We start from the raw sequence: 53,090 nt of genomic DNA on the forward strand, positions 1-53,090 counted from the left end.
CATCCCGCGCAAATCCGTGCACGAGCCGATGGCCACCGGCCTCAAGTCCGTCGACGCCATGATCCCGATCGGCCGCGGCCAGCGCGAGCTGATCATCGGCGACCGCCAGACCGGCAAGACCGCCATCGCGATGGACACGATCCTCAACCAGAAGAGCTACAACGACGCCGCCGGCGACGACGAGTCGAAGAAGCTCTACTGCATCTACGTCGCCATCGGTCAGAAGCGCTCGACCGTCGCCCAGCTCGTCCGCCGCCTCGAGGCGACCGGCGCCATCGACTACTCGATCGTCGTGGCCGCCACCGCCTCCGACCCGGCGCCGATGCAGTTCCTCGCGCCCTATGCCGCGACGGCCATGGCGGAATACTTCCGTGACAACGGCCGCCACGCGCTCATCATCTACGATGACCTCTCCAAGCAGGCCGTCGCCTACCGCCAGATGTCGCTGCTGCTGCGCCGTCCGCCGGGGCGCGAAGCCTATCCGGGCGACGTGTTCTACCTCCACTCCCGCCTGCTCGAGCGTTCCGCCAAGCTCAACGAGGGTCATGGCTCCGGCTCTCTGACCGCGCTGCCGATCATCGAGACCCAGGGCGGCGACGTCTCCGCGTTCATCCCGACCAACGTGATCTCGATCACCGACGGCCAGATCTTCCTCGAGACCGAGCTGTTCTTCCAGGGCATCCGCCCGGCCGTGAACACCGGCCTCTCGGTCAGCCGCGTCGGCTCCTCGGCCCAGACCGCGGCCATGAAGTCGGTCGCCGGCCCCGTGAAGCTCGAGCTCGCGCAGTACCGCGAGATGGCGGCCTTCGCGCAGTTCGGCTCCGACCTCGACGCGGCCACGCAGCGCCTGCTGAACCGCGGCGCCCGCCTGACCGAGCTGATGAAGCAGCCGCAATACTCGCCGCTGACCAATGCCGAGATCGTCTTCGTCATCTACGCCGGCGTGAACGGCTATCTCGACAAGGTCGCCGTCCGCGACGTCACCCGCTGGGAAGCCGGGCTCCTGAAGTTCCTGCGCTCGAAGAAGTCCGATGTGCTCGACTTCATCACCCGCGAGGACCCGAAGATCAAAGGCGATGCGGAAGAGAAGGTGAAGGCGGCGATCGACGAATACGCCAAGGACTTCGCCTGATCCGGAACAGTAAGGAGGACAGGGCATGCCCTCTCTGAAGGACCTCAAGAACCGGATCGAGTCGGTCAAGTCGACGCGCAAGATCACCAAGGCCATGCAGATGGTCGCGGCGGCCAAGCTCCGCCGCGCCCAGGAGGCGGCCGAGGCGGCGCGTCCCTATGCCGAGCGGTTCAACGCCGTGATGGCGGGGCTCGCCTCGGGCGTCAGTGGCAGCGACAGCGCGCCGAAGCTCCTGGCCGGCACCGGGCAGGACAAGACGCATCTGATCGTGGTGATGACCGCCGAGCGCGGCCTCTGCGGCGGCTTCAACGCCTCCATCACCCGCAAGGCGCGGCTGCGCGTCGAGGAGCTGCTTGCCGCCGGGAAAGAGGTGAAGATCCTCACCGTCGGCAAGAAGGGCCGCGACATGCTGCGCCGGGATCATGGCGACCGCTTCGTCGGGCATCACGACCTCTCGGACGTGAAGCGCATCGGCTACGAGCACGCGCAAGAGATCGCGACGGACATTCTCGACCGCTTCGCGGCCGGCGAATTCGACGTGGCGACGATCTTCTACTCGGTCTTCGAGAATGTCGTGACGCAGGTGCCGACCGCCCAGCAGATCATCCCGGCCTCCTACGAGGAGAGCGGGGAGGGCGACGAAGCCGGCGCTGCCACGCTCTATGATTACGAGCCGTCGGAAGAGGCGATCCTCGCCGATCTTCTGCCGCGCGGCGTGGCCACGCAGATCTTCACCGGCCTTCTGGAAAACAACGCCAGCTTCAACGGCGCCCAGATGTCGGCGATGGACAATGCCACGCGCAACGCCGGCGAGATGATCGACAAGCTGACGATCGAGTTCAACCGGACCCGCCAGGCCGTGATCACCAACGAGCTGATCGAGATCATTTCGGGCGCCGAGGCGCTCTGACGACGAACATCGGCGCGGCCGGGGCCGCGCCGCACAGGACATGACGGCCCCACGCCGGGCCAGGAAACCGGAGACGACATCAATGGCTGACGCTAAGGGCAAGATCACCCAGGTCATCGGCGCCGTGGTGGACGTGCAGTTCGACGCCGAGCTGCCGGCCATCCTCAACGCGCTGACCACCGAGAACAACGGCAAGAAGCTGGTGCTGGAAGTGGCCCAGCATCTCGGCGAGAACACCGTGCGCACCATCGCCATGGACGCGACCGAGGGCCTCGTCCGCGGCGCCCCCGTGGCCGATACCGGCGCACCGATCTCGGTGCCGGTCGGCACCGCCACGCTCGGCCGGATCCTCAACGTCATCGGCGAGCCGATCGACGAGAAGGGCCCGATCGAATCCGACGAGACCCGCGCCATCCACCAGCCGGCCCCGGATTTCGACGAGCAGTCGACCGAGGCCGAGATCCTCGTCACCGGCATCAAGGTCATCGACCTGCTGGCGCCCTACGCCAAGGGCGGCAAGATCGGCCTCTTCGGCGGCGCCGGCGTGGGCAAGACGGTTCTGATCCAGGAGCTGATCAACAACATCGCCAAGGTGCACTCCGGCCTCTCCGTCTTCGCCGGTGTCGGCGAGCGGACCCGTGAGGGCAACGACCTCTATCACGAGATGATCGAATCGGGCGTTCTCAACACCGAGAACCTCGCCGAGTCGAAGATCGCCCTCGTCTACGGCCAGATGAACGAACCGCCGGGCGCCCGTGCCCGCGTCGCGCTGACCGGCCTGACGCTGGCCGAGCAGTTCCGCGATGCCACCGGCACCGACGTTCTGTTCTTCGTCGACAACATCTTCCGCTTCACCCAGGCCGGCTCCGAGATGTCGGCGCTTCTGGGCCGCATCCCCTCCGCCGTGGGCTACCAGCCGACGCTGGCGACCGACATGGGCGCCATGCAGGAGCGGATCACCTCGACGAAGAACGGCTCGATCACCTCGATCCAGGCCGTCTACGTGCCCGCCGACGACCTTACCGACCCGGCGCCGGCCACCACCTTCGCCCACCTCGATGCGCGGACCGTTCTGTCGCGCGCCATCTCCGAGCTCGGCATCTACCCGGCCGTCGACCCGCTCGACTCGTCCTCGCGCCTCATGGATCCGCAGATCCTCGGCGAAGAGCACTACCAGGTCGCGCGCGACGTCCAGGGGATCCTCCAGCGCTACAAGTCGCTGCAGGACATCATCGCCATTCTCGGCATGGACGAGCTCTCGGAAGAGGACAAGCTGACCGTGGCCCGCGCCCGGAAGATCCAGCGCTTCCTCTCCCAGCCGTTCGACGTGGCGCAGGTCTTCACCGGCTCCCCGGGGATCCAGGTGCCGCTCGAGGATACGATCGCCTCGTTCAAGGCCGTCGTCGCCGGCGAATACGACCACCTGCCGGAGGCCGCCTTCTACATGGTCGGCGGCATCAAGGAAGCCGTGGCGAAGGCCGAGAAGCTGGCCGCCGCCGCCTGAGGAGGATGATCCATGGCCGATACTGTCCAGTTCGACCTCGTGAGCCCCGAGCGGCGGCTGGCCTCGCTTGAGGCCACGTCCGTCGAGATCCCGGGTGCTGACGGCGACATGACGGCCATGGCCGATCATGCGCCGACCATCACCACGCTGCGGCCGGGCCTTCTGAAGGTCCATCATGCCGGCGGCGTGGATGAATATCTCGTCTCCGGCGGCTTCGCCGAGATCACCGCCTCGTCGGTGTCGGTGCTTGCCGAGCTGGCGGCGCCGCGCGGCGAGGTGGATGCCGAGCTGATGACCCGCCTTCGCGAGGGGGCGACGACGACGCTCGAGCAGGCGAAGAGCCAGGGCGCCGGGATGGACGAGGCCACGAAGACCCTCGCCGATCTCGATGCCGTCGGGCGGGAGCTCGGCGTCAGCGCCTGACGCCGGCCGATTGACTTGACCAACGCCGAGGGCCCCTTGCCGGGGCCCTCTTGCGTTTCGGGGGTCGGGCCGCCGATATTGGCGCGGCGAAGGGGAGGCTCATGAAGGTATTCGACACCGGCGTCATCGCGGTGGATCAGGGCGATTGCACGCTCTTCTCCGATTTCAGCGAGGGCGGGCCGATGTGGGCCGGGCAGGGGCCCCGCGAGGTGCGCCACGCCGTCACCTTCTCCCGCCCCTTCCTCGCGCCGCCGGCGGTGACCTGCGCCATCTCGCTCTGGGATTTCGACGCCGGCCACAACCTGCGCGCCGACATCCGCCCCGCCAATGTGACGGAGGCCGGCTTCACCATCGTCTTCAAGACCTGGGGCGACACCCGCATCGCCCGCGTCCACGCCACCTGGCAAGCCATCGGCGCCGTCGGCGATAGTGAGATGTGGGAGCTGACGGACTAGGGTTCGGGGGTCGCCAAGGTGCCCCGCCTTCGGGGCCAGCCGTAGGGTGGGTTTTCAACCCACCACCCCGTCTTAATCCGCACTACACCCGCACGCCGGCCCGCGGGATGGCGCTCCGACGCCCGGGGCGGAGAACTTTATGGTGCAACCCACACCCCGCCTTGAGCGAAGTACCCAGCCCAACCAGAGCGCCAGCCCGCGGGAACGGGCCGGCGCTCGCGCGGCGGCCTGCGGCCTTGATTCCGCGCGGGGGCTGCTGCTCAGACCCGCTGCCAAAGCCCTCAAAAGGCGGCCGAAGGCAGCCCCCCCGCCGGCGCCGTCAGGCGGCGGAATACATGCCTTCGTAGATCGGCGTCAGCGTCTCGTGATCGAAGAGCGACGAGACCGACGTGCCGTTCCAGATGTTGAGGATCGCCTGGGCGAACATCGGCGCGGTCGGCACGATGCGGATGTTCGGGCAGGCCGTCACCGCGTCGGTCGGCGCGATGGAATCGGTGATCACCAGCGACTTGAGCTGCGAGGTCTCGATCCGCCCCACGGCCGGGCCGCTCAGCACGCCGTGCGAGATATAGGCATGGACCTCCTTGGCCCCGCCCTCCATCAGCACTTCGGCCGCCTTGCAGAGCGTGCCGGCCGTGTCGCAGATGTCGTCGACGATGATGCAGCTCTTGCCGCTCACATCGCCGATCACCGTCATCTCCGCCACCTCGCCGGCGCGCTCGCGGCGCTTGTCGACGATGGCGAGCTGCGCGCCGATGCGCTGCGCCAGCTCCCGCGCCCGCGCCACGCCGCCGACGTCGGGCGAGATCACCATCACGTCCTGCAGGCGGCCGCGGAAGTTGTGGGCGAGGTCCAGCGCGAAGATCGGCGCGGCGTAGAGGTTGTCGACGGGGATGTCGAAGAAACCCTGGATCTGCGCCGCGTGCAGATCCATCGTCAGCACCCGCTCGATCCCCGCTTCGTGGATGAGGTTGGCGACGAGCTTGGCCGAGATCGGCGTGCGCGCCTTGGTCCGCCTGTCCTGCCGGGCATAGCCGAAATAGGGGATCACCGCCGTGATCCGGCTGGCGGAGGAGCGGCGGAGCGCGTCGGCGATGATGAGCAGCTCCATCAGGTTGTCGTTGGCCGGGTTCGAGGTCGGCTGGATGATGAACATGTCCTCGCCGCGGACATTCTCGTAGACCTCGACGAAAATCTCCTGGTCGTTGAAGCGCTCGACCCGCGCCTCGACGAGCCCGACGCTCATGCCCCGGTGCATCGACATTCGTCGTGCGATCGAGCGGGCAAGGGGCTGGTTCGCGTTCCCCGCGATCAGCTTGGGTTCGGTCATCGCGGGCATCTAGGGGACCTTTCGGGAGCAGCGACCAGGCCGGAACGAAACAGATTCGTGTCGTTGACACCGCCTAGCACAAGCCTAGGGTCGCGCGAAACCGCCTACGGTCAAGGGAGAGGAGGCCCGAATGCCGCATATCGATTATTACCTCAGTGTGCTGTCGCCCTTTGTCTATCTGGCAGGCACCCGGCCTGCCGAGATCGCCGCGACGCACGGCGCCACGATCACCTACAAGCCGCTCGACATCTCCGGCCTCTTCGCCGCCGTCGGCGCGGTGCCGATGAAGGACCGGCATGTGAACCGCCGCGAGCTCCGCGGCCAGGAGCTCCGCCGCGAATCGAAGCGCGCCGGCGTGCCGCTCAACCCCGCGCCCGCGCATTGGCCCACCAATGCCGCCCCCGCCTCCTACGCGCTCATCGCGGCGCAGGAGGCCGGCGGCGGTGACTTGGCCAAGACCCTCGCCGCCATCAGCCGCGCGAGCTGGGCAGAAGAGAAGGACATCGCCGACGAATCCGTCATCCGCGCGGCGCTGGAGGAGGGCGGCTTCGACCCCGCGCTCGCCGACAAGGGCCTCCTCGCGGGCGCCGACATCTATGCGAAGAACACCGACGAATCCGTCGCTGCCGGCGCCGTCGGCGTGCCCTTCTTCGTGGTGGACGGCACCGAGCGCTTCTGGGGCCAGGACCGCCTCGACCAGCTCGACGCGTTCCTCGCCGGCAAGCTCTGACCCCCGGTCTTTGCTCCCAAAAAATCCTTGGGGGGTCCGGGGGGCAGACAGCCCCCCGGGTCTCTCAACCAGAGCCACGGCGTCCATGAGGCGTAGGGTGGGTTTCCAACCCACCTTCCCTCACTCGAAAAGCCTGAGCACCTCGTCCACCTCGGCCTCGGTCTTCGACCAGTCGCAGACCAGCCGCCCGGTGCAGGGCGCATCGGGGCCGGAGTGGCTTTCTTCCCAGAGGTGATAGACCGCCCCCGCCGCCATGGCCGCCTCATGGATGCGCCGGGGCGCGCGGAGGAAGACCATGTTCGCCTCGGTCGGCCAGGCCATCTCGTAGCCGCGGTCCACGAGCCCGGCCGAGAGCCGCGCCGCCGCCGCATTGGCGCGGCTCGCGAGTTCGCGCCAGAGGTCGCCCTCCAGATAGGCGTCAAATTGCGCCGCGAGATAGCGGTGCTTCGAGAAGAGATGCCCGGCGCGCTTGCGGCGGAGCTCGAATTCCCAGGCGAGCGCCTCGTCGAAGAGCACCACGGCCTCGGCGCCCATCAGCCCGTTCTTGGTGCCGCCGAAGCTCAGCGCCGCCACCTTCTCCACCATCTCCGCCGGGGAGCGGTTGGAGGCGGCGAGCGCGTTCGAGATCCGCGCCCCGTCCATGTGCAGCTTCAGCCCGTAGCGCTGGGCGACGTTGCCGATCGCCTCCAGCTCGCTGGTGCCGTAGGTGGTGCCCGTCTCGGTCGCCTGCGTCAGCGTCACCGGCCCGCGCTGGGGGCCATGCACGCCCCGCGTCTCTTCGGCGAGGATCGCCGCCTCCAGCGAGGCCGCGCCGATCTTGCCGTCCTGCCCGCCGACCGGGATCAGCTTGGCGCCGCCCGTGAAGAACTCCGGCGCGTTGCATTCATCGACATGCACATGCGCCGCCGGGGCGCAGAAGATCGCCGACCAAGGCTGCGCGAGGCAGGCGAGCGCCAGGGCATTGGCGGCCGTGCCGGTGGCGACGAGCGAAACGGCGGCCTTCGGGGCCGAGAAGAGCTCGCGGATGCCCTCCGTCACCTTCTCGGTCAGCGCGTCGGCGCCGTAGGAGGCGACATGCCCCTCGTTGGCACGGCTCAGCGCCTCGATCACCTTCGGATGCGCCGGGCCGGCATTGTCGGATGCGAAATTCATGTGCCTGGTTCCTCGATGATATACTCCTCCCAGTCTTCCTCCGGCACCTCGGCCTCCGACACCGCCTGACCGGCGATGGAGATGCCGGCGCGGTGCACCGCCTGCCGGTCGCCGCATTTCAGATGGTGCCAGTCGTAGAGATCCTCGCCCTCATGGACGAGCCTGTAGGCGCAGGTCGCGGGGAGCCAGTAGAGGTGCTTCTGCAGGGATTTGGGCGTGAGCTGGATGCATTCGGGCACGTAGTCGCGCCGGGTCTCGTAATGGCGGCAGAGGCAGGAGCCGCTGTCGAGGAGCCGGCAGGAGACGCGCGTGAGCGCCACCTCGCCGGTGTCGGCATCCTCGAGCTTGTTGAGGCAGCATTTGCCGCAGCCGTCGCAGAGCGCCTCCCACTCCGCCGTGGTCAGCCGGTCGAGCCGGTAGTGGCGCCAGAAGTCGGGGCGGAGCTGGGGGCGCGTCTCGGCCATCCGCTCAGGCATCGGCGAGGATGGCCCGCGCCTCTGCGACATCCTTCTGCATTTGCGCGATGAGCGGCTCGACGCCCTCGTAGGCGAGCTCGGGGCGGAGATATTCGACGAGGGCCACCGAGATATGGGCGGCATAGAGATCGCCGCGGAAGCCGAGGAGGTAGGTTTCGCAATTGGGCGCGTTGACCCCGAAGGTCGGCCGGACGCCGATCGAGGTGGCGCCGTCATATTCGCCCTCATGCGGCCCGGTCAGCACCGAGACGCGGGTCGCATAGACGCCGAAACGCGGCGGATGCAGGCCGCCGATGGCGAGATTGGCGGTGGGGAAGCCGAGTTCGCGGCCGCGCTGGTCGCCGCGGATCACCTCGCCGTCGATCCGGTGCCAGTGGCCGAGCATGGCGGCGGCGTCGCGCGGGCGGCCCTCGGTGAGCGCCTCGCGGATCGCGGTGGAGGAGACCTCCATCCCGCCGAGTTCGAGGATCGGCGCGGCGGTGACGCCGAAGCCGTAGCGCTGCCCGAGCTCGGTGAGCATGGCGATATCGCCGGCGCGGTTCTGCCCGAAGCGGAAGTCGGCGCCGACGACGACATGGCCGACGCCGAGCTGCCCGGCGAGCACGTCACGGGCGAACTCGTCGGGCGTGAGGGTGGCCAGCGCCTTGGTGAATGGGAGCTCGTAGAGGTAGTTGATGCCGATCTTCTGCAGCCGGTGCGCCCGGGTCTCGGCGTTCATCAGGCGGAAGGGCGGGGCATCGGGGGCGAAGACCTCGCGCGGATGCGGCTCGAAGGTGAGAACGCCGAGGGGCACGCCCATCCGCTCCGCCTCGTCGCGGGCGGTGTCGATCACCGAGCGGTGCCCCAGATGCACCCCGTCGAAATTGCCGATGGCGACGGCGGCGCCCCTGGCATCGTCTTCAAGATAGAGGCTGTCGCGGAAGATGCGCATGGCGAATGGCTAGCCCTGCGCGCGGGGGGGTGCAAGGGCACCCGAGCGGGTGCCCCTTGCGTCACCGGGGCCGGGGCGGGGGCAAGCCGGGAGCCTGCCCCCCGGTTCAGCGCAGGAAGCCCACCGCATAGGGGGGCGTCAGCATGGCGGTCTGCAGGAAGGCATTGAGCGCGCCGGGATCGGGCTGGCCGCCCGCCGGCGTCTCGGTCTCCTCCGCGGCGAGGCCGCCGGTGATGTAGAGGCAGTCGAGATCCTCGCCGAGCGCCCCGGCGATATCCGTCGCGATCCCGTCGCCGATGGCGATGATGCGCCCGTCGGAGGGCAGGTCGCCCAGCGCGGCGAGCCGGCGGCGGGCGAGGTCGTAGATGGGCGGATGCGGCTTGCCGAAGTAGAGGCTGGTGCCGCCCATGTCTTCATAGAGCTGCGCGACGGCGCCGGCGCAATATTCGCGCTGATCTCCCCGGTCGACGACGATGTCGGGATTGGCGCAGAGGAGCTTGAGCCCCTTCGTCTTGGCGAGAAGGAGCTGGGGGCGGAGCGTGGCGGGCTCGGCGAAAGGGTCGAACGGCCCGCAGCAGACGATGCCCTCCGCCTCTTCGAGGGGGACGGTGGTGATCGGCGCGGGGTCGGTGATGACCTCCATCGGCTCGAAGAAGGTCTCGTCCTTCTCCTCGCCCATGAACCAGACCTTGGTGCCGACGACGCCCTCGAACATCGCGGCGCGGGCGCTGTCGCCGGAGGTGGCGATCGTGTCCCAGGCGTCGTCCGGGATGCCGAGCGCGGCGATCTGCTTGGCGACATGGGCGCGGGGACGGGGGGCATTGGTGAGGAGGACGACCTTGCCGCCCTGCCGGCGGAAGCCTCTCATCGCGGCCACCGCCTCGGGATAGGCTTCGACGCCGTTGTGCATGCAGCCCCAGAGGTCGACGAAAGCGGCGGCATAGCGCTCCGATATCTCTTCAAAGCGCGCGATGATCTCGGTCATGGGGGCTCCTTCACTGGCCGGGCGGACATAGCTGGAACGCAAAGGCAGGGCCAGCGTTCCGGCCGCCGCCCGGGCACGCTCCCACCCCCCCACCCCGCGCGCCCGGGCAGCGGCCTGTGTGGGGGGCGTTGAGGGCGGGGCGCGCGGCTGTCTGCCGCGCGAGGTTTTTGAGCAAGGACGAGTGGCCCGGCCCGCAGGCGAGGGGCACGGGTTGCGGCGGCGGGGGAGGGGGCCTAGCTTGGGCGGGCCCGCCGGCATCTGGCCGGCCTCCTCCCCCTTGCCGCGCAAGACCCGCGCGACGACATCTTCGCCGCCGCCCGGGGCCGAGCCCGGGGGGCGGGCCGTCCGAAAGGCGTTCCATGCTCTCTCTCCTGCGCGATCCGCGCGCCATCGGCCTGCTGCTGGCCGCCACGCTCACGATCCTCTCCAACCAGATCATCAGCCCCTCGCTGCCCGGCATCGGCGCCCATTTCGACGGGCTGCCCCATGCCGACCTGATGGCGCGGATGCTGGTCACCGCGCCCTCTCTGCTGGTGGCGATCCTAGCGCCCTTCGCCGGCTGGCTGGCCGACCGCTTCGGGCGGCGGCGGCAGCTTCTGATCGGCATCGTGCTCTTCGCCGTCGCCGGCTCCGGGGGGCTCTGGCTGCCGACGCTGCCGCTCATCCTCGCCAGCCGGATGGTGCTGGGCGTCGGCGTGGCGCTGATCATGACGGCGCAGACGGCGCTGATCGGCGATTACTTCCATGGAGAGCGGCGCGGCCAGTTCATGGGCGTGCAGATCGCCGCGACGAATTTCGCGGGCTTCGTCTTTCTGCTCATCGCCGGCGCCATCGCCGGGATCTCGCCCTTCGCGCCCTTCGTCATCTATCTGGTCGCGCTCCTTTATCTGCCGGTGCTCTGGGCCGTTTTGCCCGAGCCGCCGAAGGGCGAGGAGCAGGAGCGGCGGGACCCCGCCGAGGCCGGTGAGCGCGGCTGGGGGCTGCTCCTCGGCGTCGTGATCCTGCTGGCGGGGTTCAACTTCCTGACCTTCTACATGCTGCCGACGCAGATGCCCTATTTCCTCCCCACCATCGGCCATGACGCGCCGGCGGATGCCGCGCGGCTGGTGGCGGGTGTGACGCTCTTCGGCGGGATCTCGTCGCTCGCCTACGGGCGGGTCCGGGCGCGGCTCGGGCGGGCGCTGACGCCGACCATCGGCTTTGCGCTCTTCGCGCTGGGCTTCGGGCTCTTCGGGCTTGCGGAGGGCTATGGGACGGTGCTGGCCGGCGGCGTGCTCCTCGGCCTCGCGGCGGGGCTGGTCTGGCCGACCTTCCTGTCGGTGGCGCTCGACGTGGTGCCGGCGCATCGGCGCGGGCTGGCGGCGGGGGCGGTGACGACGAGCGTCTTCCTCGGCCAGTTCCTGTCGCCGATCGTCAGCCAGCCGCTGATCGGCGCCCTCGGCTATGCCGGGACCTTCGAGGTCATGGCTGCGGTGCTGGCGGCCATGGCGCTGGTGGTGCTCGTGACCTTCCGCGAGCGGCCAGCGGTGGTGGCGACGGTTTGAGGGGGGCGTTGGTGGCGGGCTGAAGCCCGCCATACGCGGGGCCGATGCCGGTCGCCCCGAAAGGCGTAGGGTGGGTTTTCAACCCACCATGGGCGCAACATCCGTGCTTCTCCCCGCCCGGTACGCGCCGGAACGGCGCAGGGCGAGCGCCGGCCCGTCCCGCGGGTCGGCGCTCCGGTGAGGTCAGGCGCGACGGTGAGCGAGGGCGGGGTTGCACCATAAAGCGCCCCGCACCACCCGCAGGAGCGCCAACCCACGGGCCGGCGCTCGCCCTGCGCGGCGAGGGGTGCGCGAGGTGGAGAGGGGGGTGTCGGGCTGAAGCCCGGCCTACGGGTCTCGGATGCCGGTAGCTTCGATAGGCGTAGGGTGGGTTTGTAACCCACCATTCGTGCAACCCTCGTGCTTCGGCCCCGCCTTGCGCGAAAAGGGAGAGGGGGAAGGTGGGTTTGAAACCCACCCCCCCGAAAATCAGACCGCGAGCTGCGGGATGATCTGCTTCTTGCGGCTCATGATGCCGGGGAGGACGACGCTGTCGCCCGTCACCGTCGCGCCGAAGCTCTTCTCCGCCACACTCTTCACGAGGTCGTTCGGCACCAGCAGCGTCGCCTCTTCCTTCAGGATGTCGACGACGAAGAGCAGCACCTGATCGACGCCGTCCTCGGCGGCGACGGTGCCCATGCTCTCCATCAGGCTGGCCTTCCGGTCGAGGACGATCCCCGGCGAAGTCGTCTCGAGCACGCTCACCCGGAAGCTGGTCCCCCCCACCGCATATTCCTTGGAATCCATCCGCAGGAGCTCGGCATCCGAGAAGGCGGAGACGTCGCTCTTGGCGGCGAACATCTCGGCGGCATAGTCGGGGATCGAGATCCCGAGCTCGCCCGCCAGCTTTTCCGCCAGCGCCCGGTCCTGCTCCGTCGTCGTCGGCGAGCGGAATTCCAGCGTGTCGGAGAGGATGCAGGAGAGCATCAGCCCCTTGATCTCGTCCGGCATGTCGCCGGCATTGGGGCCCATGAGGTTGTGCATGATCGTCGCCGTGCAGGCGAGCGGCTTGATCGTGATGTCGATCGGCGCCTTCGTCTCGATGCCGCCCGTCAGCTTGTGGTGGTCGATGATCTGGACGAGCGAGGCCTCGTTGATCCCCTCCGGCAGCTCGGCCGGGTTGTTGGTGTCGACGATGACGATGTCATGGCCGTCCATCCCCTCGAGGAGCGGCGGCTCGTCCACACCCCAGCGCTGGAGCACGAAGGCCGCCTCGGTGTTCGGCTTGCCGAGAAGCCGCGCCTCGGCCGGGGTGCCCCGATGCGACGAGAGATACCAGGCCCAGATCAGCGGCGAGCCGGTGGAATCGGTATCGGGAGATTTGTGGCCGAAAACGAGCGTGGTCATGGGCGGATCCTGCGGATGGTGGAAAGGGTCGCCGGCCTTATAGGTGGGGGGGCGGGGGCTGTCACGGGGGGCGGCGCCCGCCGGGGTCAGGGCGGCGGCGTGACGGTCCAGCCGGCCGCCTCCAGCCCGCGCAGCACCCCGCGCTCGCCCGGCAGATGCGCGGCGCCGACGGCGACGAAGGTCTTGGCGTTGGCCTCGCCGGCCGCGATGATGTGGGGCAGCCAGTCCTCGTTGCGGCCGTAGAGCAGCGCCTCCTCGGCGGCGGCGTTGACGGCGAGCGCCTCTTCGAGGTCGATGCCCGGCGACATCTCGGCCGAGAGCGCGGTCAGCGCCATGATCTCGCCGATGCGCTCGTCGAAATAGAGCTCGAGGGTCGCATTGAAGAGCTGCTGCTGCATCTCGGGCGGCTGGAGCGACAGACGGAGCATGTCGAGCTCCTGGCTGTCGTCCGCCTCGGCGACGATCCGCAGGAGCGTGTCCCAGGGCTCGAGCGCGCGCACCTCGATGCCCTCGGCCGTCGCCCGGTCCATCAGCCGGTGATCCAGCCCGCCGTCGCCGCCATCCGGCGGCAGGCAGGGCGGGGCGGAAAGGGTGAGGACGAGAAACCACGGCTCCACCCGCGCCGCAAAGGCGGGGGGGATGCCGCGCGCCTCGGCGGCGGCGGAAAGCGCCGCCCAGGTCTCGGCATCGAGCCGCGCCTCGAGATCGGGGCCGTCGGTGACGAGCATCCGCTCCGGCTCGGCGGTCAGCACCTCGCGCATCTCCGCCTCCTCCGTCCGCGTCATCTCGAAGAGCGCGAGGTCGGAGCCGTGCATGACGCGGGCGAGATGCGTGAAGAGCGCGTCCGACCGCGGGTCGGGCAGGTGCATCGTGCCGGCGAGGATGATCCGGTGGCCGTCCTTGTCGGCCCGCCAGAGGATGCCGTCGCCATAGGGAATCTCGGCCGCCATGGCCGCGAGGCGGTCGCGCTCGCCGGCGCTCATGGTGCTGAGAAGGTCGGGCGCGTCGCAGGCGGCGGCGGCCGGCTGGGCCGCGAGGGCGGCGAGAAGCGAGAGGGCGGCGGTCAGGCGGCGGAGCATCGGGGGCCTCCGGGGCGTCAGGGTCGCCCCTGTCTATCAGCTCCGGCCGCCGGGGAAAGCCGCTCGCGTGGCGAGGCTGGACAGGTCGCGGGAAGGGCCCTATATGGGGCCCTCCTGCAAGATTCCGAAAATCCAGCAAGAAAGGTGGTGACACCCACATGCAGGTTTCCGTCCGCGACAACAACGTCGATCAGGCGCTCCGCGCCCTGAAGAAGAAGCTCCAGCGCGAAGGCGTCTTCCGTGAGATGAAGCTCCGGCAGCATTTCGAGAAGCCTTCCGAGAAGAAGGCGCGCGAGAAGGCCGAGGCGATCCGCCGCCAGCGCAAGCTCGCCCGCAAGAAGCTGCAGCGCGAAGGTCTGCTCTAAGCAGGCGTTCCCTTCCGGCAACGGTAGAGTTGACGACCCCCGTGGCGATGGCCTCGGGGGTTTGTCGTTTTGGGGGGCGCCGTTCGGCGCCTAGCCCGCGCCCGCCTCGATCGCCGCCACCAGCCGGGCGCGCGCCGGGGGGAGCGCGTGGTCGGTGCTGGCGAGGAGCCGGTGCTCGATGAACCAGCCGGTGGTACCGAGCGCCCGGGCGATCTCGTCCGGCCCGCCGTTGCCCTGCCCCAGCAGCACCGCCGGCAGGGGCAGGAGACGCGGCGCGTAATCGCCGGCCCCCTCGCGGCTCACCGCGCGGCCGGACGTGGGGGAGACATAGGCGAGCCCCTCCGTCGCCCCTGTGACGGCGCAGGCCGAGAGGTCGAGCCCGAAGCCCATCTCGTCCAGCAGCGCCCGCTCCCATTGCAGATAGGCGAGGGGGAAGAGCGGGTCGGCCGCCATGCCGATCAGCGCCATGGTCTGCGCATAGAGCCCCGGGTGCGGGTCCCGCTCCGGCAGAGTGACGGAGAGGAGCGCGCAGATGGCGCTCACCCCGGCCCCGGCGAGCCGCGAGGCCAGCGCCGGCGAGGCGCCCTTCGGCTCGAAGGTGAAGCTGCCGAGATGCTCGGAGAGCCGCGCTCGCCAGGTGAGGTCGAGGGTGTTCCCCGGCTGCAGATGCGGCCGGGCCTTCCGCGAGATGCCGCCGCGCACGAGCCCGGCATGGCGCCCGTGTTCGGCGCACATCACCTCGACGAGCGCCGCCGTCTCGCCATGCGGCCGCACCGAGAGCACGAAACCTTCATCCCGCCATTCCATGGGCCGCATCATCCGCCGCCCCGCCGCCGCCGTCCAGCGCTCCCCTGCCTTTGCGCCTTTCCGCCCGCGCCGCTCCCCCCGGGCGCTCCGGCCTGACCGGCCCCCAGACACGGCCTTTCGCTCCTCCGACGAGCGCCTCCCTCCCCCTCAATCCCCCCTGCCTCTGCCCCTTTCCAAATACCCTTCGGGGGGCGCGGGGGGCAGACAGCCCCCGCACCTCTCCGCCGCTCCCCCTGCTTGCCCGCCTCGCGCGCCCGTTGCATCACTGCCCCATGACCCGCCCCGCCCGCCTTGCCGCCGCCCTCGTCGCCCTCCTCTTCCTCGCCGTCGAGGCCGTCGACATTGTTCCGGCCGTCGCGGCGGAGGGGCTGGCGGCGCTGGCCTCGCGGGCTCGGTATTTCTCGGATCTGACGATCTGGCTGGTGCTCTTCGGCTTCTGCCGCATCGCGCTCACTGGCCGGGCGCCGGGGCGGGTCTGGGCGGCGGGGATGGTGCTCTGGCTGGGGATCGTCGGCGTGGTGTTCTTCACCATCCTCGGCGGCGGCAGCGCCACCGGCTTCGACAAGGCCGTAAGCTACGCCCAGCACGCGGCGCTGCCCGTCGCCACCGCCCTTTGGTGGCTGGCCTTCGCGCCCAAGGCGGGGCTGCCCTGGAGCGCCGCCGCCCGCTGGCTCATCTGGCTCGCCGCCTATGCGGTCGTCACCATCGCGCTCGGCTTCGCCACGGGCTGGTGGCCCTACGGGTTCCTGAACATGCCGGAGCTCGGCTGGGGCGAGTCGATCCGCAATCTCATCGGTTTCTTCGGAGCGTTCTGGCTGGCGGGGCTGGCGCTGGTCGCCCTCGCCCGGGCGCTCGGGCGCTACGAGAGGCCGTCTTCGTCCAGCAGGGTCCGGCCCTGACGATCCTCGATCTCGATGACCCAGAGGTCCGGATCCATGCCGCGCTGGCGGCGGGCGCTGTCGTCGACCTCCGCCTCCGGCCCCTCGGTAAGCAGCGTCCAGCCGCGGCTGTCGGTCTGGTAATCCCATGTTCGCTGGTAGAGTTTCGCGGTGCCATCGAGCAGGGCCAGCTTCACCAGCACGGCGCCGGCGGTGTCGTCGCCGCGGGCGGTGACATAGGCCGGGATGCCGGCCAGCTCGAGCCGCTTGCGGTAGGCGGCGACCCAGAGGCCGGTCGCCAGCCGCCCCTCCATCAGGCGCCGTCCTTGAAGTCGAGCCCCATCTCGGAATAGCGCTCGCTCTCTTCCAGCCAGTTCGGGCGGACCTTCACCTGCAGGAAGAGGTGGACCTTGCGGCCGAGGAACTCGTTCAGCTCCTCCCGCGCCGCCTTGGAGACGGCCTTGATCGTCTCGCCGCCCTTGCCGAGGACGATGCCCTTGTGGCCGTCGCGCGCCACATAGATCACCTGGTCGATCCGTGCCGTGCCGTCGTCGCGCTCCTGCCAGCTCTCGGTCTCGACCGTCAGCTCGTAGGGGAGCTCCTGATGGAGCCGGAGCGTCAGCTTCTCGCGGGTCATCTCGGAGGCGATCATGCGCAGCGGCAGGTCGGCGATCTGGTCTTCCGGATAGAGCCAGGGGCTCTCGGGGAGCTGGTCGGCCAGCCAGAGCTTCAGATCCTCGCAGCCATGCCCGCGCTCGGCCGAGATGAGGAAGGTCCGCTCGAAGGCATAGAGCGCGTTCATCTTCTCGGTGAGGGCGAGGAGCGCCTCGGCCTTTACCTTGTCGATCTTGTTGACGGCGAGCGCCACGGGGCGGGGGCCGGCGACCTCGGCGAGCTTCTCGAGGATCGCCTCGACGCCGGGCGTCAGCCCGCGATGCGCCTCGATGAGGAGGACGATGACATCGGCATCCCCGGCGCCGCCCCAGGCGGCGGCGACCATGGCGCGGTCGAGCCGGCGGCGGGGGCGGAAGAGCCCGGGCGTGTCGACGAAGACGATCTGCGCCTCGCCGGAGAGCGCCACGCCCCGGATCCGCGCCCGCGTCGTCTGCACCTTGTGGGTGACGATCGAGACCTTGGCCCCGACCATGCGGTTCATGAGCGTCGACTTGCCCGCATTGGGCTCGCCGATCAGGGCGACAAAACCGGCACGGCTGGGCATTGGGGGCTCCGGGGGCTTGAGATGGATGGCGGGGGATAGCCCTTGTGGCGGGGTTTGTGAAGGGCGGAGCGGCTGTTCAATGGAGCGCCTGCGGCGCGTTTCTTTGAGTACGGTGGAGGCTCTGCCTCCACACCTCCGAGGTATTTATGGCCAGATGAAAGGGATCCGGTCAGGACGGGGGATCGGGGGTGGGGCTTTCGGGGGCGAGTTCGATCTCGAGGAAGCGCTCGAAGGCGTCGAGGTCGAGCGCCTCCATCATCCCGAAGCCGGCCATCCAGACGGAGGCTTCGCGCAGCGCCTCGGGCTCCAGCTTGCACCAGGTGATGCGGCCGCGCTTCTCGCGGGTGATGAGCCCGGCGCCGGCCAGCGCCGTCAGGTGCTTCGAGATGGCGGCGAGCGACATCTCGAAGGGGGCGGCCACGTCGGTGACCGCCATGTCATCCTCCAGAAGCATGGTCAGGATCGCCCGCCGCGTCGGGTCGGCGAGGGCGGCAAAGACGATGTCGAGGGGCGGCGCCATGCCGCCATTAGGGCCGGACGGGCGGAAACCTCAACCGAAAGGTTGAATGTCGTGGCGGGGAGGGGCGGGGGCTCCCGGGAGTGGAAACGCGAGGAAGTGACTATTTATTAGGGAGTTAGTGTCGGTTCCCCCGTGCTTGACTCACTGGCGTTCACAAACTAGCAACCGTTCTCGAAAACCGGATGCGGGACCCTCTTGTCAGACCCCAACCAAAGCGACGCCGACCGCCTCAAGGCTCTTGAGGACAGGCTGGCCCGTGCCGCGGGAAAGGAGCCGGAGAAGCCGCATCAGGAAGACCATTATTCGCAAGGGCAGATCGCCTGGCGGATGGTGATCGAACTCGTGGCCGGTCTGGCGATCGGCTTCGGCATCGGATACGGGCTCGACCGGCTTTTCGGCACGATGCCCATCTTTCTGGTGCTCTTCGTATTGTTTGGCCTCGCGGCCGGCATCAACGTGATGCTCCGCACGGCCAGAGAGATCGGCAACGGCGGGCAGGCGCCCAAAGGACAAGGGGATGACAATGGCTGAGCCGTCGGCAGAGGGCGAACTCGTCTTTCACCCGCTCGACCAGTTCATCGTCGAGCCGCTCTTCGGGGACGGCCCCGTCCGCTGGTTCACCCTGACCAACGTCACGCTCTGGATGGCCCTGACCGTCCTCGCGATCGTGCTCCTTCTCGTCATCGGCACCCGCGGCCGGGCCATGGTGCCCTCCCGCGTGCAATCGGCGGCCGAGATGCTCTACGGCTTCACCTACAAGATGGTGGAAGACGTCGCGGGCAAGGACGGGCTGCGCTACTTCCCCTATATCATGACGCTGTTCGTCTTCATCCTCTTCGCGAACGTGCTGGGGCTGATCCCGACGAGCTTCGCCACCACCAGCCATATCGCCGTGACCGGCGTCCTGGCGCTGGCGGTGTTTCTCAGCGTCACCATTCTCGGCTTCGTCAAGAACGGCACGGCCTTCCTCGGGCTCTTCTGGGTCTCCTCGGCGCCGCTGGCGCTCCGGCCGATCCTCGCGGTGATCGAGCTGATCTCCTATTTCGTGCGGCCCGTGAGCCACTCGATCCGGCTTGGCGGCAACATCATGGCCGGCCACGCCGTCATGAAGGTCTTCGCCGGCTTCGCCGCCATCGCGGTGATCTCGCCGCTCTCTGTGCTCGCCATCACGGCGATCTACGGGCTCGAAGTGCTGGTGGCCTGCATCCAGGCCTATGTCTTCGCCATCCTCACCTGCGTCTATCTGAAGGACGCGCTGCATCCGGGCCACTGACGGGCCGGGCAGACCCAACGACATCCATTCCATCCTCAAGGAGTAAGATCATGGAAGGCAATATCGCAGAAATGGGCCAGCTCATCGGCGCCGGCCTCGCCGCCATCGGTTCGGGCACCGCCGCCATCGGTGTGGGCCACGTCGCGGGCAACTACCTCGCCGGCGCCCTGCGCAACCCCTCTGCCGCGGCCAGCCAGACCGCCACGCTCTTCATCGGCATCGCCTTTGCCGAAGCGCTCGGCATCTTCGCCTTCCTCGTCGCCCTCCTGCTGATGTTCGCCGTCTAAGAGAGCCTTCACAGGCAACTCCTTGACGGGGCCGGGGGCGCGACGCGCGCGCCCGGCCTGACATTTACCCGGAGGCGGACATGGAAGAAGACGTCATCGACGAGGTCATCGACCACGAGGCCGGCGAGCATGTCGAGGGCGGCATCAACGCACTCGGCGAGCCCGGCCATCTCGAAGGCGAGACGGTCGCGCATGCGGCCGAGACGGGCATGCCCCAGCTCGACTTCTCGACCTTTCCCAACCAGATCTTCTGGCTGGCCATCACCCTTCTGGTGATCTACTTCATCCTGTCCCGCATCGCCCTGCCGCGCATCGGCTCGGTGCTGGCGGAACGGGCCGGGACGATCACCAAGGATCTCGCCTCCGCCGAGGAACTGAAATCCAAGGCGCAGGAGGCCGAGGCCTCCTACGAGAAGGCGCTGGCCGAGGCCCGCTCCGAAGCGAACCGCATTGCGGAAGAGGCCCGGGCCGAGATCCAGGCCGAGCTGAAGACCGAGCTGGACAAGGCCGATGCCGAGATCGCCGCCCGCGCCGCCGAGAGCGCGAAGGAGATCGAGGCGATCCGCGCCGAGGCCAAGGAGGCCGCCGCCGAGGTGGCCCGCGAGACGGCCCGCGAGATCGTCGCCTCCTTCGGGGCCGGCGCCGATCCGTCGAAGGCCGCTGCGGCGGTCGATGCAAGGGTGAAGGGATAACGCCATGCGCAAGCTCATGATCTCTGCCCCCGCACTCTTCGCCGCCGCGCCGCTCTGGGCGCAGGAGGCGGCGGAAGAGGCGACGGTGAGCGAAGGCGGACACGACGCCTTCCTGTCGCTCTACAACACCGACTTCGTGGTGCTGCTGGCGTTCATCGTCTTCATCGGCGTGCTGCTCTACTTCCGCGTGCCGCGCATGATCGGCAAGATGCTCGACGCCCGCGGCGAGACCATCAAGTCCGAGCTCGAAGAGGCCCGCGCCCTCCGCGAGGAGGCCCAGGCCCTGCTCGCCTCCTACGAGCGCAAGCACAAGGAGGTCGAGGCCCAGGCGGAGCGCATCGTCGCCAATGCGAAATCCGAGGCGGCCGACGCCGCCGAGGCCGCGAAGGCGGAGATCGCCAGCTCGGTCGCCCGCAAGCTGGCCGGCGCCGAGGAGCAGATCGAGAGCGCCCGCGCCGCGGCGATCCGCGAGGTGCGCGACAGCGCCGTCGCCATCGCCATGGCTGCGGCCCGCGAGGTGATTGCCGATCACGTCGGCAAGTCCGAGGGCTCGAGGCTCATCGACGAGTCGATCGGCACCGTGGAGCAGAAGCTGCACTGACCGCGGCGATCTCTCGCCGGACATTATCAAGGGGCGCTTTTCGGGGCGCCCCTTTTCTCGTCAGGCGCCGAGGAGCGCCGCCGCCACCGCCTCGCCCGACAGCCGCGCCCCGCCGCAGGTCTGCATGAGCGGCCCGGCGAGATGCTCGCCGGCGAAGAAGATCTTCTCCGCCAGCGGCTCGGCAAGCACGCCCCGCGCCCCCGCCCGCCCCGGCCGCGCCGCCGCATAGGCGCCCCGCACCCAGCGCTCGCCGCTCCATCGGGTCATGTGGCCGCGGGTGACGGCCCGGCGCAGGTCGCTGCCGAAGATCGCCGCCAGCCGGTCGGTGGCGAAATCGACGGCCGCCGCCTCGCCGGCCGCCTCCATCTCCCAGGCGAAGTCGCCACCGACGAAGCCGACCATGAGGTCGAGATCGAAGGGGAAGGCGAGGAAGAAGATGTCGTGCCGCGCATGGCGCTCGATCAGTAGGTCGTCGAAGGGTTTCAGGCCGAGCCGCTCTCCCTCCACCATCAGCGGGATCTTGGTGAGCAGCCCCATCGGCAGGTCATGTGCCGCCTCCAGATGCCGCTCGGGGAGCGGCGGGTCGAAGGCGATCTCCTCGAAAGCCAGAACGGCGGGGGAGGCGGTGACGATGCAGTGCTGCGCCCGGATCGTGCCGAAGTCTCCCTCGACGGTGACGCCCGCCCCGCCCCAGCGGATGCAGCGGACGGGGGCCTCCAGCGTCACCGGCACGCCGATCCCGAATCGCGCGACGAGCGCCCCGAAGCCCTCCTTCGTGAAGTAGTTCGGGTCCAGATCGGCGGCCGCCCGGAAATCGGCGATGGAGATCTCGTCATCGTCCTGGGCGAAATCCATCGGCCCCGCGAAGGTCGAGGCGGCGCGATGCGCATGGGCCTCGGTCAGGAGCGACGACAGCCGGTCGTCGCCCGATCCGTCATATGCGTCCAGCGCAGCGGCGAGCTCCGCCTCCGCGCGCCCCATCTCGGCCAGCTGCTCGGGGGTGGCCTTCAGTGCCCCATGGTAGAGATGGTCGAGCGACATCTCGTGATGATGGAGCGTCCAGCCCGCTTCCTCGGCCTCGGGGAAATAGGGGTTGCGGTCCGCCGCATGGAGCCAGGCGCAGCCCACGTCGAAGGGCAGGCCGAACCAGTCCGACGTCGTCCAGGCCCGCCCGCCGATCCGCCCCATCGCCTCCAGCACCATGACGGATTTCCCGCCCGCCTTCAGCGCCTTCGCCGCCGCCAGCCCCGCCGAGCCGGCGCCGATCACCACCACATCGTAATCGCTCATGTGAATGCCTCAGCAAAATTGAATGCCGGAAACATCCAACGGCCGCCGCGCCCCCGTCCAGAAAAATCGCCCCCATGTCTTTGCTCCAGAAAATCCTGGGGGTTTGGGGGCAAAGCCCCCATTACACTGAAAGGAATGCGCCGCAGGCGCTCTGCTGAATAACCCTGACCGGGCCCTACAGCCGCCGCCCCTCGCGGATCCAGGCGGCCAGCACCAGCCCGGCGGCGAGCAGCAGGAAGGCCCAGGCCGGCAGGAGCGGCGAGACCCGCAGGTCCGTCGCCCGGTAGGCGCCGCGCGGGGTGATGCCGATCCAGCCGCGGCCGGCGGCCGGGCGGCCGGGGCGCACCTCGCGGAGGGACGGCAGGCCGTCCGACACCGGCACTACGGCGCCGCCGGTCTCGGCCAAAAGGGGCTCCAGCGCGGCGCCGGAGGCGATGGTCTCCTCGAACTCCCGCGGCGCGGCGGGGCCGAGGGCGATCACCGTCTCCTCCTCGCCGTCGGAGAGCCGGTAGAGCCCCATCTCCGGCGCCTCCCAAAGGGCCTCGAACCGGCCGGGGGAGACCTCCTCCAGCACGACGTCGCTCGACGTGCCGTCCGGGCCCGTCACGGTGACGGGCGGCGTCTCCTCCGCCATCGTGCGGCGGATGATGCGCATGGTCTGACCGGAGGGCTCGGCCCAGAGGCTCTCCTCCTCAAGTTCGGGCTCCTTCATCAGCCAATGCGCGAGGCGGCGGAGCAGCTCCTGCTGGGGCCCGCCGCCCTCGTAGCCCCTGTCCCAGAGCCAGGCCTGGTCCGAGGCGAGAAGGGCAACGCGCCCTTCGCCGACGCGGCTGAGCACCAGAAGCGGCTGGCCCTCCTCGCCCTCCATGACGATCTCGGTGCCCGGCACCGGCTCGACCTCCACCTGGCGGAACCAGCGGCCCCAGGTCGGGTCGTCCTCCACCGTCTCGTTGGCGCCGTCCAGCGCCGCAGTGACCGGATGGCGCAGCCCCGGCGCCGTCAGGCGGGGCGCGAAGGCGTTCTCCACCAGCCGCGCGGTTGGCGCAGCGGGCAGGACGAAGCCGAGCGGCGAGCGGTAGATCGAGGCGGCGCCGGCATATTCGGGGCCGGAGGCGACAAGGATGGCGCCGCCGTAGCGCACGTAATTGGCGATATTCTCGAAGTATTCCGTCGGCAGGATGCCGCGCCGCGAGTAGCGGTCGAAGACGATGAGGTCGAATTCGTCGATCTTTTCGAGGAACAGCTCGCGGGTCGGGAAGGCGATGAGCGAGAGCTCATCCACCGGCACGCCGTCCTGCTTCTCCGGCGGCCTCAGGATCGTGAAATGCACGAGGTCGACGGCGGCATCGGCCTTCAGGAGGTTCCGCCAGGTTCGCTCGCCCGCATGGGGCTCGCCGGAGACGAGCAGCACCCGCAGCCGGTCGCGCACGCCGTTGATCTGCACGACGGCCTCGTTGTTGCGGCCAGTCAGCTCGCCCTCGACCACGGGGGTCGAGAACTGCAGCACGTTCATGCCGCCATGCGGCAGGGTCAGCGGCAGGTCGACATCCTCGCCGGCCGGCACCTCGAACTGCAGCGGCTCCGCCCCGTCGATCGAGATCGAGAGCGGGATGGATCCGCCATCGTCCGGCGCGGCGCCCTGATCCTCCAGCCGGAGCGTCAGCGAGATCTGCTCTCCGAGAATGGCGAAATCGGGGGCGTTCCTCACGATGAGCCGCCGGTCCCAATCCTCCGGCTCGCCGGTGAGGAGGAGATGCGTCGGCGCCGGCAGCACCGGCGCCCGCTCGAGGTCATGGAGCCGCCCGTCGGAGAGGAGCACCACGCCGGCAATGCGGCCCATCGGCTCCTCGGCGATGGCCTCGGTGAGGGCGGTCATCAGGAGCGTGCCGGAATCCTCCTCGCCGTCGCCGATGGTCACGACGCGCAGCTCGGTATTCTCGCGGGCCGCGACGGCGCGGCGGAGATGGGCGAGCGCCTCCTCATTCTGGTCGGGGCGGGTGGCGATGCGCTGGCTGGCGCTCTCGTCCACCACCGCGATGACGATATCGGAGAGCGCCTGCCGCTCCTCCTCCTGCAGGGAGGGGCCGGAGAGCGCGAGGACGAGCACGGCGGCGGCGAGGCCGCGGAAGAGCGCGCCCCGCTGGCGGCGCCAGAGCGACAGGACGAGGCCGAGGAGCCCGAGCGCGGCGGCCACCCAGACGACGGGCCAGGTGAGAAGCGGGTCGAAGATCAGCGTGCCGGTCATTGCCCGAGCCTTTCAAGAAGGGCCGGAACATGGACCTGGTCGGATTTGTAGTTGCCCGTCAGCACATGCATGACGAGGTTCACCCCGAAGCGCAAAGCCAGCTCGCGCTGCCGCTCGCCCGTCTGCCCCCGCCCGATGGGCAGGAGCGGCGCGCCGAGATCGTCCACCGCCCAGGCGGCCGCCCAGTCATTGCCGCCGATCACCACCGGCGTCACGCCGTCGTTGAGATTGCGGAAGGGCATGCCCTCCAGCGCCTGCGCATCCGGCGGCGCCGCCTCCACCCAGATGTCATGGCTCGCATAGCGGCCGGGGAAATCCTGGAGGAGGTAGAAGCTGCGGGTGAGCACATGGTCGGGCGGCAGCGGCTCCAGGGGCGGGATGTCGAGCGGCCGGGCGATGGCCTGCAGCATCCGCCCCTCGGGGGTGCCGCCGCCGAAGCTGCCGAGATCGGAATCGCGCGTGTCGAAGACGATCATGCCGCCGCCGCGCAGGTAGCGGTTGAGCTTGTCATAGGCGGCGGGGGAGGGGAGGGCCGCGTCGGCCGTCACGGGCCAGTAGAGGAGCGGGAAGAAGGCGAGCTCGTCCCGCTCGATATCGACGCCCATGGGGGGCCCGGGCTCGATGGAGGTGCGGGCAAAGAGCGTCTGCCCGAGGCCGCGGAGGCCGGCCTCCGCCAGCTCGTCGAGCCGCGCATCGCCCGTGATCACATGGGCGAGCACCACCTCCGCCGTGGCGGCGGCGGCGAAGTCATCGGGCCCTTGCGGGCCCGCCTCCTGAGCCCGGGGGCCGGAGGGCGCGAGCGTGACCGCGAGCCCGAGGGCGAGGGCGCCGGCGACCGCACGCCCGCCGCGAAGCCGCCCGGCAAGCGCCAGCGAGGCCACGAGGTCGAGGAGGAGGAGGCCGAGGGCCACGGTCAGGAGCGCGCCCTGCAGGGGCAGCTCGGCGCGGGCGGCCATGCCCTCCACCGGCACATCGTCGGGCCAGGTGGCGGGGGCAAGCGCCGTCTCGTCGGTGCCGACGTTGATGGCGAGCGCCCGCTCGCCGGAGGTATAGAGCCCCGGCCGCCGCTCCGGCCCCAAAGGCCCCTCGGCCAGCGCCGCGCCGGCGACGCCGGGCGCATCGGTGGCGGGCTGGAGCCGGCCGAAGGCATCGGTGAAATGTTCGGGCTGCCAGGTGGTGCCCTCGAGCGCCTCCGCCGCCTCGCCGGGGGCGCCGGCGGTCAGCGCCAGCCGCTCCAGCATCTGCACGAAGAGGCCGGAGAGCGGCAGTGATGACCATTCGGCATTCGCCGTGACATGGAAGAGGATCACCTGCCCGGCGCCCATCTCCTTCCGCGTCACCAGCGGCGTGCCGTCGGCCAGCGACGCGATGACGCTGGGGGCGAGGTCCGGCCCGGGCTGGGCCAGCACCTGGGCGCGGACGGCGATGTCTGCGGGGACGGGCAGGCCGTAGAAGGGCGAGCCGGCCTCGAAGGGCGCGAGCGCCTTCGGCTCCCCCCAGCTCATGGCGCCGCCGACGGAGCGGCCCCCGGCGCGCAGCCGCACGGGCAGGAGCGGATCGGTCTTGCCCGCCGGCGTATCGGCGGCCGCCATGCGCGGCCCGGCGAAGCGGAGGAGAAGGCCGCCCTCCTCAACCCAGGTCACCAGCGCCTCCGCCTCCTCGGCCGGGATCTCGGCGACATCGGCGAGGATGATGGCATCGGGATTGGCGAGGATCACATCGCCCAGCGTGCCCTGGGTGAGGTCGGCGGAGGGCTCCAGCGCCTCCTGCAGGTAGTGCAGCGGCGAGAGGAGCTCCGGCAGCTCGCCCGAGGAGCCGCCGTCGAGGAGCGCGATCTCGCGGCGGCGGAGCGCATCGCCGGTGAGTTGCACGGCGGCGGCGGAGCGGCGGCCGGGCAGCTCGACGCGGGTCAGCCGGTTGCGGAGTTCGGGCGGCAGGTCGAGCCGCACCTCCGCCTCCGCCGCGCCGGCGGCGAAGTGGAGCGTGACCTCCTCGAGCGGGCGCTCGAGCCCGGAGGGGTCGAGCCCGATGGCGGCGGCGGCGACCTCGAGCTCCGGCCCGACGGGCGTGCGCGTGGCGGAGAGCACCACCTCGCCGCTTTCGCTGCGGAGCGGGCGGAGCGCGAGGATCGTGCGCGGCGTCTGGTGGACGCGGACCGGCCCGTGGGATTGCAGCGCCTCAAGGAGCGGCCCGCGCGAGGGGCGGGCCAGCCCGTCGGAGAGCCAGATGGTCTCGAAGCTGCCGGTGAGGCTGGCGGCGAAATCGGCCGGGTCGGCCGGCTCGAAGGGAGCCGGCTGGAGCCCGGGCAGCGTCGGCGCGAGCGCCTCGGCCGGGGTGAAGACGGGGCCTTCGGGCGGCAGGTCGGTGAGCGCCACCAGCGCCACGGGGCGCCCGAGGCGGCGGGCCTCGGAGAGGAGTACCTCGATCCGCCCCTGCCGCTCGGCCCAGTCGGGCGCATCGGCCCAGGTCGCATCGGTGAGAACGAGGAGCGGCCCCGTGCCCGGGGCGCGCTCGGAGGGGTTCAGCACCGGCCCCGCGAAGCCGAGGATGACGAGGCCGAGGGCAAGAAGCCGCAGAAGGAGGAGCCACCACGGGGTGCGGTCGGTCTGCGTCTCGTCATCGCCGAGGCCGAGGAGCAGCGCGACCGCCGGAAAGCGCCGGCGGATCGGCGCGGGCGGGATCGCACGCAGGATCAGCCAGAGAAGCGGCAAAAGGACGAGGCCGAGAAGCAGCCAGGGGGCGGTGAACCCGAGGGGGCCGAGAAGGGTCATCGGGTCGGTCCTGGTTGCGGCGGTCGGGGGGCCAGCCCCCCGAGCCCCCCGGCGATACTTATGGCCAGATGAAGGCGGCGCCGGCGCGAGGGCAGGGCGGCGCGACCGAAGGGCACGGATGGGGCCGGGGCGAGGGAGGGGAGGGCGGAGGGCATCATGTCAGGCGCGCTGGTCCAGCGCGGTGTAGAGCCACAGGAGCGCGGGCGCGGCGGGCTCGGAGGTGACATGGGTCGTGAAGAGCCAGCCGGTCAGCCGGGCGAGGGCGGCAAGCCTGTCCTGCCGCTCGGCGAGGCGATCCAGATAGCGCTGGCGGAGCGCGTCGGCCTTCAGCGTCTCGTGGCGGAGCGCGCCGGTGCCGCTCTCGAAGAGCGTGCGGCCGCGGAAGGGGAAGCTTTGCTCCTCCGGGTCCAGCACCTGCAGGAGCGCGCCGCGGATGCCCTGGTCGGCGGCGCGCGTGACGGCGGCCTCCACCGGGCCCGGGTCCGCCAGGAAATCGCTGAGGAAGACGCTGCGGGAATGGGGCGGCAGGCCCTCGTGGCCGGGGAGGCCGTAATCCTCGGCCTCTTCCTCCGTCAGCGCCTGGGCGAGGCGGGTGAGCTGGGTCTCTCCCGGCCGGGGCGGCAGGCCGCGGCCCGAGGCGGTGGAGCCGGTGAGCCCCACCCGCTCGCCGCCGCGGATCATGAGGCTGGCGAGCGCAAGCGCCAGAAGCCGGGCGCGCTCCGCCTTCTGCGGCAGGCGGTTGGAGGAGGCGTGGCGCATCGCCGCGGAGCGGTCGACCCAGAGCGTCACCGACTGGGCGATCTGCCATTCCTTGTCGGCGACGAAGGTCTGGTCGGTCTTGCCCGAGCGGCGCCAGTCGATCCGGTGGCCCGGGTCGCCCTGATGGCTCGGGCGGTATTGCCAGAAGCTGTCGCCGATGCCCGCCCGGCGCCGACCGTGCTGGCCCAGAGCCACGCTCGCCGCGAGCTGCTCGGCCGAGGCGAGGAGCGGCGGCAGCGGGGCGGCCAGCGCCTCGGCACCCGAGCGGAGATCGGCGGCGGAGCTCACGCGGCGCGGCCGATCCGTGTGACCTCCTCGGTCACGCGGTCGATCAGGCCGTCGAGGCTCTCGCCCCGCGCCCGCGCCGCGAAGCCGAGCGCCATGCGGTGCTTGAGGATCGGCGGCGCCAGCCGGGCGACATCCTCGGCGGAGGGGGCGAGGCGGCCGTGGATCAGCGCCTCGGCGCGCACGGCCAGCATCAGCGCCTGCGCGGCGCGCGGGCCGGGGCCCCAGGAAAGCGAGGCGCGCACGTAGTCGGGCGCCTCGGGCTCGCCCGGCCGGCATGCGCGGACAAGATCGAGGATCATCTCGACGATGCCCTCGCCGACCGGCATCCGCCGCAAAAGCGCCTGCGCGGCGATCAGCTCCTCGCCGGAGAAGACGGCGTGGGTCGCCGCATCCTCGGAGCCGGTGGTGGCGAGCAGGATCTCGGTCTCGGCGCTGCGGCTGGGGTAGGGCACGTCGATCTGCATCAGGAACCGGTCGAGCTGGGCCTCGGGCAGCGGATAGGTACCCTCCTGCTCGATCGGGTTCTGCGTGGCGAGCACATGGAAGGGGCGGCCGAGCGGGTGATGGGTGCCGGCGATGGTCACCTCGCGCTCCTGCATGGCCTGAAGAAGCGCCGATTGCGTCCGCGGCGAGGCGCGGTTGATCTCGTCGGCCATCAGGAGCTGGCAGAAGATCGGGCCCTCGATGAAGCGGAAGGACCGCCCGCCGTCGGCGGCGGTCTCGAGCACTTCGGAGCCGAGGATGTCCGCCGGCATGAGGTCGGGCGTGAACTGGATGCGGCTCGGCTGCAGGCCCATGACGGTGGCCAGCGTGTCCACCAGGCGGGTCTTGCCGAGGCCGGGGAGGCCGACGAGCAGCGCATGGCCGCCGCAGACGAGCGCGGCGAGCGACAGGTCGACGACCCGCTCCTGACCGATGAAGCGGCGGGCGATGGCGGCCCTTGCCTCGCCCAGGCGGGCGCCCAGGCTTTCGATGGAGGCGACGAGGTCTTCCTCGGCTTGCATGTGAATTCTCCTTGGCCCTCGGCGTAACGCTGCTACCCTGCCAGCATTCTGATACGCGGCGCAAATCCCATGGCCAACACATTCCAGAGAGATCGCCGCCTGTTCCACCCGGAGACGGGCGGTCACCCGGGCGAAGCCGCCGGCCGCATCGCCGCTGCCGCGCGCGCGGCGGGCGGGCGCGGCCTGCCGCCGGTCGAGAAATGGGACCCGCCCTTCTGCGGCGATCTCGACATGCGGATCGCAAGGGACGGCACGTGGTTCTACCTCGGCACGCCCATCGGCCGGCCGGAGCTGGTGCGGCTCTTCTCGACGATCCTGAAGCGCGAGGGGGAGGACTACTTCCTCGTCACCCCGGTCGAGAAGGTGCGCATCCAGGTGGAGGACGCGCCCTTCATGGCCGTCGATTTCGAGCGGGGGGAGGGCGGGCTCACCTTCCTCACCAACCTCGGCGACCGCGCGACGGCGGGGGAGGATCACCCGATCCGCGTCGAGCGCGACGCCGAGACGGGCGAGCCGGCGCCCTATGTGCTGATCCGCGGCGGGCTCTGGGCGCTCATCGACCGCAAGAGCTTCTACCGGCTCGCCGAGATCGGCGAACGGCGGGAGGTGGACGGGGTGCTGCGCTTCGGGCTCGCCTCCGGCGGGGCGTTCTTCCCGCTTATCGACGCCGCCGAGCTCGAGACCTGATGCCCCGCTTCGCGGCCGATCTCGCGGCGCTCTGGCCGGGGCTCAGCCTTCCCGAGGCCGCGCTGCGGGCCGCCGATGCGGGGTTCACCGCGGTCGACATCCCCGACCCCTACGGCGCCGCCGTTCCCGAGCTGGCGGAGGCGCTGCGGCTCCTCGGCCTCACCGTCGCCACCATCTCCTGCCCGCCGCCCAACTACACCGGCGGCCAGCGCGGCTTCGCGGCGGTGCCGGGGCTGGAGACGCGCTTTCGAGGCGATCTGCGTCGATCGCTGCGCTATGCGCGGGCGCTGGGCGCGGAGCAGCTTGTGCTGATGACCGGCGCGGTGGCGGAGGGGGCCGACCGGGACGCGGCGCGGCGCTGCCTGCTGGAGAACCTCGCCGAGGCGGCGGAGGCGGCGGAGGCGGCGGAGGGCATCGGGCTCCTCCTCCGCCCGGTCTCGCCCAAGGTGCATCCGGGCGCCTATCTGGGCGATCCGCTCCTCGCGGCGGAGATCGTCGAGGCGGCGGGGCTCCCCTCGCTCGGGCTCGCCTTCGACGCCTGGCATATGCACGAGATGACGGGCGATGTGCCGGGCCTCTGGGATCGGCTGGCTCCGCAGGTGCGGCATGTGCAGGTGGCGGGCGCGCCGGGGCGGGGTGAGCCCGCGGGCGGCGAGATCGACTATCCCGCCTTCTTCGCGGCGCTGGATGCGGCAGGCTATGCCGGCTGGGTCAGCGCCAATTACCGCCCGAGGGGCGCGGTCGAGGCGGGGCTCGGCTGGCGCGGGTGAGGGGCGTGCCGCCGGGCGGTCCTACTGGCGGGGCGCTCGCGGCGCCCCGAGGCTTCCCCCGGCCGCCGGCCGCCGTTAGGCTCCGCCCATTCGTGCCCGACGGAATTGCCTCATGCCCTTGATTCGCCTGATTTTCTGCGTGCTGCTCCTGCTGCCCGCCCTCGCCCCCTCCGCCGCCACGGCGCAGGAGGTCACCCCGACCGGCCCGATCTCGGCGGAAAGCGACGGCGCCACCGATGCCGCCATCGCCACGCGCATCCGCGAGATCCTCGCCGATCTGGGCGGCTACGAGGATGTCACCGTCGTCGTCACCCATGGCATCGTCACGTTCCGCGGCACCACCGATTCGCTGACCGAGGCGGAGGCGCTCAGCGACCTCGCCGCCCGGATTGACGGGGTCGTCGCCATCCGCAACCAGGCGGCGGAGACGGCGGACCTCGCGCGCAAGCTCAACCCGGCGCTCGAGCGCTTCCAGGCGCGGATGTGGCAGGTCTATACGGCGCTGCCGCTCCTGCTCATCGCCATCCTTCTCTTCGTGGCCATCGTCGCCATCGGCGCCGGGCTCTCGCGCATGAAGCAGCCCTGGGAGCGGCTGGCGCCCAATGCCTTCATCGCCAATCTCTACCGGCAGGCGGTGATGGTGGTCTTCATCGTCATCGCCATCGTGCTGGCGCTAGATGTGGCCGATGCCTCGGCGCTTCTCGGCACCATCCTCGGCGCCGCCGGCATCGTCGGCCTCGCCGTCGGTTTCGCCGTGCGCGACACGGTGGAGAACTACATCGCGTCCGTCATGCTCTCGATCCGCCAGCCCTTCCGGCCGAACGACGTGATCGAGATCGGCGGTGACGAGGGCAAGGTGATCCGACTGACCTCGCGGGCGACGATCATCCTCTCCTTCGACGGCAACCACATCCGCATCCCCAATGCGACCGTCTTCAAGAGCCGGATCGTCAACTACACGCAGAACGTCGAGCGGCGCTTCCTCTTCACGCTGACGGTGGATCCGGCCGTCGACCTCATGGCCGCGAGCGAGCTGGCGGCGGAGACGGTGCAGGCGCTGCCCTTCGTGCTGGAGACGCCCGGCGCCCAGGCCTGGCTCGGCGAGGTGAAGCCCGGCGGGGTGGAGATCACCACCGTCGGCTGGATCGACCAGCGCGAGACCTCGATCCTGAAGGCGCGGGGCGAGGCGATGCGGCAGGTCATGCTCGCCTTCACCGAGGCCGGCATCGACATGCCGAGTGACACCTACAATGTGAACATCGCCGGCAGTCTCGAAACCCTGTCGGAAGGCCGCGGCGAGGCCCAGGGCGCCCCCGCCACCCCCCGCGAAGGGGCAGAGCCGGTGGCCGCCGTCACCGCCGATGCCGACGGCGCGCTCGACAGGATCGCCGATGCCGAACGCGGCCGCGAACAAGACCTTCTGAGCAACGAGGCGGCGCATGAGTGAGGCGCCCGGCCCCTGGCAAACTCCCCCGATTTCGCCCCTTGCGTCCCATCGGGTGTTTTCGTAGAGAACGGCTCGCTGCTGGGGAGTGGCGCAATGGTAGCGCGCCGGTTTTTGGTACCGTAGGTTGCAGGTTCGAGTCCTGCCTCCCCAGCCAGCTTCCCCGCCGCGCCGATGATCCGCGCCTCCGGTTGAACCGGAGCGGCGCCGCGCGGCACCTTGCCTCCCGAGGGGGGCCTTCATGGCACGACTTCTGCTTCTGACCTACGGCTCGCGCGGCGATGTCGAGCCTTTCGTGGCGCTCGGTCTCGCGCTGCGGGCGGCCGGCCACGCCGTGACGCTGGCGACGGCGCCGCGCTTCGAAGGCTGGGCCCGCGAGGCGGGCCTCGCCTTCGCCCCCATCGACGGCGCCTCGCTCGATCTCATCGACAGCCCCGCGGGGCAGGCGATGATCGAGGGCACGGGCGGGCTCCTCGGGCGGGTGGCGGCCGGGGCGCGCCTCTCCCGCGGTGCCGGGGAACTCAACGCCCGGATGATGGCGGACGCGGCGGCCGCGGCCGGGGCGGTGCGGCCGGAGGCCTTGGTCTTCCACCCCAAGGCCATGGCCGGCGGGCATCTGGCGGAGGCGCTCCGCGTGCCGGCCTTCCTCGTGACCCTGCAGCCGCTTCTCGAGCCCACCGCCGCTTTCTCCGCCAGCCTCGGCGACATGCGCCTCGGCGCGCTCAACCGTGCGAGCTACCGGCTGGTCAGCCTCTCCTACGCCGGGTTCCGGGGGCGGGTGAACGCCTTCCGCGCCGGGCTCGGCCTGCCGCCGATCCGCCGCGCGGCGGAGGTGATGCGCCCGCCGGGGGCGGGGGAGATGCCGCTCCTCCATGCCATCAGCCCCAAGGTGCTGCCCCGGCCGGCCGACTGGCCGGCGCGGGCGAAGATGACAGGCTTCTGGCGCCTGCCGCCGGCGCCCTTCGAGCCGCCGCCGGAGCTCGCGGCCTTCCTCGCCGCCGGCCCGCCGCCGGTCTTCGTCGGCTTCGGCTCGATGCCGAGCCGCGATCCGGAGGGGCTTGGGCGGCTCATCGCCGAGGCACTGGCCCTCGCGGGGCGGCGGGGCGTGGTGGCGCGCGGCTGGGCCGGGCTGGAGGTGGCGGCGTCGGAGAACCTCCTCGCCCTCCCGCCCATGCCCTACGCCTGGCTCTTCCCCCGTATGGCGGCGGTGGTTCACCACGGCGGCGCCGGCACGACGGCGGAGGCCTTCCATGCCGGGGTGCCGCAGGCTGTGGTGCCCTTCTTCGCCGACCAGCCCTTCTGGGCCGCGCGCACGGTGGCGCTTGGGGTCGGCGCCCCGCCGCTCCCCCGCCGCCGGCTCACGGCCGCGCGCCTCGCGGACGCGATCCGCGCGACGGACGATCCGGACAAGCGCGACCGGGCGCAGGCGCTGGCAGAGGCCCTCTCAGCCGAGGACGGCCTCGCCGAGACCGTCTGCCTCATCGAAGCCGCCCTCTAGCCCTCGCATTTCTCCAAATACCGACCCGACCGGGGGCGGCAGCCCCCGCACCATCCCTCAGATCTCTGCGGCCGGGCACAAAGGCAGCAGCCGGTTGAAATCCTCCGGCTCGCAGAGCGCCGTGCCTTCGGTCATCACCGCGGCGGACCCCGAGGCGACGCCCCAGGACAGGCAGTCCGGCAGCGGCATCCCGCGCGAGAAGGCCAGCGTGAAGGCGCCGACGAAGCTGTCGCCGGCCCCGACCTTGGAGCGGACGGGCACGTCGGCGGCATGGGAATGCCAGCGACCCTCGGCGGTGGCGAGCACGCTGCCCTCCGGCCCGCGCGCCACGATGGCGATGGTGGCGATGCCGCGCGCGACGAGCGACGACGCGAAATCCGCCGTCTCCGCCAGCGAGCGCAGCGGCCGGCCGGCGAGGTCGTCGGCCTCGGTCATGTTCATGCGCAGAACGGTCGGCGGCGCGCCGTGATCGGGGCCCGCCACATGGTGCAGCGCCTTGCCGGAGGTGTCGACGATGGTCTCCACCCGGCGGGCATTGAGCTTCGCCACGAGCTGCGAGATCACCTCCGGCTGGCAGCCCGGCGGCAGCGAGCCGGAGATGACGACGATGGAGCCCGGCTGCGTCTCATGCTCGATCCGCTCGATGACCTGCGGCGCCACATCCTCCGGCCAGTCCGGCCCCGGCAGCATGAAGCGGTATTGCGCCCCGGTCAGCCGGTCGATCACCGCGAGGCTCTGCCGCGTCTCGGTCGCGCCCGAGAAGGTGATGAGGTGGTGACCGGTCTCGGTGAGGATCTGCGCCATCCGCGCGCCGGTCGCGCCGGTCAGCACCGCGAAGGTGCGGGCATGGCCGCCAAGGAGCCGGATGGCCCGGCTGACGTTGATGCCGCCGCCGCCCGGGTCGGCGCGCGGCGCGTCGCAGCGCAGCTTGAGGCCCGGCACGACGCCGTCGACCTCCGTCGAGATGTCGAGCGCCGGGTTCAGCGTCACCGTCAGAATATCGCGCATGGGTCCCCCTCTCCCGGCAAATGCCGGTGGAGTTAGCCGCAGGGGCGGCCCCATGTCCATGCGTCAGATCAACGATCCGCTTTTGCCGCGCCCGAGAGCTGGTAGGTCGCCGGGATCCAGCGGAAGCCCGTGCCCCGCCGCTCGACGAAGCCGGCGCAGGGGAAGGGCATGTGATAGCCGATCACCGGCAGCCGCTCGTCCGCCGCCATGCCGAGAAGCCGGTGCCGGGTCGAGGCCGCCAGGAGCTTGTCATGGTCGAAGCCGACCACCCAGTCGGGATGCGCCAGCGAGAAGACATGGTGGTTCGCCGTGTCGACCATGTGGAAGAGCCGCGCGCCGCCGCTTTCGATCATGAAGGCCATGTGGCCGGGCGTATGGCCATAGGCCTCGACCGCGGTCACGCCCGGCACCACCTCCGCCCCCGGCTCGATGAACTCGAAGCGCTCGGCGAGCGGGCGGACCTTGCCCTCGAAGGGCGCGTAATCTGCGGCGGACCAATGGGCCCATTCGACGCCGCCGGTCACATAGGCCGCATCGGGGAAGGTGACGGAGCCGTCCTCGCCGCCGAGCCCGCCCACATGGTCGCCATGCATATGGGTGAGGACGACGATGTCGATCTCCCCCGGGGCGAGCCCGGCCTCGGCGAGGGCACCGGTGATCTGCCCGGGGTTGAGCGCGGCGTCGAACAGAGCGGTCTGTCCTGCGGAGCGGATGACCACCGGCGAGAAGGACGAGACAGACCGGTCCGTCGGCACGAAATCCGCCTCCGCCGCGGCGGCGAAGGTGGCGTCATCGACATCCTGCCCGAAGGTCTTGTGCGGATCCTCGGTGGGGAAGGCGGCGGCGCCGAGGACGATGACCTCGATCTCGCCGATCTGGTAGCGCTTGTGGGGCATCGGGGGCTCCTGTTGCTGGCGGGGGTGGGGGCGCTGCCCCCGTCGGCCCGGGGGCCGCGTCCCCCCGGTCTATCTGAAAGACAGCGAGGGGGGCGTCAGGTCCACCACTCGTCGATTTTCGCGATATCGTCGTCGGACCAGCCGAAATGATGCGCGAATTCGTGGATCGTCACATGGGCGACCAGCGCGGCGAGCGTCACGTCGCCGCGCTCCGCCCATTCATCGAGGATCGGCCGGCGGAAGAGCCAGACGGTGTCGGGCCCCGCCGGCTGGTCGAAGGCGCTTTTCTGCGTCAGCGGGATGCCGTCATAGAGGCCCGAGAGCTCGAAGGGCTCCGCCTCCATGTCCTTCAGGATGTCATCCGGCGCGAACTCCACCACCCGCAGGGCCACCTCGGCGGCGCGGGCGCGGAACGCCTCGGGCAGCGCCGCCACCACCTGACGGGCCGCCTCCTCGATCTCGTCGCAGCTCGGGGCCATCCACTCCATGCTCTGCGATATGGACAAGACCGGCCCCTTGTGAAAGAGGCGATGGCCATGACAACGACCCGTTTTGCCCCTTCTCCGACCGGCTGGCTGCATATCGGCAACCTGCGTGCGGCGCTCTTCAACTATGCCATCGCGCGTCAGTCCGGCGGCACGTTCATCCTGCGCATCGACGACACCGACGCCGAGCGCTCGAAGCCCGAGTTCATCGAGGGCATCTTCGAGGATCTGGGCTGGCTGGGCCTCTCCTGGGACCGGGTCGAGAAGCAATCCGACCGGCTGGACCGCTACATGGCGGCCAAGGAGAAGCTCATCGGCATGGGCCGGCTCTACGAGTGCTTCGAGACGCCGGTGGAGCTCGACCTCAAGCGCAAGAAGCAGCTGAACATGGGCAAGCCGCCGGTCTATGACCGCGCGGCGCTGGAGCTTTCGGACGAAGAGAAGGATCGCCTCCGCGCCGAACGCGGCGGCTCGCACTGGCGGTTCCTCCTCGACCGCGAGCGGATCGAGTGGGAGGACGGGATCCTGGGGCCTATCTCCATCGATGCCGCCTCCGTCTCCGACCCGGTGCTCATCAAGGATTCCGGCCAGGTGCTCTACACGCTGGCTTCGGTGGTGGATGACGTCGAGATGGGCGTGACGGACATCGTCCGCGGCTCCGACCATGTCACCAACACCGCGACGCAGATCCAGATCATCGAGGCTTTGGGCGGCACGGTCCCCCGCTTCGCCCACCATTCGCTGCTGACCGGGCCGGAGGGCGAGGCGCTCTCGAAGCGGCTCGGCACCCTGTCGCTCCGCGACCTCCGCGCCGAGGGCATCGCGCCGGAGGCGGTGATCAGCCTCATGGCGCGGCTCGGCTCGTCGGAGCCGGTGGAGCTGCGCGCCTCGATCGACGAGGTCGTGGCGGGCTTCAAGCTCGACACCTTCGGCCCCGCGCCGACCAAGTTCGACAAGGCCGACCTCGGGCCACTGACCGCCCGCGTCCTCGCCGCGCGGCCCTATCAAGAGGTGGCGGAGGCCATCGCCGATGCCGGCGTGCCGGCCGATCTCGGCCCCCGCTTCTGGGAGATGGTGCGCGAGAACATCGCCACCATGGGCGACCTCGCCCCCTGGTGGGAGGTGATCTCCACCGGCCGCGCCGGGCGCGCCGAGGCGGAAGACGAAGCCTTCGTCACCGAAGCGTTCTCGCTCCTCGGCGAGCCGCCCTACGGGCCGGAGACCTGGGGGGAGTGGACCGCCGCCGTCAAGGAGGCCTCCGGCCGCAAGGGCAAGGGCCTTTTCATGCCGCTCCGCCGGGCCGTCACCGGCCGCGACCGGGGGCCGGAGATGGCCGACCTCCTGCCGCTCATGCAGGTGAAGCCGGGGCTGAAGGGCTAGCGGCAGGGCTAGCGGGCGAAGACCTCGACCGCCACCGCGCAGGCGTAGATGGCGATCATCAGAAGGCTCTCGATGCCGATGCGCGCCGGGCCCTTGCGCTGCCTGAGGATCAGCCCGCCGAGCAGCACGGCCGTCATCAGCATCCCCGTCGCCAGCCAGTACAGGTCGTTCGGCCCCACGGCGGCGTAGATCGAGCCGTCGCGATAGGCGATGTCCGAGAAGGTGATGAAGAGCGTGTCGAAGGTGTTGCCGCCGATGATGCCGCCGACCGCCAGTTGCAGCGCGCCGCGGCGCACGGCGACCAGCGTCGTCACCAGCTCCGGCAGCGAGGTCACCACGGCGGTTCCCAGCGCGCCGACGAGGCTCGACGACAGCGCAAAGCGCGTGATCATCTCGCCGCCCGCCTGGGCGATCACCCAACCGCAGCCGCCCATGATGGCGACGAGCCCCGCGAAGGCCAGCGCCGGGCGGAGGATTGAGCGCCCCGCCTCGCCCGAGTCCGCCGGGTCGTCATGGCGGGTGTCCGTCGTCTCCACCGGCCGCCACATGGGCGACTCGCGCACGTTGCTCGCGAGCTTCACCCCCGCCAGATAGGCGAGGAAGAGCACGATGGAGACGGGATGGACGCCGAAATAGGCGATGTCCGGCCCGGCGATGGCGGCGATCGGCAGGCTGAGCAGCACCAGAAGCATTACCGCCTGGAAGAGGTTCGCCGGCTCGGCGGCGGCATGTTCCAGATTGGCGCGCTTGTAGAGAAGATCGGCCAGGGCGAGGAACAGCGTCTGCGCGGCGATGCCGCCGACGGCGTTCGAGAGCGCGAAGCTCGCATCCCCCGAGGCCGCGGCGCTGATCGAGACGACGACGCCGGAGAGCGAGGTCGCTCCCCCGAGGATGATGCCGCCGGCCATGGCCTCGCCCATCCGCGTCCGGTCGGCGATCACGTCGGCGAGCCCGGTGGCGCGGATCGAGGCGGCGATCACGGCGGCCCCCGCCAGCGCGAAGAGCGCCAAGATCAGCCACATCGACATATCGGTCATCATCCTGCCGCCCCTTCCCTCGCGTCTCCCCCTTGAGGGAACGGAGCGGGCGCCAAGTGTGTTCCATCCAGCGACAGGCTCGACGCCCGGGCTATTGACGAGGGACAAAAATGGCAAAGATCACCTTCTCCAACATCGGCCAGGCCATCTTGCCGGATATCGACGGCGGCCCCTCGCGAGAGGAGCGTCTGGTGCCGCTCGCCTATGCCGGCGGGATGCTCGCCATCGGCGCCGCGCTGCTGCTCGCCCGCCCCGGCATCGGCGAGGTCCCCGAGGCGAGCCCCCTCGGCCATGCGCCCCGCCGCGGCCGGCTCCGCCGGGCGGCCCATTGGGCGCGCGACGGGCTGCAGAGCTTCGCGCCGACGAATGTCACCGACAGCCTCGGCCGCTCTCTGGTGATCGGCGGCGCCGCCCTCCTCCTCACCCGCCTCCTCGACGAGGTGGCCGGCCCCGAGGACTGATCCGCCTTTCATCTGGCCATAAATATGCCGGGGGTGTGGGGGCAGAGCCCCCACCGCACCAAAGGAAATGCGCCTTCAGGCGCCCCTTTGAGCAGCCAGCAGACGATCCACCAGCCCGGTCAGCGCCGGCGACTGCGGATGCGCCCGCGGATAGATCGGCGCCGCGCGGTCGTCGATCACCGGCCGCGCCCAGCCGTCCGTCGTCTCGAAGAAATGCCGGGCGCCCGCTTCGCCGAATTCCTCCGCGAAGCCATGCACCACGACGTCGAGATAGCTGAGGAGGATCGGCTGCCGCTCGCCGGGAGGCGAGGCATTGTCTGCCGCGACGCGATAGAAAGTCAGCCCCGCCGCGTGATCGTGGCGGAGGTAGGCGCCCTCGCGGGCGTCGAGCGCCTCCCAGGAGGCTTGCGGCACCACGGCGGCGAGCCCGAGGATCTCCCCCGGGCCTTCCGTCACCGAAAGATAGGCCACTTCGCGCAGGCGCGTGCCCTGCCAGTGGCGGCGAAAGCCGGGCAGCTCGGCGGGTTCGGCCTCGGCATGATCATGCGTGAGCCGGTTCACGAGGCTGCCGTAGCCGAAGATGCGGCGGAATGGAGCAGTCATTCCCGGGCTCTTAGCACCTGAGCAGGGCGGGCGGCCAGCGGGCGGAGCGCGAAGACGAGGCCTGCGAGCAGCGAGGCGAGCGCGCCGAAGGCGGTTATGAAGAGCGCATTGCCCCAGACGGGCACGAACTCCGTCTCCATCAGCCGCGCCATCACCGCCCAGCCGCCGGCGACGCCGGCGATGAGCGCCACGATCCCGGCGGAGAGGCCGAGGAGCGAGGCGCGGAGCGCGAAGCTCCAAAGGATCCGCGCGCGGCTGGCGCCGAGCGTTTTGAGGAGCGCCGCCTCCCACGCCCGCTGCCGCTCGCCCGCCGAGGCGGCGCCGATCAGGACGAGAAAGCCCGTCAGCAGCGTCACGGCGGCGCCGTAGCGCGTGGCGGCGGCGATGCCGCCGAGGAGTCGCGCCGCCTCCTCCACCGCCTCGCGAATCGAGATCGCGGTGATGTTGGGATAGGCATTGGCGAGATCGCGGAGGATCGCGGCCTCCGCCGCCTCCTCCGCATAAACCGTGGCGATGAAGCTGTGGGGCGCGCCGGCGAGGGCCGAGGGGTTCATCGACATGACGAAGCCCATGCCGGCGCCGGAGAAATCGACGTCCCTGAACGAGGTCACCTCGCCGGAGAACTCCCGGCCGAGGATGTTCATGGTGACCCGGTCACCTAACACCAGCCCGATCTCCTCCGCCTCCTGCGCGGAGAAGGAGATCTGCGGCGGGCCGTCGTAATCCTCCGGCCACCATTCGCCCGCCGTCACGGTCGTCCGCTCCGGGACACTCGCGGAATAGGTGAGGCCGCGGTCGGAGCGCAGCACCCAATGGGGCGGCAGTTCAGAGGCGGGCACGTCGTTGATGGCGGTGATCATGCCGCGGAGCATGGGGGCGGCGTCGACGCGGCTCACCGCTGGGTCGCCGTCCAGCCGCGCCATGAAGCCCTCCATCTGATCCGGCTGGATGTCGATGAAGAAGTAGGAGGGCGCGACCTCGGGCAGCTCGCCGGTGATCGCCCGGCGCATGTTGCCGTCGATCTGCCCGACCGCCGCCAGCACCGCGAGGCCAAGCCCGAGGGCGAGCACGGTCGAGACGGTCTCGCCCCCCCGCGCCCCCACCGCGCCTAAGGCCAGCCGCAGGGCCGGGCGGCCGCGGGCGGGGCGGGCGAGCCGGCGGGCCAGCCACCGCAGGCCAAGGGCGGCCAGCGCCAGGATGCCGAGCGCGAAGGCGATGCCGCCCGCCGCCCAGAGCGTCAGCTCGGCGCTGCCGGAGAGCCAGGCGGCGGAGCCGACGAGCGCGGCGACGAGCAGCGCCGTCGCCAGAAGGTAGCGCGGCCGGGGCAGGCGGGCGCCGGCGCCCGCGTCGCGGAAGAGCGCGGCGGGGCCGACCTCCTCCGTCCGCGCCAGCGGCCAGAGCGTGAAGATCAGCGCGGTGAGCGCGCCGTAGAGGGCCGCCTCGGCCAGCGGGCCGGGGTAGATCGCGAAGGTCGCGGGGATCGGCAGCGCGTCGCTGAGGAAGGGCGCCAGCACCAGCGGCAGGGCGGCGCCTATGATCAGCCCGAGCGCGATGCCGAGCGCCGCCAGCGCGCCGATCTGCAGGAGGTAGGTGACGAAGACCGTCCCCCGGCTGGCCCCCAGCGAGCGCAGCGTCGCGATCGTCGCCGTCTTGGCGCCGAGATAGGCGCGCACGGCCGACGAGATGCCGACCCCGCCGACGGCGAGGCCGGCGAGCCCCATGAGGATCAGGAAGGCCGCCAGCCGCTCGACGAATTCCTCGGCGCCGGAGGCACCGCTCCGGCTGTCTTCCCAGCGCATCCCGGCCTCGCGGAAGCGCTCCTCCGCCTCGGAGCGAAGCGCGGCGAGGTCGCTGCCTTCGGGCAGGCGCAGGCGGTACTTCGTCTCGAAAAGCGTGCCCTCGGCCAGAAGGCCGGAGCCGGCGAGGCTCTCGGTCAGGACGATGGTCTTCGGGCCGAAGCCGAAGCCGCCGGCGGCATTGTCGGGGTAGCTGTCGAGGATGGCGGAGAGCCGCAGCTCCTGCTCGCCGAGGCGGAAGGTATCGCCCGGGGCGAGGCCCAGCCGGTCGGCGAGGAGCCGCTCCATCACGGCGCCCGGCAGGTCTCCCGGCGCCAGCGCCTCCGCCAGCGGCATGGCGGGGTCGAGCGTGACGGCGCCGATCAGCGGATAGTCGTCATCGACGGCATGGACCTCGGTCAAGGCCCGCTCGGTGGCCTCGCCCTCGCCGATGGTGGCGAGGGAGCGGAACTCGACCATGGTCGAGCGGGCCAGGGCGATGTCGTCCATGAAGGCGAGCTCGTCCTCATCGGCGAAGCGGTAGGTGAAGGTCATCTCGGCATCGCCGCCGAGCAGCCGGGCGCCCTCCGATTCCAGCCCCGCCGTGATCGCGGCGCGGACGGAGCCCAATGCGGCGATGGCCGCGACGCCGAGCGCCAGGCAGGCGAGGAAGATGGCGAAGCCGCGGAGCCCACCCCGCAGCTCGCGCCGCGCCAGCCTTGCGGCCTGGGGCAGGCTCACGCCGGCGCCCCGACCGCCAGCCGCCCGTCATGGAGCGGCACCGTGCGGTCGCAGCGCTCGGCCAGCTCGGGCGCATGGGTCACCATGATGAGCGTGGCGCCGTGCCGGTCGCGGAGAGAGAAGAGCAGGTCCATCACCTGTGCGCCGGTGGCGGCGTCGAGATTGCCCGTCGGCTCGTCGGCGAGGAGCAGCCGCGGCCGCGTCACCGAGGCGCGGGCCAGCGCCACGCGCTGCTGCTCGCCGCCGGAGAGCTGGCTCGGGTAATGCCCGGCGCGCTGGCCGAGGCCGACGGCCTCCAGCTCCGCCTCCGCCCGGGCGAAGGCGTCCTTCGCGCCGGCGAGCTCGAGGGGCGTCGCGACATTCTCGAGCGCGGTCATGGTGGGAATGAGGTGGAAGCTCTGGAAGACGACCCCCATATTATCCCTGCGGAAGCGGGCGAGGGCGTCTTCGCCGAGGGGCGTCAGATCCTGCCCCAAGGCCCTGATCCGCCCTGATGTGGCGCGTTCCAGCCCGCCCATGAGCATGAGGAGTGACGATTTGCCAGACCCGCTCGGCCCGATGAGCCCCAGCGTTTCCCCCGCCTGCACCTCCATCGAGATGCCCTTGAGGATCTCCACCCGCCCCGCATTGGCCATCAGTGAAAAGGTCACGTCGGTGAGGCTGAGGGCGGGGTCGGTCATCGCAGATTTCCTCCGGGCGGCGCGTGGCCTTGCATATGGGGGGCGGCGCGGCATCCGCAACCTCGCCGCAGGGCTCGCGATCGTCGCAGGGGGCTTTGCCCCGGCCCATGCCGAAGACGTGATCCTCGCCTTCGGCGATTCGCTCACCGCAGGCTACGGCCTGCCGGTTGAGGAGGGGTTCGTGCCGCAGCTCGAGGCCTGGCTCCGCGAGGCCGGCGCCGATGTGCGCGTGCTGAACGGCGGCGTCTCAGGCGACACGACGGCCATGGGGCGCGCGCGGCTCGGCTGGGCGCTGGGCGACGGGCCGGACCTGATGATCCTCACCCTCGGCGCCAATGACATGCTGCGCGGGATGGACCCGGCCGACGCGCGCGACAATCTCGAGGCGATGATCGAGGAGGCGGAGGCTTCGGGCGCCCGCGTGCTGCTCGTCGGCATGAGCGCCGCGGGCAATTACGGCGCTGGCTACCGCGAGGCCTTCGACGGCATGTATCCGGCGCTGGCCGAGGCGCATGGGCTGACGCTCTACGGCGATTTCTTCGCGCCGCTCCTCGGAGCGGATCTCGAAAGCGCGCGGGAGGAGTATATCCAGCCCGACGGGCTCCACCCCAATGCGGCGGGCGTGGCGCGCATCGTCGAGGGGCTCGGCCCCGTGGTGCTGGACGAGCTGGCGGAGCTGCCGGGCGGCGCGGGCTGACCCGTGCCGGGGCGGCTGATCCTGACGCATGACGGCGCCGCGCTCTCTGCGGCGCTGGGCGTGACGGTGGAGGCGTCCCCGCGGGACAATATCGCGCCGGGCGAGGAGATCCTCGCGCTCCTCCCCGACGGCCCGGCCCGCGCGCGCTGGGGCATCGTGCCGGTCGGCCGCGTGAACGCGCGGGGGCGCCCGGTCATGGAGCGCATCGTCAACGCGCGCTCGGAGACGGTCTTCGACAAGAGCGCCTATGCGGGGACCGGGCGCGCGGTGATCCCCGTCTCGGGCTGGTACGAATGGACGGGCAAGACGCGCACCAAGGAAGTCTGGCGGATCACCCGCGCGGATGGCGCGCCGCTGCTCTTCGCCGCGATCAGCGATGTCTGGCAGGCGCCGGGAGGCGCGTCGCTCCTCCAGGTGGCGCCGGTCACCTGCAAGCCCAACCCGGAGGTGGCGGAGGTGCATGACCGGATGGCGGTGGTGCTCCGCCCCGAGGATGTGGCCGTGTGGCTCACCGGCGACCGGGCGGCGGTCACGCCGCTGATGGCACCGGCCCCGGCCGGGACCTTCCGCGTCGAGCCCGTGGCTGACCCCGGTCGATAGGGGGAGCGGCGAGCGGGGGCACAAAGCAAGAGGGCGGCAGATCGCTCCGCCGCCCCCGACATCCGGTCTCTCCTCAGGCGAGGGAGATGTTCACGGCGCTCTGCCGGCCGTCGCGGCCGGTCTCGAGGTCGTAGGTCACCTTTTGATTGTCGGCGAGCCCGGTAAGGCCCGAGCGTTCGACGGCGGAAATATGGACGAACACGTCCTTCGCGCCGCCATCAGGCGCAATGAAGCCATACCCCTTGGTGGTATTGAACCATTTCACGGTGCCGGTTGCCATCGGCATCACTCCTGTCCGGTGCCGCTCGCTTTAGGCAGCGGCCTGGCGCGTCGCGTCGATCGTGCTTGGCCTTCGGAAGAAGAGTGGGCAGATGAAGTAACTCGCACGCGTAATCTTCCAGATTTACCTAGGATCAATCAAGGTGATTCGCGGCCATCAAATGACCCGCAGCGCAGCCGGCAAATGGGGCCCTCCGCCCTGCGGGGGCGGGGCCGGGGGCCGCGCGGCAGAGAGCAGCAGCCCCGCCGCAATGGGCCCGGGCGCCAGGTAGAGGCAGAGGGCCAGCGGCCAGCCCGCCCCGAAGACAATGAGGCTGATCGCCGCGGCGATGACGCCGAGAGCGCCGGTGCAGATCATGAGAGCGGTGGCCATGGGCATCCCCTTGCTGTCCCCTCATGGGACGGGACCATTCGGGCCGGATCATGACGCGCCGGGGGCGGGGGCAGGGATTTGCCGGGGCGGGGATCGGCCGGCTCTCGGAATAGGGGCGGGCCCTCGCCTTTCGGCAGGCCCGCCCCCGGTCTCTTCAGAAGACGTCGAAGAGATAGAGTAGAATGATGATCGGAATCGGAATTCCGATGATCCAGGCAAGAATGCCTTTCATCTGTGCTGTCCTCAGAACACGCCCATCAGGGCGAGAATGATGATGATGACCAGCACCAGCCCGAGGCCGCCCGTGGGCGCGTAGCCCCAGTTGCGCGAATAGCCCCAGGTGGGCAGCGCGCCGATGAGCAGCAGGATCAGGATGATGATGAGAATGGTGGACAGGGCCATGCCGGCCTCCCGAAATTGTGAGCGATTGTCAGGCGCAACGCCTTGAGAGGCCAAGAGGTTCCCGCGATGCGCGCTTTCCGTCTTTCGGTCAAGTTTTCGCCAAATTGAGGGGGGACAAGGGCGCATCAATCGTTGGACCCCTTCCAGCTCAGGAGTGACAGGTATGTCCCTGCGCCATCGGCTCTCTCGCGCGGCGCCCGCGCTGACCGCTCTCGCCCTTCTCGCCGCCTGCAGCGCAGGCCCCGCGCCCGGGGGTGGCGGCGGCGGTGGCGGCTCGCCGACGCCCGGCGGCAGCGAGAGCTACACGACCGACCTCGCCGGCAAGGAAGAGCGCGTTGCCGCCGGCGGCCGGGTGCTCGATCAGGTCTATGGCGGCCAGCCGATGCCGGCGGTGCTGGTGCCGACGCTCGGCACGGCGACCTACAACGGCGCCGTCAGCTTCGGCAGCGACGTGAAGGACCCCGATTACGTGGCCGCCATGGCGGTGACGCTCGATTTCGGCACCGACCGGGTGCGCGGCTCGCTGTGGGATTTCCACGACCGCGCCGGCCATGTGGCGGGCGGCAGCGTGCCGATCAACGGAAGGATGCCCGCCAACGCGCCGGGCAGCGTCGAGGCCGGCGGCCGTGGCACGCTCTACTGGGGGCCCGAGGTCTCGGACGTCCGCGTCGACCTGCGCGGCAATCTCTACGGCGGCGAGGCGCAATGGCTCTGGGGACCGGGGACCGCGACGGTCACGACCGGCGGCGAGACCGATCAATACACCGCCACTATGGGCGGCGTGAACGACCGCGCGAACTGAGCCGGATTGGAGAACGAAAAAGGGCGCCCGCGAGGGCGCCCTTTTCCGTTGATCGGGTGCGTGGGGCTCAGGCGAGCGCCAGGTTCACCGCCGATTCGCGGCCGTCACGGCCGGACTCGAGGTCGTAGGTGACCTTCTGGTTGTCGGCGAGGCCGGAGAGGCCGGAGCGCTCGACGGCGGAGATGTGGACGAACACGTCCTTGCCGCCGGTCTCAGGAGCGATGAAGCCGAAGCCTTTGGTGGTGTTGAACCATTTCACGGTGCCAGTGGCCATGTGAGTATCCTATCTGTTCGCTGCCCGCGACACTGCGGCAGCCCGGCTCGTCAGTTCAAGTTCGAGACTGCGTACCGGTTAGGGGAACAGGGGATCGAATAGAAATCGTAGCGAGGAGGCGTATGGCACGGGAAGGGGGGGTGTGGCAAGGGGGGCTTCGCGATGTTACCGTTCTAGCATTGCCTTCATGTCTTCTTCACTTGACGACGCCTCTTGCAGCACCCTTTGGTCTGAGCTTGCACCGCAGAGGCTACCGCTGACCAATCGGTCGTGCCTTGCTCGCATCCCGCCGCATTTGGTTTTCAAGTTGTGCTTTTTCTTCCAGCATTCGGCCCAGGTCAGATAGGGGGCCAAGCGTCCTTGTGTTGGCCTCCTTCCTGCTCCGCTTCTCCAAGATGCTATGAGTACTTGTTGCCGCGAGCCGTTCTCCGAACAGCTTGTCGATGTAATCGTAGTCTGGAAACTCATCCGGCAGACACTCATAGGCCTTCAGGCGTCCAACGACAGTGGCAATCCAGTCTGCTGCCTGAATATTCTGATCAAGGTGAGACTCCACCTCGAAGGGCTGACCTGCCAAGTTCAGACATGGCTCACTGCCGAACATTGTCTTGGAGGCACATTCCAGCAGTTCCTTACGGGCTTGATGTTGATCCATTACGACGACAAACTGTTCATTCCTCGACGCAGCGTACCGATCAAGTTTTCTCAAAGCATGGGCAAAGCAAGTGGTATGCAGTCCAATAGGATTCAGACCATCTACAACGCCTAGCTTCTTCTCTCTGCCATAGTAGAAGGTTCGGCCGCCTAGGTCGCTGACCTTTTTGAAGGTTCGGTGGACCAATCGACGCAATTCAGGATATTCTCTGAGCGTCTTCGGTCGGATGAACGAAGTTCCTTTCTTTTCCCACTTCGCGGGCATCTTTCCATTAGCACGAAGGTCATGCTGAAAGTTCTTCTTCTTCTGATCCAAGATAAAAGAAGCGAATGGCCTTACTGCGGTTTCGGGCAGGATCATTCCTGCGAGGCCAAAGACGGGGCTCTCGTTGTGTTTGCGGCCATCTCGACCGCAATAGGGCCCGATATGGCCGAATTCATCTAGATATGCGAAGAGCATAAACACAGAAGCCCGCACCGAAGTGCGGGCCCTGGAATGAGGGCGGCGCTTACGCTAACCGCCTCTCGTGACTCGCACGTAGCATTACGATCTAGTTCTTTCAAGGGCACTAACGCGGCGATCGCGGGGCCTTGTGGAAAGCTGTTCTACCCGCCCCAGCATGTAGTGTCTACCGCGCGAACTTCTTGAACTTCACCCGCTTCGGCTCCAGCGCATCCACGCCCAGCCGGCGCTTCTTGTCTTCCTCGTAATCCTCGAAGTTGCCCTCGAACCACTCCACATGCGCCTCGCCTTCGAAGGCGAGGATGTGGGTGCAGATCCGGTCGAGGAAGAAGCGGTCGTGGGAGATCACCACGGCGCAGCCGGCGAAATCGACCAGCGCGTCTTCCAGCGCCCGCAGCGTCTCCACATCGAGGTCGTTCGTCGGCTCGTCCAACAGTAGCACGTTGCCGCCCGATTTCAGGAGCTTGGCCATGTGGACCCGGTTCCGCTCACCGCCCGACAGGAGCCCGACCTTCTTCTGCTGGTCCGAGCCCTTGAAGTTGAACGAGCCGCAATAGGCGCGAGAATTGACCTCGGCGTCGCCGAGGGAGATGAGCTCGGCGCCGCCCGAAATCTCCTCCCAGACCGTCGCCTTGTCGTCCAAAGTGTCCCGCGACTGGTCGACGAAGCTCAACTTCACCGTGTCGCCGTATTCGACCGTGCCCGCGTCGGGCTCCAGCTGCCCCGTCAGCATCCGGAAGAGCGTCGACTTGCCGGCGCCGTTGGGGCCGATGACCCCGACGATGCCGCCGGGGGGTAGGGCGAACGACAGATCCTCGATCAGGAGCTTGTCGCCCATGGCCTTCTTCAGCCCCTCGACCTCGATCACCTTGCCGCCGAGTCGCGGCCCGTTGGGGATGACGATCTGCGCGCGCGAGATCTTCTCACGCTCGGACTGGCCGGCGAGCTCTTCATAGGCGTTGATCCGCGCCTTCTGCTTGGCCTGCCGGGCCTTGGCGCCCTGGCGCATCCATTCGAGCTCGCGTTCCAGCGTCTTCTGGCGGGCCTTGTCCTCGCGGGCCTCCTGGCCGAGGCGCTTCGCCTTCTGCTCCAGCCACGAGGAATAATTGCCCTCCCACGGCACACCGCGGCCGCGGTCGAGCTCGAGGATCCACGAGGTGATGTCGTCGAGGAAGTAGCGGTCGTGGGTGACGATCAGGATCGTGCCCTTGTAGGCGATGAGGTGGTTCTGCAGCCAGGCGATGGTCTCGGCATCGAGGTGGTTCGTCGGCTCGTCGAGGAGGAGCATGTCGGGCGCCTCGAGGAGCAGCTTGCAGAGCGCCACGCGGCGCCGCTCGCCGCCCGAGAGGCTCGAGACATCGGCATCGTCGGGCGGGCATCGGAGCGCCTCCATCGAGACGTCGACCTGGGCGTCGAGGTCCCAGAGGTCCTGCGCGTCGATCTCGTCCTGCAGCTTCGCCATCTCCTCGGCGGTCTCGTCGGAGTAGTTCATGGCGAGCTCGTTGTAGCGCTCGAGGATGGCGCGCTTCGCGGCGACGCCGTCCATGACGTTCTCGCGGACGGTCTTGGTCTCGTCGAGATGCGGCTCCTGCGGCAGATAGCCGACGCGGGCGCCCTCGGCGGCCCAGGCCTCGCCGGTGAAATCCTTGTCTTGCCCGGCCATGATGCGCATGAGGGACGACTTGCCGGCGCCGTTGACGCCGACGACGCCGATCTTCACCCCCGGCAGGAAGGAGAGGCGGATGTTCTCGAACACCTTCTTGCCACCGGCATAGGCCTTCGAGACCCCGTCCATGTGGTAGACATACTGGTAGGACGCCATGCCGCTCTCCTTTGCCTCTGACGGGTGCCTCTGACGGGCGGGGGATATAGCGTAAGGCGCCCGCCTTCAACGGGGCTGGAGGGCTCAGAGGTCCTTCTCGAAGAAGACGTCCGGATAGGGGTCGGCGTTGAACCGCGGAATCTCGCGCCAGCCGCTGTTGCGGTAGAGCGCCACGGCCTCGGGCAGCGCCGAATTGGTGTCGAGCCGCAGCCGCGTCATGCCGAGCCGGCGCGCCTCGGCCTCGCAAGCCGCCATGAAGCGCCGGGCGAGCCCCTGTCCGCGCGCGTCGGGGGAGACCCAGAGGCGCTTCACCTCGCCGACCTCAGAGCCGTTGCCCTTGAGCCCGCAGCAGCCCATGGCCTCGCCTGCCGCCCGCGCCACCCAGAAGGCGCCGAGGGGCGGGGAGAGGGCGGCTCGGTCGGGATCGGCGGAGAGCGCCACGTCGAAGCCGCCCGGAAAGCGCGCCGCGAGTTCGGCGTAGTAGCTTTGCAGGCAGAAGAGCGCGTCGGGGGTGTCGGGCGGGGTGAGGGTGAGCGTGATCTCGGTCATCCGCGTCTCCTTCAGGCGAGGGCCGCCCAGAGCGGCAGGGCGGCAATGGCGAGGAGCGTCTGCCAGGCCATGATCTCGGCATAGAGCGGCGCGTCGCCGCCCATGGCGCGGGCGACGATATAGCCGTTGGCGGCGGTGGGCACGGCGAAGGCGAGAACGCCCGCCAGCCGTTCCAGCTCGCCGAGGCCGAGCGCCCAGGCGGCGGCGAGGAAGAGCGCCGGCATCAACACAGGACGGAAGGCGAGGCCGAGGAGCGTGGCGCCGGTGAGCCGCCGCAGGCGCCCCGCCTCGATCCCCGCGCCGACGCAGAGGAGCGCGATGCCGAGGCCCCCGGCGCCGATCATCTCGAAGGTGGTCTGCAGGATGCCCGGCAGATGCAGCCCGGCGAGGTTCATGGCGAGCCCGATGAGGCTGCCCTGCACCAGCGGATTGCGCCCGATGCTCTTCGCCATGCCGGCGAGCGAGGGATCGGCGCTGCCCCAGCGAGAGAGGACGAGCACGCAGGCGATGTTCACCGGCGCGATGATGACGACCATGGCCATGGCGATGAGGGGCGCGCCCTCCGCGCCCAGAAAGCCGGGCGCCGCCGCGAGCGCGAGGAAGCCGTTCCACCGGGTCGCGGTCTGGAAGATCGTCGTGCGGGCGGGGCCGTCCATCCGGGCCGAGGCGGCGAGCGCCAGGGCGCCGCCGGCAGCGAGCGTCACAAGGATCGCCACGGCGTAATCCGCCAGCGCCCCGAAGGCGAGATCGGCATTGGAGATGATGTCGATGAGGAGCACGGGGAAGAGCAGCCGGTAGCAGAGCGTCTCGATCGGCCCCCAGCTTTCCCGCGGGATGATGCCCGAGGCCTTCAGCGCGAAGCCGGCGGCAATGGTGAGGGCGATGGGCAGGATGGCGGCGAGCATGGGCCATGGATTGGCAGAGCCCGGGGGGGAGGTCCAGAGCCGCCGGCTGGCCCTCCGGCCGGGGGAGGGCTAGGTAAGGCGCAACACCAGACAGAACCGGAGTTCCGCCATGATCCAGGACGATGCCGACCTGCCCTTCGACCTCGCCAAGCTCGACCGCCTCGCCGAAGTGGCGGTCAAGGTGGGGCTCGGCCTTCAGGAGGGGCAGGACCTCGTGGTCACCGCGCCGACCACGGCGCTGCCGTTCCTGCGCCGCGTCGTCGCGCAGGCCTATCGCGCCGGCGCCGGGCTGGTGACGCCGATCCTCTCCGATGCCGAAATCACGCTCGCCCGCTACCGCGAGGCGAAGGACGAGAGCTTCGACAAGGCGCCGGGCTGGCTCTACAAGGGCATGGCCGAGGCCTTCGAGGCCGGCGCCGCCCGCATGGCCATCGTCGCCGACGACCCGATGCTGCTGGCGGATGAGGACCCGGGCAAGGTCTCCCGCGCCGGTCGGGCCAATTCGGCCGCCTATCAGCCGGCGCTGGCCAAGATCGCCGGCTTCGACATCAACTGGAACATCGCCGCCTATCCCGGGCTCGACTGGGCCCGCCGGATGTTCCCCGACCTTGCCGCCGAAGAGGCGCAGGCGAAGCTGGCGGAGGCGATCTTCGCCGCGAGCCGCATCGAGAACAACGACCCGGTGGCGGAGTGGGCCAAGCACAACGGGGCGCTGAAGGCCCGCTGGACCTGGCTGAACGAACAGCGCTTCGATGCGCTGCATTACACCGGGCCGGGCACCGATTTCACGCTCGGCCTCGCCGAGGACCACAAGTGGAAGGGCGGCGCGTCGGAGGCGAAGAACGGCGTCATCTGCAACCCCAACATCCCGACGGAGGAGGTGTTCACCACCCCCGACCGCAACCGCGCCGAAGGCTGGGTGCGCGCCACCAAGCCGCTCAGCCACATGGGCGCGATCATCGAGGGGATCGAGGTGCGCTTCGAGGGCGGCCGGATCGTCGAGGCGAAGGCGACCCGCGGCGAGGCGGTCTTCAAGGAGCTGATCGCGACCGACGAGGGCGCCTCCCGGCTGGGAGAGGTGGCGCTGGTGCCGCATTCCTCGCCGATCTCGGCCTCGGGCCTTCTCTATTACAACACGCTCTTCGACGAGAACGCCTCCTGCCACATCGCGCAGGGCCAGTGCTATTCGGATTGCTTCCTCGACGGCGCCAAGCTCTCGAAGGAAGAGATCGCGGCCAAGGGCGGGAACTCCTCGCTGATCCACGTCGACTGGATGATCGGCTCCTCCGAGGTCGATATCGACGGCATCAAGGCCGACGGCTCGCGCGTGCCGGTGATGCGTGGCGGGGAGTGGGCGCACCGGCTCTGAGGCTTCGGCCCGCCTGAGAGGCCGGGGGGCTGTCTGCCCCCCGGACCCCCCGAAGGGTATTTGAAAAGGGGCAGAGGCAGACGGTCTCCGAGCGGCCCCTCTGAGGCTACAAGAGGCGGCGGCGCTGTTCCCGGGAGGGAAGGGGGCCGGCCGCGCGGGCGGGCGGCGGCGGATGTGCCCGCCGAAGAGCCCCCCGAACCGCGCGCGAAAATTTTCGCCTCCCGAAGAAACCCCCTTGAGAACGGCTGACCCTCGGTTAGTCTGCTTGAGCCGCCCCCGACGGAGGTGGGGCCGGCGGGAGGAGTTTATGACCTGTCTGGCGGGGTTCGCCCCGGGACCGGCCTGCGCGGCCGGGGATCACGCATGAGCGATGAGGTGCGTCTCGCGCTGGCCGATGTCTCGCGGAGCTTCGGGCCTGTCCAGGTGCTGTTCGACGTGGCGCTGGCGCTGCGGCCGGGGGAGGTCCATGCGCTGATCGGCGAGAACGGCGCGGGCAAGTCGACGACGATGAAGATCATGGCCGGCTACCTGCGCCCCACGTCGGGCGAGGTGCAGGTGGACGGTGCCGCCGTCGCCTTCGGCTCCAGCCAGGAGGCGGAGGCGCAGGGCATCGTGCTCATCCACCAGGAGTTCAACCTCGCCGAGGAGCTGACCGTCGAGGAGAACGTGTTCCTCGGCCACGAGCTCCGCCGCGGGCCGTTCCTCCTGCGCAAGGAGATGCGGGCGAAGACGGAGGAGCTGCTCGAGCGGCTTCACTGCCGCGTCTCGCCGGGTGCGCGGGTGAAGGACATCTCCACCCCCGACAAGCAGATGGTCGAGATCGCCAAGGCGCTCGGCCGCAACGCCCGCGTGCTGATCATGGACGAGCCGACGGCCGTGCTGACCAACCGCGAGGCGGAGGTGCTCTTCGAGCTGATCGAGCGCCTGAAGGCGGAGGGCGTCGCCATCCTCTTCACCTCGCACAAGCTCGGCGAGGTGAAGCATATCGCCGACCGGATCACCGTGATGCGCGACGGCCGCGTGGTCGCCTCCGCCGCCGCCAGCCAGATGAGCGAGGACCAGATGGCAGAGGCCATGGTCGGCCGCGAGATGAAGGATCTCTACCCGACCCGCCGCGCGGCGCTGGGCGAGGATCTGGCGCTGAAGGTCACGGGGCTGACCGTCCCCGGCCATGCGAGGGATATCTCCTTCACGCTCCGCCGCGGCGAGGTGCTGGGCCTCGCCGGCCTTATCGGCGCCGGGCGGACCGAGGCGATAGAGGGGCTCGTCGGGCTCCGCCGCGCCACGGGCGAGGTGGAGCTGGACGGCACGCCCGTCACCATCCGCAGCCCGAAGGAGGCGCAGGCCCACGGGCTCGTCTACCTGACCGAGGATCGCAAGGGCCGCGGCCTCCTCCTCAA

Annotated in this window: 56 protein-coding genes and 1 tRNA gene (2 of these 57 cut by a window edge); 26 read left to right on the forward strand and 31 right to left on the reverse strand. The window is 70.1% G+C overall.

Annotation, left to right across the window (positions count from 1 at the left end; all coding sequences use genetic code 11):
- From atpA to ACAZ03_RS02875, 5 genes are all read left to right on the forward strand, one after another.
- Positions 1–1,132: the 3' portion of a F0F1 ATP synthase subunit alpha gene (atpA, locus tag ACAZ03_RS02855; RefSeq protein WP_373355845.1), read on the forward strand. It extends 407 nt beyond the left edge of the window; only the last 1,132 of its 1,539 coding nucleotides appear in the window; its start codon lies beyond the left edge, outside the window; it ends in the stop codon at positions 1,130–1,132.
- 25 nt (positions 1,133–1,157) lie between these two features.
- A complete protein-coding gene (locus ACAZ03_RS02860; protein WP_373355846.1) occupies positions 1,158–2,042 on the forward strand; it encodes a F0F1 ATP synthase subunit gamma in 885 nt (294 codons plus the stop codon).
- A gap of 82 nt (positions 2,043–2,124) precedes the next feature.
- Positions 2,125–3,546, forward strand: coding sequence for a F0F1 ATP synthase subunit beta (atpD, locus tag ACAZ03_RS02865; protein WP_373355847.1), 1,422 nt, complete (start codon positions 2,125–2,127; stop codon positions 3,544–3,546).
- 12 nt (positions 3,547–3,558) lie between these two features.
- Positions 3,559–3,969 (forward strand): F0F1 ATP synthase subunit epsilon, encoded by a 411-nt coding sequence (locus tag ACAZ03_RS02870; protein ID WP_373355848.1) that lies wholly within the window; start codon positions 3,559–3,561, stop codon positions 3,967–3,969.
- 101 nt (positions 3,970–4,070) lie between these two features.
- Complete coding sequence (locus ACAZ03_RS02875; RefSeq protein ID WP_373355849.1) at positions 4,071–4,424, forward strand: H-type lectin domain-containing protein; 354 nt, start codon at positions 4,071–4,073, stop codon at positions 4,422–4,424.
- Between the two features lie 319 nt (positions 4,425–4,743).
- Here ACAZ03_RS02875 and ACAZ03_RS02880 read toward each other — a convergent pair whose 3' ends face one another.
- A complete protein-coding gene (locus tag ACAZ03_RS02880; protein ID WP_373355850.1) occupies positions 4,744–5,763 on the reverse strand; it encodes a ribose-phosphate pyrophosphokinase in 1,020 nt (339 codons plus the stop codon).
- A 121-nt stretch (positions 5,764–5,884) separates the two neighbouring features.
- Here ACAZ03_RS02880 and ACAZ03_RS02885 point away from each other — a divergent pair, with 121 nt between their 5' ends.
- Positions 5,885–6,484, forward strand: a complete 600-nt coding sequence (locus tag ACAZ03_RS02885) for a 2-hydroxychromene-2-carboxylate isomerase (RefSeq protein ID WP_373355851.1) — start codon at positions 5,885–5,887, stop codon at positions 6,482–6,484.
- 120 nt (positions 6,485–6,604) lie between these two features.
- Here the strand turns inward: ACAZ03_RS02885 and ACAZ03_RS02890 are convergent, their stop codons facing one another.
- From ACAZ03_RS02890 to ACAZ03_RS02905, 4 genes are all read right to left on the reverse strand, one after another.
- Positions 6,605–7,636, reverse strand: coding sequence for a low specificity L-threonine aldolase (locus ACAZ03_RS02890; protein WP_373355852.1), 1,032 nt, complete (start codon positions 7,634–7,636; stop codon positions 6,605–6,607).
- Complete coding sequence (locus ACAZ03_RS02895) at positions 7,633–8,100, reverse strand: YcgN family cysteine cluster protein (protein WP_373355853.1); 468 nt, start codon at positions 8,098–8,100, stop codon at positions 7,633–7,635. The genes ACAZ03_RS02890 and ACAZ03_RS02895 overlap by 4 nt, the downstream gene beginning before the upstream one ends.
- Before the next feature lie 4 nt (positions 8,101–8,104).
- Positions 8,105–9,043, reverse strand: a complete 939-nt coding sequence (locus ACAZ03_RS02900) for a bifunctional riboflavin kinase/FAD synthetase (RefSeq protein ID WP_373355854.1) — start codon at positions 9,041–9,043, stop codon at positions 8,105–8,107.
- Between the two features lie 106 nt (positions 9,044–9,149).
- Complete coding sequence (locus ACAZ03_RS02905) at positions 9,150–10,028, reverse strand: TIGR01459 family HAD-type hydrolase (protein ID WP_373355855.1); 879 nt, start codon at positions 10,026–10,028, stop codon at positions 9,150–9,152.
- A gap of 359 nt (positions 10,029–10,387) precedes the next feature.
- Here ACAZ03_RS02905 and ACAZ03_RS02910 point away from each other — a divergent pair, with 359 nt between their 5' ends.
- Positions 10,388–11,572, forward strand: a complete 1,185-nt coding sequence (locus ACAZ03_RS02910) for an MFS transporter (RefSeq protein WP_373355856.1) — start codon at positions 10,388–10,390, stop codon at positions 11,570–11,572.
- Between the two features lie 468 nt (positions 11,573–12,040).
- On the opposite strand, the gene ACAZ03_RS02915 is transcribed toward ACAZ03_RS02910, so the two are convergent.
- Positions 12,041–12,958, reverse strand: a complete 918-nt coding sequence (locus ACAZ03_RS02915; RefSeq protein ID WP_373355857.1) for a manganese-dependent inorganic pyrophosphatase — start codon at positions 12,956–12,958, stop codon at positions 12,041–12,043.
- 86 nt (positions 12,959–13,044) lie between these two features.
- The gene (locus ACAZ03_RS02920) at positions 13,045–14,037 is read right to left on the reverse strand and encodes a TraB/GumN family protein (RefSeq protein WP_373355859.1); all 993 of its coding nucleotides are present in this window, start codon (positions 14,035–14,037) and stop codon (positions 13,045–13,047) included.
- 158 nt (positions 14,038–14,195) lie between these two features.
- On the opposite strand from ACAZ03_RS02920, the gene rpsU reads away from it, so the two are divergent.
- A complete protein-coding gene (gene rpsU / locus ACAZ03_RS02925) occupies positions 14,196–14,402 on the forward strand; it encodes a 30S ribosomal protein S21 (protein ID WP_073329257.1) in 207 nt (68 codons plus the stop codon).
- A 90-nt stretch (positions 14,403–14,492) separates the two neighbouring features.
- Here rpsU and recO read toward each other — a convergent pair whose 3' ends face one another.
- On the reverse strand, positions 14,493–15,209 hold the full coding sequence (recO, locus tag ACAZ03_RS02930; protein WP_373355861.1) for a DNA repair protein RecO: 717 nt from the start codon (positions 15,207–15,209) through the stop codon (positions 14,493–14,495).
- Positions 15,210–15,481: 272 nt separating this feature from the next.
- Between recO and ACAZ03_RS02935 the strand changes: the two genes are divergently transcribed.
- Positions 15,482–16,108, forward strand: a complete 627-nt coding sequence (locus tag ACAZ03_RS02935; RefSeq protein WP_373355862.1) for a Pr6Pr family membrane protein — start codon at positions 15,482–15,484, stop codon at positions 16,106–16,108.
- Here ACAZ03_RS02935 and ACAZ03_RS02940 read toward each other — a convergent pair.
- The 3 genes from ACAZ03_RS02940 to ACAZ03_RS02950 all read right to left on the reverse strand — a co-directional run bounded on the left by ACAZ03_RS02940 (position 16,069) and on the right by ACAZ03_RS02950 (position 17,826).
- On the reverse strand, positions 16,069–16,401 hold the full coding sequence (locus ACAZ03_RS02940; RefSeq protein WP_373355863.1) for a DUF1491 family protein: 333 nt from the start codon (positions 16,399–16,401) through the stop codon (positions 16,069–16,071). The two genes, ACAZ03_RS02935 and ACAZ03_RS02940, sit on opposite strands and share 40 nt — an antisense overlap.
- Positions 16,401–17,306, reverse strand: coding sequence for a GTPase Era (gene era, locus ACAZ03_RS02945; RefSeq protein WP_373355864.1), 906 nt, complete (start codon positions 17,304–17,306; stop codon positions 16,401–16,403). The genes ACAZ03_RS02940 and era overlap by 1 nt, the downstream gene beginning before the upstream one ends.
- A 169-nt stretch (positions 17,307–17,475) precedes the next feature.
- A complete protein-coding gene (locus ACAZ03_RS02950; protein WP_373355865.1) occupies positions 17,476–17,826 on the reverse strand; it encodes an ArsR/SmtB family transcription factor in 351 nt (116 codons plus the stop codon).
- 195 nt (positions 17,827–18,021) lie between these two features.
- On the opposite strand from ACAZ03_RS02950, the gene ACAZ03_RS02955 reads away from it, so the two are divergent.
- From ACAZ03_RS02955 to ACAZ03_RS02975, 5 genes are all read left to right on the forward strand, one after another.
- Positions 18,022–18,357, forward strand: coding sequence for an AtpZ/AtpI family protein (locus ACAZ03_RS02955; protein ID WP_373355866.1), 336 nt, complete (start codon positions 18,022–18,024; stop codon positions 18,355–18,357).
- Entirely contained in the window at positions 18,350–19,099 is a 750-nt protein-coding gene (locus ACAZ03_RS02960) for a F0F1 ATP synthase subunit A (RefSeq protein WP_373355868.1), read from the forward strand. The genes ACAZ03_RS02955 and ACAZ03_RS02960 overlap by 8 nt, the downstream gene beginning before the upstream one ends.
- Before the next feature lie 50 nt (positions 19,100–19,149).
- Positions 19,150–19,386, forward strand: a complete 237-nt coding sequence (locus tag ACAZ03_RS02965; protein WP_373355869.1) for a F0F1 ATP synthase subunit C — start codon at positions 19,150–19,152, stop codon at positions 19,384–19,386.
- A gap of 80 nt (positions 19,387–19,466) precedes the next feature.
- Complete coding sequence (locus ACAZ03_RS02970) at positions 19,467–20,078, forward strand: F0F1 ATP synthase subunit B' (protein ID WP_373355870.1); 612 nt, start codon at positions 19,467–19,469, stop codon at positions 20,076–20,078.
- Between the two features lie 4 nt (positions 20,079–20,082).
- Complete coding sequence (locus tag ACAZ03_RS02975) at positions 20,083–20,679, forward strand: ATP F0F1 synthase subunit B (protein WP_373355871.1); 597 nt, start codon at positions 20,083–20,085, stop codon at positions 20,677–20,679.
- 60 nt (positions 20,680–20,739) lie between these two features.
- Here the strand turns inward: ACAZ03_RS02975 and ACAZ03_RS02980 are convergent, their stop codons facing one another.
- From ACAZ03_RS02980 to ACAZ03_RS03000, 5 genes are all read right to left on the reverse strand, one after another.
- A complete protein-coding gene (locus ACAZ03_RS02980) occupies positions 20,740–21,969 on the reverse strand; it encodes a flavin monoamine oxidase family protein (RefSeq protein ID WP_373355872.1) in 1,230 nt (409 codons plus the stop codon).
- A gap of 175 nt (positions 21,970–22,144) precedes the next feature.
- Positions 22,145–24,214 (reverse strand): hypothetical protein, encoded by a 2,070-nt coding sequence (locus tag ACAZ03_RS02985; RefSeq protein WP_373355873.1) that lies wholly within the window; start codon positions 24,212–24,214, stop codon positions 22,145–22,147.
- Positions 24,211–26,985: a DUF4159 domain-containing protein gene (locus tag ACAZ03_RS02990; RefSeq protein WP_373355874.1), complete on the reverse strand. Its 2,775-nt coding sequence runs from the start codon at positions 26,983–26,985 to the stop codon at positions 24,211–24,213. The genes ACAZ03_RS02985 and ACAZ03_RS02990 overlap by 4 nt, the downstream gene beginning before the upstream one ends.
- Positions 26,986–27,144: 159 nt before the next feature.
- Entirely contained in the window at positions 27,145–28,032 is an 888-nt protein-coding gene (locus ACAZ03_RS02995) for a DUF58 domain-containing protein (RefSeq protein WP_373355875.1), read from the reverse strand.
- Positions 28,029–29,036: an AAA family ATPase gene (locus tag ACAZ03_RS03000; protein WP_373355876.1), complete on the reverse strand. Its 1,008-nt coding sequence runs from the start codon at positions 29,034–29,036 to the stop codon at positions 28,029–28,031. The genes ACAZ03_RS02995 and ACAZ03_RS03000 overlap by 4 nt, the downstream gene beginning before the upstream one ends.
- A gap of 69 nt (positions 29,037–29,105) precedes the next feature.
- On the opposite strand from ACAZ03_RS03000, the gene ACAZ03_RS03005 reads away from it, so the two are divergent.
- The 5 genes from ACAZ03_RS03005 (at position 29,106) to ACAZ03_RS03025 (ending at position 33,435) form a co-directional block, all read left to right on the forward strand.
- Positions 29,106–29,723: a DUF1285 domain-containing protein gene (locus ACAZ03_RS03005; RefSeq protein ID WP_373355877.1), complete on the forward strand. Its 618-nt coding sequence runs from the start codon at positions 29,106–29,108 to the stop codon at positions 29,721–29,723.
- On the forward strand, positions 29,723–30,493 hold the full coding sequence (locus ACAZ03_RS03010) for a hydroxypyruvate isomerase family protein (protein ID WP_373355878.1): 771 nt from the start codon (positions 29,723–29,725) through the stop codon (positions 30,491–30,493). Before ACAZ03_RS03005 ends, ACAZ03_RS03010 begins: the two co-directional genes overlap by 1 nt.
- Before the next feature lie 112 nt (positions 30,494–30,605).
- Complete coding sequence (locus ACAZ03_RS03015; protein ID WP_373355879.1) at positions 30,606–31,940, forward strand: mechanosensitive ion channel family protein; 1,335 nt, start codon at positions 30,606–30,608, stop codon at positions 31,938–31,940.
- Between the two features lie 79 nt (positions 31,941–32,019).
- Positions 32,020–32,094 (forward strand) — tRNA-Gln (locus tag ACAZ03_RS03020).
- 84 nt (positions 32,095–32,178) lie between these two features.
- On the forward strand, positions 32,179–33,435 hold the full coding sequence (locus ACAZ03_RS03025) for a glycosyltransferase (RefSeq protein WP_373355880.1): 1,257 nt from the start codon (positions 32,179–32,181) through the stop codon (positions 33,433–33,435).
- A 57-nt stretch (positions 33,436–33,492) separates the two neighbouring features.
- Here the strand turns inward: ACAZ03_RS03025 and ACAZ03_RS03030 are convergent, their stop codons facing one another.
- The 3 genes from ACAZ03_RS03030 to ACAZ03_RS03040 form a co-directional block, all read right to left on the reverse strand.
- Positions 33,493–34,443: a 1-phosphofructokinase family hexose kinase gene (locus ACAZ03_RS03030; RefSeq protein WP_373355881.1), complete on the reverse strand. Its 951-nt coding sequence runs from the start codon at positions 34,441–34,443 to the stop codon at positions 33,493–33,495.
- Positions 34,444–34,511: 68 nt separating this feature from the next.
- Entirely contained in the window at positions 34,512–35,339 is an 828-nt protein-coding gene (locus tag ACAZ03_RS03035; RefSeq protein ID WP_373355882.1) for an MBL fold metallo-hydrolase, read from the reverse strand.
- Positions 35,340–35,434: 95 nt separating this feature from the next.
- Entirely contained in the window at positions 35,435–35,827 is a 393-nt protein-coding gene (locus tag ACAZ03_RS03040) for a metallopeptidase family protein (RefSeq protein ID WP_373355883.1), read from the reverse strand.
- 48 nt (positions 35,828–35,875) lie between these two features.
- On the opposite strand from ACAZ03_RS03040, the gene gltX reads away from it, so the two are divergent.
- Entirely contained in the window at positions 35,876–37,204 is a 1,329-nt protein-coding gene (gene gltX, locus ACAZ03_RS03045) for a glutamate--tRNA ligase (RefSeq protein WP_373355885.1), read from the forward strand.
- Positions 37,205–37,212: 8 nt separating this feature from the next.
- Here gltX and ACAZ03_RS03050 read toward each other — a convergent pair whose 3' ends face one another.
- Entirely contained in the window at positions 37,213–38,244 is a 1,032-nt protein-coding gene (locus ACAZ03_RS03050) for a sodium:calcium antiporter (protein WP_373355886.1), read from the reverse strand.
- A 107-nt stretch (positions 38,245–38,351) separates the two neighbouring features.
- Between ACAZ03_RS03050 and ACAZ03_RS03055 the strand changes: the two genes are divergently transcribed.
- A complete protein-coding gene (locus tag ACAZ03_RS03055; protein WP_373355887.1) occupies positions 38,352–38,702 on the forward strand; it encodes a hypothetical protein in 351 nt (116 codons plus the stop codon).
- A gap of 75 nt (positions 38,703–38,777) precedes the next feature.
- Here the strand turns inward: ACAZ03_RS03055 and ACAZ03_RS03060 are convergent, their stop codons facing one another.
- The 3 genes from ACAZ03_RS03060 to ACAZ03_RS03070 are packed head-to-tail and all read right to left on the reverse strand — an operon-like array spanning position 38,778 to position 42,501.
- Positions 38,778–39,305 (reverse strand): gamma-glutamylcyclotransferase family protein, encoded by a 528-nt coding sequence (locus ACAZ03_RS03060; protein WP_373355888.1) that lies wholly within the window; start codon positions 39,303–39,305, stop codon positions 38,778–38,780.
- Positions 39,302–41,821, reverse strand: a complete 2,520-nt coding sequence (locus tag ACAZ03_RS03065; protein ID WP_373355889.1) for an ABC transporter permease — start codon at positions 41,819–41,821, stop codon at positions 39,302–39,304. Before ACAZ03_RS03065 ends, ACAZ03_RS03060 begins: the two co-directional genes overlap by 4 nt.
- Positions 41,818–42,501 carry an ABC transporter ATP-binding protein gene (locus ACAZ03_RS03070; protein WP_373355890.1) on the reverse strand — a complete coding sequence of 228 codons (684 nt, stop codon included), beginning with the start codon at positions 42,499–42,501 and terminating at the stop codon, positions 41,818–41,820. Before ACAZ03_RS03070 ends, ACAZ03_RS03065 begins: the two co-directional genes overlap by 4 nt.
- Between ACAZ03_RS03070 and ACAZ03_RS03075 the strand changes: the two genes are divergently transcribed.
- On the forward strand, positions 42,476–43,198 hold the full coding sequence (locus ACAZ03_RS03075) for an arylesterase (RefSeq protein WP_373355891.1): 723 nt from the start codon (positions 42,476–42,478) through the stop codon (positions 43,196–43,198). The genes ACAZ03_RS03070 and ACAZ03_RS03075 overlap by 26 nt on opposite strands.
- A gap of 3 nt (positions 43,199–43,201) precedes the next feature.
- Positions 43,202–43,798, forward strand: a complete 597-nt coding sequence (locus tag ACAZ03_RS03080) for an SOS response-associated peptidase (RefSeq protein ID WP_373355892.1) — start codon at positions 43,202–43,204, stop codon at positions 43,796–43,798.
- A 73-nt stretch (positions 43,799–43,871) separates the two neighbouring features.
- Here the strand turns inward: ACAZ03_RS03080 and ACAZ03_RS03085 are convergent, their stop codons facing one another.
- The 3 genes from ACAZ03_RS03085 to ACAZ03_RS03095 form a co-directional block, all read right to left on the reverse strand.
- Complete coding sequence (locus tag ACAZ03_RS03085; RefSeq protein ID WP_373355893.1) at positions 43,872–44,078, reverse strand: cold-shock protein; 207 nt, start codon at positions 44,076–44,078, stop codon at positions 43,872–43,874.
- Positions 44,079–44,234: 156 nt separating this feature from the next.
- Positions 44,235–44,450 (reverse strand): hypothetical protein, encoded by a 216-nt coding sequence (locus ACAZ03_RS03090; RefSeq protein WP_373355894.1) that lies wholly within the window; start codon positions 44,448–44,450, stop codon positions 44,235–44,237.
- A gap of 243 nt (positions 44,451–44,693) precedes the next feature.
- Entirely contained in the window at positions 44,694–44,846 is a 153-nt protein-coding gene (locus ACAZ03_RS03095; RefSeq protein ID WP_373357036.1) for a DUF3309 domain-containing protein, read from the reverse strand.
- 169 nt (positions 44,847–45,015) lie between these two features.
- Between ACAZ03_RS03095 and ACAZ03_RS03100 the strand changes: the two genes are divergently transcribed.
- Complete coding sequence (locus ACAZ03_RS03100; protein ID WP_373355895.1) at positions 45,016–45,654, forward strand: hypothetical protein; 639 nt, start codon at positions 45,016–45,018, stop codon at positions 45,652–45,654.
- A 67-nt stretch (positions 45,655–45,721) separates the two neighbouring features.
- Here the strand turns inward: ACAZ03_RS03100 and ACAZ03_RS03105 are convergent, their stop codons facing one another.
- From ACAZ03_RS03105 to ACAZ03_RS03125, 5 genes are all read right to left on the reverse strand, one after another.
- Positions 45,722–45,928, reverse strand: a complete 207-nt coding sequence (locus ACAZ03_RS03105) for a cold-shock protein (protein ID WP_373355896.1) — start codon at positions 45,926–45,928, stop codon at positions 45,722–45,724.
- A 250-nt stretch (positions 45,929–46,178) separates the two neighbouring features.
- Positions 46,179–47,042 (reverse strand): DUF3800 domain-containing protein, encoded by an 864-nt coding sequence (locus ACAZ03_RS03110; protein ID WP_373355897.1) that lies wholly within the window; start codon positions 47,040–47,042, stop codon positions 46,179–46,181.
- A gap of 169 nt (positions 47,043–47,211) precedes the next feature.
- On the reverse strand, positions 47,212–48,867 hold the full coding sequence (gene ettA / locus ACAZ03_RS03115) for an energy-dependent translational throttle protein EttA (RefSeq protein WP_373355898.1): 1,656 nt from the start codon (positions 48,865–48,867) through the stop codon (positions 47,212–47,214).
- Positions 48,868–48,951: 84 nt separating this feature from the next.
- On the reverse strand, positions 48,952–49,416 hold the full coding sequence (locus ACAZ03_RS03120; protein ID WP_373355899.1) for a GNAT family N-acetyltransferase: 465 nt from the start codon (positions 49,414–49,416) through the stop codon (positions 48,952–48,954).
- A gap of 11 nt (positions 49,417–49,427) precedes the next feature.
- Positions 49,428–50,321 carry an AEC family transporter gene (locus tag ACAZ03_RS03125; RefSeq protein WP_373355900.1) on the reverse strand — a complete coding sequence of 298 codons (894 nt, stop codon included), beginning with the start codon at positions 50,319–50,321 and terminating at the stop codon, positions 49,428–49,430.
- A 109-nt stretch (positions 50,322–50,430) separates the two neighbouring features.
- On the opposite strand from ACAZ03_RS03125, the gene ACAZ03_RS03130 reads away from it, so the two are divergent.
- Both ACAZ03_RS03130 and ACAZ03_RS03135 read left to right on the forward strand, forming a co-directional pair.
- Entirely contained in the window at positions 50,431–51,690 is a 1,260-nt protein-coding gene (locus ACAZ03_RS03130; protein ID WP_373355901.1) for an aminopeptidase, read from the forward strand.
- Between the two features lie 363 nt (positions 51,691–52,053).
- Positions 52,054–53,090, forward strand: the 5' portion of a protein-coding gene (locus ACAZ03_RS03135) for a sugar ABC transporter ATP-binding protein (RefSeq protein ID WP_373355902.1). Its footprint extends 469 nt past the window's final position; the window shows 1,037 of its 1,506 coding nt (coding positions 1–1,037); its start codon is at positions 52,054–52,056; its stop codon lies off the right edge, out of view.

Origin of the sequence: Pseudoroseicyclus sp. CXY001 (genome assembly GCF_041714655.1) — a bacterium.
Lineage (GTDB): Bacteria > Pseudomonadota > Alphaproteobacteria > Rhodobacterales > Rhodobacteraceae > Pseudoroseicyclus_A.

What these genes read in the sequence shown, in the direction of transcription:
- ACAZ03_RS02920 (WP_373355859.1), bottom strand. Translation starts at nt 14,037, where the DNA reads ATGCTCCGCCGCCTGACCGCCGCCCTCTCGCTTCTCGCCGCCCTCGCG.
- ACAZ03_RS02895 (WP_373355853.1), bottom strand. Translation starts at nt 8,100, where the DNA reads ATGGCCGAGACGCGCCCCCAGCTCCGCCCCGACTTCTGGCGCCACTAC.
- gltX (WP_373355885.1), top strand. Translation starts at nt 35,876, where the DNA reads ATGACAACGACCCGTTTTGCCCCTTCTCCGACCGGCTGGCTGCATATC.
- ACAZ03_RS02890 (WP_373355852.1), bottom strand. Translation starts at nt 7,636, where the DNA reads ATGAATTTCGCATCCGACAATGCCGGCCCGGCGCATCCGAAGGTGATC.
- ACAZ03_RS03120 (WP_373355899.1), bottom strand. Translation starts at nt 49,416, where the DNA reads ATGACCGAGATCACGCTCACCCTCACCCCGCCCGACACCCCCGACGCG.
- ACAZ03_RS03050 (WP_373355886.1), bottom strand. Translation starts at nt 38,244, where the DNA reads ATGATGACCGATATGTCGATGTGGCTGATCTTGGCGCTCTTCGCGCTG.
- ACAZ03_RS03070 (WP_373355890.1), bottom strand. Translation starts at nt 42,501, where the DNA reads ATGACCGACCCCGCCCTCAGCCTCACCGACGTGACCTTTTCACTGATG.
- era (WP_373355864.1), bottom strand. Translation starts at nt 17,306, where the DNA reads ATGCCCAGCCGTGCCGGTTTTGTCGCCCTGATCGGCGAGCCCAATGCG.
- ACAZ03_RS03060 (WP_373355888.1), bottom strand. Translation starts at nt 39,305, where the DNA reads ATGACTGCTCCATTCCGCCGCATCTTCGGCTACGGCAGCCTCGTGAAC.
- recO (WP_373355861.1), bottom strand. Translation starts at nt 15,209, where the DNA reads ATGGAATGGCGGGATGAAGGTTTCGTGCTCTCGGTGCGGCCGCATGGC.
- ACAZ03_RS02915 (WP_373355857.1), bottom strand. Translation starts at nt 12,958, where the DNA reads ATGACCACGCTCGTTTTCGGCCACAAATCTCCCGATACCGATTCCACC.
- ACAZ03_RS03125 (WP_373355900.1), bottom strand. Translation starts at nt 50,321, where the DNA reads ATGCTCGCCGCCATCCTGCCCATCGCCCTCACCATTGCCGCCGGCTTC.
- ettA (WP_373355898.1), bottom strand. Translation starts at nt 48,867, where the DNA reads ATGGCGTCCTACCAGTATGTCTACCACATGGACGGGGTCTCGAAGGCC.
- ACAZ03_RS03130 (WP_373355901.1), top strand. Translation starts at nt 50,431, where the DNA reads ATGATCCAGGACGATGCCGACCTGCCCTTCGACCTCGCCAAGCTCGAC.
- ACAZ03_RS02985 (WP_373355873.1), bottom strand. Translation starts at nt 24,214, where the DNA reads ATGACCGGCACGCTGATCTTCGACCCGCTTCTCACCTGGCCCGTCGTC.
- ACAZ03_RS03010 (WP_373355878.1), top strand. Translation starts at nt 29,723, where the DNA reads ATGCCCCGCTTCGCGGCCGATCTCGCGGCGCTCTGGCCGGGGCTCAGC.
- ACAZ03_RS02975 (WP_373355871.1), top strand. Translation starts at nt 20,083, where the DNA reads ATGCGCAAGCTCATGATCTCTGCCCCCGCACTCTTCGCCGCCGCGCCG.
- ACAZ03_RS03090 (WP_373355894.1), bottom strand. Translation starts at nt 44,450, where the DNA reads ATGGCCACCGCTCTCATGATCTGCACCGGCGCTCTCGGCGTCATCGCC.
- ACAZ03_RS03030 (WP_373355881.1), bottom strand. Translation starts at nt 34,443, where the DNA reads ATGCGCGATATTCTGACGGTGACGCTGAACCCGGCGCTCGACATCTCG.
- ACAZ03_RS03110 (WP_373355897.1), bottom strand. Translation starts at nt 47,042, where the DNA reads ATGCTCTTCGCATATCTAGATGAATTCGGCCATATCGGGCCCTATTGC.
- ACAZ03_RS03040 (WP_373355883.1), bottom strand. Translation starts at nt 35,827, where the DNA reads ATGGAGTGGATGGCCCCGAGCTGCGACGAGATCGAGGAGGCGGCCCGT.
- ACAZ03_RS02875 (WP_373355849.1), top strand. Translation starts at nt 4,071, where the DNA reads ATGAAGGTATTCGACACCGGCGTCATCGCGGTGGATCAGGGCGATTGC.
- ACAZ03_RS03015 (WP_373355879.1), top strand. Translation starts at nt 30,606, where the DNA reads ATGCCCTTGATTCGCCTGATTTTCTGCGTGCTGCTCCTGCTGCCCGCC.
- ACAZ03_RS02910 (WP_373355856.1), top strand. Translation starts at nt 10,388, where the DNA reads ATGCTCTCTCTCCTGCGCGATCCGCGCGCCATCGGCCTGCTGCTGGCC.
- ACAZ03_RS02960 (WP_373355868.1), top strand. Translation starts at nt 18,350, where the DNA reads ATGGCTGAGCCGTCGGCAGAGGGCGAACTCGTCTTTCACCCGCTCGAC.
- ACAZ03_RS03000 (WP_373355876.1), bottom strand. Translation starts at nt 29,036, where the DNA reads ATGCAAGCCGAGGAAGACCTCGTCGCCTCCATCGAAAGCCTGGGCGCC.
- ACAZ03_RS02880 (WP_373355850.1), bottom strand. Translation starts at nt 5,763, where the DNA reads ATGCCCGCGATGACCGAACCCAAGCTGATCGCGGGGAACGCGAACCAG.
- ACAZ03_RS03105 (WP_373355896.1), bottom strand. Translation starts at nt 45,928, where the DNA reads ATGGCCACTGGCACCGTGAAATGGTTCAACACCACCAAAGGCTTCGGC.
- ACAZ03_RS02950 (WP_373355865.1), bottom strand. Translation starts at nt 17,826, where the DNA reads ATGGCGCCGCCCCTCGACATCGTCTTTGCCGCCCTCGCCGACCCGACG.
- ACAZ03_RS02940 (WP_373355863.1), bottom strand. Translation starts at nt 16,401, where the DNA reads ATGGAGGGGCGGCTGGCGACCGGCCTCTGGGTCGCCGCCTACCGCAAG.
- ACAZ03_RS02970 (WP_373355870.1), top strand. Translation starts at nt 19,467, where the DNA reads ATGGAAGAAGACGTCATCGACGAGGTCATCGACCACGAGGCCGGCGAG.
- rpsU (WP_073329257.1), top strand. Translation starts at nt 14,196, where the DNA reads ATGCAGGTTTCCGTCCGCGACAACAACGTCGATCAGGCGCTCCGCGCC.
- ACAZ03_RS02935 (WP_373355862.1), top strand. Translation starts at nt 15,482, where the DNA reads ATGACCCGCCCCGCCCGCCTTGCCGCCGCCCTCGTCGCCCTCCTCTTC.
- ACAZ03_RS02870 (WP_373355848.1), top strand. Translation starts at nt 3,559, where the DNA reads ATGGCCGATACTGTCCAGTTCGACCTCGTGAGCCCCGAGCGGCGGCTG.
- ACAZ03_RS02990 (WP_373355874.1), bottom strand. Translation starts at nt 26,985, where the DNA reads ATGACCCTTCTCGGCCCCCTCGGGTTCACCGCCCCCTGGCTGCTTCTC.
- ACAZ03_RS03005 (WP_373355877.1), top strand. Translation starts at nt 29,106, where the DNA reads ATGGCCAACACATTCCAGAGAGATCGCCGCCTGTTCCACCCGGAGACG.
- ACAZ03_RS02900 (WP_373355854.1), bottom strand. Translation starts at nt 9,043, where the DNA reads ATGCGCATCTTCCGCGACAGCCTCTATCTTGAAGACGATGCCAGGGGC.
- ACAZ03_RS03100 (WP_373355895.1), top strand. Translation starts at nt 45,016, where the DNA reads ATGTCCCTGCGCCATCGGCTCTCTCGCGCGGCGCCCGCGCTGACCGCT.
- ACAZ03_RS02965 (WP_373355869.1), top strand. Translation starts at nt 19,150, where the DNA reads ATGGAAGGCAATATCGCAGAAATGGGCCAGCTCATCGGCGCCGGCCTC.
- ACAZ03_RS03055 (WP_373355887.1), top strand. Translation starts at nt 38,352, where the DNA reads ATGGCAAAGATCACCTTCTCCAACATCGGCCAGGCCATCTTGCCGGAT.
- ACAZ03_RS02905 (WP_373355855.1), bottom strand. Translation starts at nt 10,028, where the DNA reads ATGACCGAGATCATCGCGCGCTTTGAAGAGATATCGGAGCGCTATGCC.
- ACAZ03_RS02860 (WP_373355846.1), top strand. Translation starts at nt 1,158, where the DNA reads ATGCCCTCTCTGAAGGACCTCAAGAACCGGATCGAGTCGGTCAAGTCG.
- ACAZ03_RS03025 (WP_373355880.1), top strand. Translation starts at nt 32,179, where the DNA reads ATGGCACGACTTCTGCTTCTGACCTACGGCTCGCGCGGCGATGTCGAG.
- ACAZ03_RS03035 (WP_373355882.1), bottom strand. Translation starts at nt 35,339, where the DNA reads ATGCCCCACAAGCGCTACCAGATCGGCGAGATCGAGGTCATCGTCCTC.
- ACAZ03_RS02980 (WP_373355872.1), bottom strand. Translation starts at nt 21,969, where the DNA reads ATGAGCGATTACGATGTGGTGGTGATCGGCGCCGGCTCGGCGGGGCTG.
- atpD (WP_373355847.1), top strand. Translation starts at nt 2,125, where the DNA reads ATGGCTGACGCTAAGGGCAAGATCACCCAGGTCATCGGCGCCGTGGTG.
- ACAZ03_RS02885 (WP_373355851.1), top strand. Translation starts at nt 5,885, where the DNA reads ATGCCGCATATCGATTATTACCTCAGTGTGCTGTCGCCCTTTGTCTAT.
- ACAZ03_RS03085 (WP_373355893.1), bottom strand. Translation starts at nt 44,078, where the DNA reads ATGGCAACCGGCACCGTGAAATGGTTCAATACCACCAAGGGGTATGGC.